This window comes from Phyllobacterium sp. P30BS-XVII (assembly GCF_014138335.1).
GTDB classification, from domain to species: Bacteria; Pseudomonadota; Alphaproteobacteria; order Rhizobiales; family Rhizobiaceae; genus Phyllobacterium; species Phyllobacterium meliloti.
On record NZ_JACGXO010000001.1, the window covers coordinates 398,056 to 454,611 of the forward strand.

The 56,556-nt window shown below is 55.7% G+C and carries 58 protein-coding genes, 1 tRNA gene and 1 riboswitch (1 of these 60 only partly in view); of the genes, 25 read left to right on the top strand and 34 right to left on the bottom strand.

Annotation, left to right across the window (positions count from 1 at the left end; translation table 11 throughout):
* The 3 genes from coaBC to ubiE form a co-directional block, all read right to left on the bottom strand.
* Positions 1-199 carry the 5' end (the start) of a bifunctional phosphopantothenoylcysteine decarboxylase/phosphopantothenate--cysteine ligase CoaBC gene (gene coaBC / locus FHW17_RS01945; protein WP_246706717.1) on the bottom strand. Its footprint begins 1,220 nt before the window's first position, so only the first 199 of its 1,419 coding nucleotides appear in the window; it begins with the start codon at positions 197-199; its stop codon lies off the left edge, out of view.
* A 68-nt stretch (positions 200-267) separates the two neighbouring features.
* Positions 268-1,845, bottom strand: coding sequence for a 2-polyprenylphenol 6-hydroxylase (gene ubiB / locus FHW17_RS01950; RefSeq protein ID WP_182509106.1), 1,578 nt, complete (start codon positions 1,843-1,845; stop codon positions 268-270).
* 8 nt (positions 1,846-1,853) lie between these two features.
* Complete coding sequence (gene ubiE / locus FHW17_RS01955; protein WP_182509107.1) at positions 1,854-2,630, bottom strand: bifunctional demethylmenaquinone methyltransferase/2-methoxy-6-polyprenyl-1,4-benzoquinol methylase UbiE; 777 nt, start codon at positions 2,628-2,630, stop codon at positions 1,854-1,856.
* A gap of 116 nt (positions 2,631-2,746) precedes the next feature.
* On the opposite strand from ubiE, the gene FHW17_RS01960 reads away from it, so the two are divergent.
* Positions 2,747-3,730, top strand: coding sequence for an adenosine deaminase (locus FHW17_RS01960; protein ID WP_182509108.1), 984 nt, complete (start codon positions 2,747-2,749; stop codon positions 3,728-3,730).
* Between the two features lie 67 nt (positions 3,731-3,797).
* Positions 3,798-4,424 carry a uracil phosphoribosyltransferase gene (gene upp, locus FHW17_RS01965; RefSeq protein WP_091879003.1) on the top strand — a complete coding sequence of 209 codons (627 nt, stop codon included), beginning with the start codon at positions 3,798-3,800 and terminating at the stop codon, positions 4,422-4,424.
* 346 nt (positions 4,425-4,770) lie between these two features.
* Here the strand turns inward: upp and deoA are convergent, their stop codons facing one another.
* Genes deoA through FHW17_RS02000 form a run of 7 tightly spaced genes read right to left on the bottom strand, consistent with a single transcriptional unit; the run spans position 4,771 to position 11,493 of the window.
* Positions 4,771-6,084: a thymidine phosphorylase gene (gene deoA / locus FHW17_RS01970; RefSeq protein WP_112523066.1), complete on the bottom strand. Its 1,314-nt coding sequence runs from the start codon at positions 6,082-6,084 to the stop codon at positions 4,771-4,773.
* Positions 6,085-6,090: 6 nt separating this feature from the next.
* On the bottom strand, positions 6,091-6,891 hold the full coding sequence (locus FHW17_RS01975; protein ID WP_112522574.1) for a purine-nucleoside phosphorylase: 801 nt from the start codon (positions 6,889-6,891) through the stop codon (positions 6,091-6,093).
* Positions 6,888-7,295, bottom strand: coding sequence for a cytidine deaminase (locus FHW17_RS01980; RefSeq protein ID WP_091879006.1), 408 nt, complete (start codon positions 7,293-7,295; stop codon positions 6,888-6,890). Before FHW17_RS01980 ends, FHW17_RS01975 begins: the two co-directional genes overlap by 4 nt.
* A gap of 1 nt (position 7,296) precedes the next feature.
* The gene (locus FHW17_RS01985; RefSeq protein ID WP_112523067.1) at positions 7,297-8,268 is read right to left on the bottom strand and encodes an ABC transporter permease; all 972 of its coding nucleotides are present in this window, start codon (positions 8,266-8,268) and stop codon (positions 7,297-7,299) included.
* Positions 8,268-9,413, bottom strand: a complete 1,146-nt coding sequence (locus FHW17_RS01990; protein ID WP_182509109.1) for an ABC transporter permease — start codon at positions 9,411-9,413, stop codon at positions 8,268-8,270. Before FHW17_RS01990 ends, FHW17_RS01985 begins: the two co-directional genes overlap by 1 nt.
* A complete protein-coding gene (locus tag FHW17_RS01995) occupies positions 9,410-9,964 on the bottom strand; it encodes a cysteine hydrolase family protein (protein ID WP_182509110.1) in 555 nt (184 codons plus the stop codon). Before FHW17_RS01995 ends, FHW17_RS01990 begins: the two co-directional genes overlap by 4 nt.
* Entirely contained in the window at positions 9,961-11,493 is a 1,533-nt protein-coding gene (locus FHW17_RS02000) for an ABC transporter ATP-binding protein (protein ID WP_182509111.1), read from the bottom strand. Before FHW17_RS02000 ends, FHW17_RS01995 begins: the two co-directional genes overlap by 4 nt.
* Positions 11,494-11,652: 159 nt before the next feature.
* Here FHW17_RS02000 and FHW17_RS02005 point away from each other — a divergent pair, with 159 nt between their 5' ends.
* The 3 genes from FHW17_RS02005 to FHW17_RS02015 are packed head-to-tail and all read left to right on the top strand — an operon-like array spanning position 11,653 to position 13,514.
* Positions 11,653-12,825 carry an iron-containing alcohol dehydrogenase gene (locus tag FHW17_RS02005; RefSeq protein ID WP_182509399.1) on the top strand — a complete coding sequence of 391 codons (1,173 nt, stop codon included), beginning with the start codon at positions 11,653-11,655 and terminating at the stop codon, positions 12,823-12,825.
* Positions 12,826-12,836: 11 nt separating this feature from the next.
* Complete coding sequence (locus tag FHW17_RS02010; RefSeq protein WP_112522579.1) at positions 12,837-13,046, top strand: SlyX family protein; 210 nt, start codon at positions 12,837-12,839, stop codon at positions 13,044-13,046.
* Between the two features lie 12 nt (positions 13,047-13,058).
* Entirely contained in the window at positions 13,059-13,514 is a 456-nt protein-coding gene (locus FHW17_RS02015; RefSeq protein ID WP_182509112.1) for a GNAT family N-acetyltransferase, read from the top strand.
* Here the strand turns inward: FHW17_RS02015 and FHW17_RS02020 are convergent, their stop codons facing one another.
* The 3 genes from FHW17_RS02020 to FHW17_RS02030 form a co-directional block, all read right to left on the bottom strand.
* Entirely contained in the window at positions 13,515-14,150 is a 636-nt protein-coding gene (locus FHW17_RS02020) for a LysE family translocator (RefSeq protein WP_182509113.1), read from the bottom strand.
* Between the two features lie 22 nt (positions 14,151-14,172).
* Positions 14,173-14,254, bottom strand: a riboswitch (ZMP/ZTP riboswitch).
* A 96-nt stretch (positions 14,255-14,350) separates the two neighbouring features.
* Positions 14,351-15,349, bottom strand: a complete 999-nt coding sequence (locus tag FHW17_RS02025) for a BMP family ABC transporter substrate-binding protein (RefSeq protein ID WP_112523069.1) — start codon at positions 15,347-15,349, stop codon at positions 14,351-14,353.
* Positions 15,350-15,575: 226 nt separating this feature from the next.
* Positions 15,576-15,899 carry a hypothetical protein gene (locus tag FHW17_RS02030; RefSeq protein WP_091879017.1) on the bottom strand — a complete coding sequence of 108 codons (324 nt, stop codon included), beginning with the start codon at positions 15,897-15,899 and terminating at the stop codon, positions 15,576-15,578.
* Positions 15,900-16,271: 372 nt separating this feature from the next.
* On the opposite strand from FHW17_RS02030, the gene FHW17_RS02035 reads away from it, so the two are divergent.
* Positions 16,272-16,362: transfer RNA gene (locus tag FHW17_RS02035), tRNA-Ser, on the top strand.
* 112 nt (positions 16,363-16,474) lie between these two features.
* Positions 16,475-16,849: a VOC family protein gene (locus FHW17_RS02040; RefSeq protein WP_112522582.1), complete on the top strand. Its 375-nt coding sequence runs from the start codon at positions 16,475-16,477 to the stop codon at positions 16,847-16,849.
* Positions 16,850-16,869: 20 nt separating this feature from the next.
* Here the strand turns inward: FHW17_RS02040 and FHW17_RS02045 are convergent, their stop codons facing one another.
* Positions 16,870-17,775 carry a LysR substrate-binding domain-containing protein gene (locus FHW17_RS02045; RefSeq protein WP_112522583.1) on the bottom strand — a complete coding sequence of 302 codons (906 nt, stop codon included), beginning with the start codon at positions 17,773-17,775 and terminating at the stop codon, positions 16,870-16,872.
* A gap of 100 nt (positions 17,776-17,875) precedes the next feature.
* On the opposite strand from FHW17_RS02045, the gene FHW17_RS02050 reads away from it, so the two are divergent.
* The 8 genes from FHW17_RS02050 (at position 17,876) to FHW17_RS02085 (ending at position 27,054) form a co-directional block, all read left to right on the top strand.
* On the top strand, positions 17,876-18,928 hold the full coding sequence (locus FHW17_RS02050) for a nitronate monooxygenase (RefSeq protein ID WP_182509114.1): 1,053 nt from the start codon (positions 17,876-17,878) through the stop codon (positions 18,926-18,928).
* Between the two features lie 159 nt (positions 18,929-19,087).
* Positions 19,088-20,488 carry a glycerophosphodiester phosphodiesterase family protein gene (locus FHW17_RS02055; protein WP_182509115.1) on the top strand — a complete coding sequence of 467 codons (1,401 nt, stop codon included), beginning with the start codon at positions 19,088-19,090 and terminating at the stop codon, positions 20,486-20,488.
* Positions 20,489-20,597: 109 nt separating this feature from the next.
* Positions 20,598-21,965, top strand: coding sequence for a phosphatase PAP2 family protein (locus FHW17_RS02060; protein WP_210275780.1), 1,368 nt, complete (start codon positions 20,598-20,600; stop codon positions 21,963-21,965).
* A gap of 241 nt (positions 21,966-22,206) precedes the next feature.
* A complete protein-coding gene (locus FHW17_RS02065; RefSeq protein WP_182509116.1) occupies positions 22,207-23,196 on the top strand; it encodes an AraC family transcriptional regulator in 990 nt (329 codons plus the stop codon).
* A gap of 59 nt (positions 23,197-23,255) precedes the next feature.
* Positions 23,256-24,464 carry an MFS transporter gene (locus tag FHW17_RS02070; protein WP_113095195.1) on the top strand — a complete coding sequence of 403 codons (1,209 nt, stop codon included), beginning with the start codon at positions 23,256-23,258 and terminating at the stop codon, positions 24,462-24,464.
* A 362-nt stretch (positions 24,465-24,826) separates the two neighbouring features.
* Complete coding sequence (locus FHW17_RS02075; RefSeq protein WP_182509400.1) at positions 24,827-25,174, top strand: YciI family protein; 348 nt, start codon at positions 24,827-24,829, stop codon at positions 25,172-25,174.
* Positions 25,175-25,225: 51 nt separating this feature from the next.
* Entirely contained in the window at positions 25,226-26,458 is a 1,233-nt protein-coding gene (locus FHW17_RS02080; protein WP_182509117.1) for an RNA polymerase sigma factor, read from the top strand.
* Between the two features lie 119 nt (positions 26,459-26,577).
* Complete coding sequence (locus FHW17_RS02085; RefSeq protein WP_182509118.1) at positions 26,578-27,054, top strand: GFA family protein; 477 nt, start codon at positions 26,578-26,580, stop codon at positions 27,052-27,054.
* Between the two features lie 55 nt (positions 27,055-27,109).
* Here the strand turns inward: FHW17_RS02085 and FHW17_RS02090 are convergent, their stop codons facing one another.
* Entirely contained in the window at positions 27,110-27,877 is a 768-nt protein-coding gene (locus FHW17_RS02090) for a sulfotransferase (RefSeq protein WP_162700265.1), read from the bottom strand.
* A gap of 301 nt (positions 27,878-28,178) precedes the next feature.
* Between FHW17_RS02090 and FHW17_RS02095 the strand changes: the two genes are divergently transcribed.
* From FHW17_RS02095 to FHW17_RS02115, 5 genes are all read left to right on the top strand, one after another.
* Complete coding sequence (locus FHW17_RS02095; protein ID WP_112522592.1) at positions 28,179-28,958, top strand: SDR family oxidoreductase; 780 nt, start codon at positions 28,179-28,181, stop codon at positions 28,956-28,958.
* A gap of 125 nt (positions 28,959-29,083) precedes the next feature.
* A complete protein-coding gene (locus FHW17_RS02100; protein WP_182509119.1) occupies positions 29,084-29,524 on the top strand; it encodes a hypothetical protein in 441 nt (146 codons plus the stop codon).
* Positions 29,502-30,434 (top strand): sterol desaturase family protein, encoded by a 933-nt coding sequence (locus FHW17_RS02105; protein WP_182509120.1) that lies wholly within the window; start codon positions 29,502-29,504, stop codon positions 30,432-30,434. The genes FHW17_RS02100 and FHW17_RS02105 overlap by 23 nt, the downstream gene beginning before the upstream one ends.
* A 28-nt stretch (positions 30,435-30,462) precedes the next feature.
* The gene (locus FHW17_RS02110; protein ID WP_182509121.1) at positions 30,463-31,137 is read left to right on the top strand and encodes a lysoplasmalogenase; all 675 of its coding nucleotides are present in this window, start codon (positions 30,463-30,465) and stop codon (positions 31,135-31,137) included.
* Between the two features lie 103 nt (positions 31,138-31,240).
* Complete coding sequence (locus FHW17_RS02115) at positions 31,241-31,648, top strand: AprI/Inh family metalloprotease inhibitor (RefSeq protein WP_162700266.1); 408 nt, start codon at positions 31,241-31,243, stop codon at positions 31,646-31,648.
* A 12-nt stretch (positions 31,649-31,660) separates the two neighbouring features.
* Here FHW17_RS02115 and FHW17_RS02120 read toward each other — a convergent pair whose 3' ends face one another.
* On the bottom strand, positions 31,661-32,080 hold the full coding sequence (locus FHW17_RS02120) for a DUF4864 domain-containing protein (protein WP_182509122.1): 420 nt from the start codon (positions 32,078-32,080) through the stop codon (positions 31,661-31,663).
* 302 nt (positions 32,081-32,382) lie between these two features.
* Here FHW17_RS02120 and FHW17_RS02125 point away from each other — a divergent pair, with 302 nt between their 5' ends.
* Entirely contained in the window at positions 32,383-33,609 is a 1,227-nt protein-coding gene (locus tag FHW17_RS02125) for a multidrug efflux MFS transporter (protein ID WP_227988214.1), read from the top strand.
* Between the two features lie 9 nt (positions 33,610-33,618).
* Here FHW17_RS02125 and FHW17_RS02130 read toward each other — a convergent pair whose 3' ends face one another.
* The 5 genes from FHW17_RS02130 to argH all read right to left on the bottom strand — a co-directional run bounded on the left by FHW17_RS02130 (position 33,619) and on the right by argH (position 38,176).
* Complete coding sequence (locus tag FHW17_RS02130; RefSeq protein ID WP_112522599.1) at positions 33,619-34,113, bottom strand: GNAT family N-acetyltransferase; 495 nt, start codon at positions 34,111-34,113, stop codon at positions 33,619-33,621.
* Positions 34,114-34,172: 59 nt separating this feature from the next.
* A complete protein-coding gene (locus tag FHW17_RS02135) occupies positions 34,173-35,003 on the bottom strand; it encodes an ABC transporter substrate-binding protein (RefSeq protein WP_112522600.1) in 831 nt (276 codons plus the stop codon).
* 64 nt (positions 35,004-35,067) lie between these two features.
* Entirely contained in the window at positions 35,068-35,832 is a 765-nt protein-coding gene (locus tag FHW17_RS02140; protein WP_112522601.1) for an amino acid ABC transporter ATP-binding protein, read from the bottom strand.
* Positions 35,833-35,834: 2 nt separating this feature from the next.
* Positions 35,835-36,731 carry an amino acid ABC transporter permease gene (locus FHW17_RS02145; RefSeq protein WP_182509123.1) on the bottom strand — a complete coding sequence of 299 codons (897 nt, stop codon included), beginning with the start codon at positions 36,729-36,731 and terminating at the stop codon, positions 35,835-35,837.
* Positions 36,732-36,736: 5 nt separating this feature from the next.
* On the bottom strand, positions 36,737-38,176 hold the full coding sequence (gene argH, locus FHW17_RS02150; RefSeq protein ID WP_182509124.1) for an argininosuccinate lyase: 1,440 nt from the start codon (positions 38,174-38,176) through the stop codon (positions 36,737-36,739).
* Positions 38,177-38,306: 130 nt separating this feature from the next.
* On the opposite strand from argH, the gene FHW17_RS02155 reads away from it, so the two are divergent.
* Complete coding sequence (locus FHW17_RS02155) at positions 38,307-39,215, top strand: LysR substrate-binding domain-containing protein (protein ID WP_113095204.1); 909 nt, start codon at positions 38,307-38,309, stop codon at positions 39,213-39,215.
* 157 nt (positions 39,216-39,372) lie between these two features.
* Entirely contained in the window at positions 39,373-39,630 is a 258-nt protein-coding gene (locus tag FHW17_RS02160; protein WP_091879048.1) for a DUF982 domain-containing protein, read from the top strand.
* A gap of 55 nt (positions 39,631-39,685) precedes the next feature.
* Here FHW17_RS02160 and FHW17_RS02165 read toward each other — a convergent pair whose 3' ends face one another.
* From FHW17_RS02165 to FHW17_RS02220, 12 genes are all read right to left on the bottom strand, one after another.
* On the bottom strand, positions 39,686-41,341 hold the full coding sequence (locus FHW17_RS02165) for a GMC family oxidoreductase N-terminal domain-containing protein (RefSeq protein ID WP_182509125.1): 1,656 nt from the start codon (positions 41,339-41,341) through the stop codon (positions 39,686-39,688).
* An 18-nt stretch (positions 41,342-41,359) separates the two neighbouring features.
* Positions 41,360-42,139 (bottom strand): 3-ketoacyl-ACP reductase, encoded by a 780-nt coding sequence (locus tag FHW17_RS02170; RefSeq protein WP_112522605.1) that lies wholly within the window; start codon positions 42,137-42,139, stop codon positions 41,360-41,362.
* Positions 42,139-43,662 carry a GMC family oxidoreductase gene (locus tag FHW17_RS02175; protein ID WP_182509126.1) on the bottom strand — a complete coding sequence of 508 codons (1,524 nt, stop codon included), beginning with the start codon at positions 43,660-43,662 and terminating at the stop codon, positions 42,139-42,141. The genes FHW17_RS02170 and FHW17_RS02175 overlap by 1 nt, the downstream gene beginning before the upstream one ends.
* A gap of 13 nt (positions 43,663-43,675) precedes the next feature.
* Positions 43,676-44,794, bottom strand: a complete 1,119-nt coding sequence (locus FHW17_RS02180; RefSeq protein ID WP_182509127.1) for an ABC transporter ATP-binding protein — start codon at positions 44,792-44,794, stop codon at positions 43,676-43,678.
* Positions 44,795-44,798: 4 nt separating this feature from the next.
* Positions 44,799-45,680 carry a carbohydrate ABC transporter permease gene (locus tag FHW17_RS02185; protein ID WP_112522608.1) on the bottom strand — a complete coding sequence of 294 codons (882 nt, stop codon included), beginning with the start codon at positions 45,678-45,680 and terminating at the stop codon, positions 44,799-44,801.
* The gene (locus tag FHW17_RS02190) at positions 45,677-46,555 is read right to left on the bottom strand and encodes a sugar ABC transporter permease (RefSeq protein WP_112522609.1); all 879 of its coding nucleotides are present in this window, start codon (positions 46,553-46,555) and stop codon (positions 45,677-45,679) included. The genes FHW17_RS02185 and FHW17_RS02190 overlap by 4 nt, the downstream gene beginning before the upstream one ends.
* Positions 46,556-46,651: 96 nt before the next feature.
* The gene (locus FHW17_RS02195) at positions 46,652-47,899 is read right to left on the bottom strand and encodes an ABC transporter substrate-binding protein (protein WP_182509128.1); all 1,248 of its coding nucleotides are present in this window, start codon (positions 47,897-47,899) and stop codon (positions 46,652-46,654) included.
* Positions 47,900-48,006: 107 nt separating this feature from the next.
* On the bottom strand, positions 48,007-49,515 hold the full coding sequence (locus tag FHW17_RS02200) for an aldehyde dehydrogenase family protein (RefSeq protein ID WP_113095209.1): 1,509 nt from the start codon (positions 49,513-49,515) through the stop codon (positions 48,007-48,009).
* Positions 49,515-50,294 (bottom strand): enoyl-CoA hydratase/isomerase family protein, encoded by a 780-nt coding sequence (locus tag FHW17_RS02205; RefSeq protein ID WP_112522612.1) that lies wholly within the window; start codon positions 50,292-50,294, stop codon positions 49,515-49,517. The genes FHW17_RS02200 and FHW17_RS02205 overlap by 1 nt, the downstream gene beginning before the upstream one ends.
* Positions 50,287-51,888 (bottom strand): acyl CoA:acetate/3-ketoacid CoA transferase, encoded by a 1,602-nt coding sequence (locus FHW17_RS02210; protein WP_113095210.1) that lies wholly within the window; start codon positions 51,886-51,888, stop codon positions 50,287-50,289. The genes FHW17_RS02205 and FHW17_RS02210 overlap by 8 nt, the downstream gene beginning before the upstream one ends.
* 17 nt (positions 51,889-51,905) lie before the next feature.
* Positions 51,906-52,907, bottom strand: coding sequence for a Gfo/Idh/MocA family oxidoreductase (locus FHW17_RS02215; protein ID WP_112522614.1), 1,002 nt, complete (start codon positions 52,905-52,907; stop codon positions 51,906-51,908).
* Positions 52,904-53,947 carry a LacI family DNA-binding transcriptional regulator gene (locus tag FHW17_RS02220; RefSeq protein WP_112522615.1) on the bottom strand — a complete coding sequence of 348 codons (1,044 nt, stop codon included), beginning with the start codon at positions 53,945-53,947 and terminating at the stop codon, positions 52,904-52,906. The genes FHW17_RS02215 and FHW17_RS02220 overlap by 4 nt, the downstream gene beginning before the upstream one ends.
* Positions 53,948-54,203: 256 nt before the next feature.
* Here FHW17_RS02220 and FHW17_RS02225 point away from each other — a divergent pair, with 256 nt between their 5' ends.
* Positions 54,204-55,367: a dihydrodipicolinate synthase family protein gene (locus tag FHW17_RS02225; RefSeq protein ID WP_112522616.1), complete on the top strand. Its 1,164-nt coding sequence runs from the start codon at positions 54,204-54,206 to the stop codon at positions 55,365-55,367.
* A 75-nt stretch (positions 55,368-55,442) separates the two neighbouring features.
* The gene (locus FHW17_RS02230; RefSeq protein ID WP_112522617.1) at positions 55,443-56,060 is read left to right on the top strand and encodes a glutathione S-transferase family protein; all 618 of its coding nucleotides are present in this window, start codon (positions 55,443-55,445) and stop codon (positions 56,058-56,060) included.
* 11 nt (positions 56,061-56,071) lie between these two features.
* Here the strand turns inward: FHW17_RS02230 and FHW17_RS02235 are convergent, their stop codons facing one another.
* On the bottom strand, positions 56,072-56,542 hold the full coding sequence (locus FHW17_RS02235; protein WP_182509129.1) for an SRPBCC domain-containing protein: 471 nt from the start codon (positions 56,540-56,542) through the stop codon (positions 56,072-56,074).
* Positions 56,543-56,556: the final 14 nt, after the last annotated feature.

Consider the following 56,556-nt stretch of genomic DNA (forward strand, 5'->3'; position numbering starts at 1 on the left):
CCGGGTTTTTCTTAGCCTCCCCCTTAAGGAGGGGGTCAGACCGCAGAAGCGAGACGGGAGAGGATAAGGCAACATCGTGCGTCATTTCACCAAGAAGAAGGCGCACTTCCTCTTCCATGGAACGACCATGGGCAGCGGCGCGCAGCCGCAATTTTTCTTTGGTGGCATCGTCAAGATTGCGAATGGTAATGCTGGCCATATGATTGCACTCCAGAGAAAAAGACCGCATATAATGCAATCATTGCAATCATATTAGCGCAAATTTCCTCAAAAAAGAAGCGCGTAAGTGATGATGACAAGGCAGATTGCAATCACCCAAAGCGCAACGCGACCAGAGCGGGTGTGCCGGGCTTCGGCTTTGCCAATGGCTTTTGCAGTCTCATCATCGAAGCGAACCCCCTGTTCCGCCATCCGGTCCATTTCCTTGGACAGGCGATCCGCGCGTGCAACGAGTTCCGGTGCCTGCCGGGCCAGATGCAGCATTGCCCCAACACCTTCGCGCGCATCGGCAAGAATACCTTGCGGGCCAAGATTGCGGCGAATCCATTCACCGACAACAGGCTCCGAGGCCTTCCACATATTGAAATGCGGATCGAGCGTGCGGGAGACGCCTTCCACCACAACCATGGTTTTTTGCAGCATGACGAGTTCGGGCCGCGTCTCCATGTCGAAAAGCTCGGTGACTTCAAACAGCAAAGTCAGCAGTTTGGCCATGGAAATGGTTTCGGCCGGCTGGCCGTGGATAGGTTCGCCAATGGCGCGGATTGCCTGAGCAAAGCTTGCCACATCGTGATGATGCGGCACATAACCCGCCTCAAAATGCACTTCAGCCACACGAACATAGTCGCGGGTGATAAAGCCATAAAGGATTTCCGCAAGGAACCGCCGCTCCTTCTTGCCAAGCCGCCCGGTAATGCCAAAATCCACCGCAACAATATGGCCCTTGTCGTCAACGAACATATTTCCCGGATGCATGTCCGCATGGAAGAAACCGTCCCGCAGCGTATGGCGCAGGAAGGACTGGATCAGTGTCTCGGCAAGACCAATCAGATTGTGTCCGGCGGCGCGCAAGCCGTCAATATCTGACATCTTGATGCCGTCAATCCACTCAAGCGTCAGCACATCGCGTCCGGTGCGCTCCCAATCCACAGTTGGCACGCGAAAGCCCGGATCATTCTTGGTGTTTTCGCCGATCTCCGAAAGGGCCGCTGCTTCCAGCCGTAAATCCATTTCAATGCGGGTTGTCTGTGCCAGCGTGCGCGTCACTTCAATGGGACGCAGGCGGCGTGTGGCGGGAACATAGCGTTCCTGCCATTGCGCCACCATGAAGAAGCTTTCCAGATCATTGTTGAAACGCTGACGCACGCCAGGGCGCACAACCTTCACCGCGACCTTACGGTCTTCGCCATTCACCTTGACGTAGGCAGGGTGAACCTGCGCAATCGACGCGGCAGCAATTGGTTCACCGAGGCTGACGTATAGATCGGCAACAGAGCGCCCCAGCGAGCCTTCAATGGCCTTTACCGATGCCTCCATCGGGAAAAAATCAAGCTGATCCTGCAGAAGCGCCAGATCATCGGCCACTTCCGTGCCGACAACATCGGGCCGCGTCGCCAGAAACTGGCCGAGTTTGACATAGGACGGTCCAAGCTTGTTGATCGCCCGCGACATGCGCTCCGACCGCCGGGCCGTGCGGGCACGCCGCCGCGCCAGAAGACCCGCCACACGATGGCCGAATGCCGGAAGGCCGCTCAGCCCTTCAGCTGGCAAAGCGGAGATAACGCCTTCGCGCGTCATGATCCACCCGGCCCGGATCAGGCGAAATACTGCTGCAAACTTACTCATTCAGAACGTCACAACTTCCAGCCGGAATGCAGGGCAGCAATACCGCCGGTAAAATTGCGCCAGCTGACCCGCTCGAAACCTGCTGTGCGGATCATCTCGGCGAAATCCGCCTGCCGGGGAAATTTGCGAATGGACTCAACCAGATACTGATAGGAATCCGCATCGCCCGTGACAGCCTTGCCGATCTTCGGAATGGCATTGAACGACCAAGCATCGTAAATCTTGTCGAGAACCGGCAGTTCCACTTCCGAAAATTCAAGGCAGAGAAACCGCCCGCCGGGCTTCAGCACGCGGTAGGCTTCGGCCAGAGCATGATCAATACGCGGCACGTTGCGGATACCGAAAGCGATCGTATAGGCATCGAAGCTCGCATCTTCAAAGGGAAGGTCCTCGGCATTCGCTTCAACAAACTCGGTATTGTCGGCAAGGCCCTGTTTTTCAGCGCGGTCGCGGCCAACACCCAGCATGGAGCCGTTAATATCGAGCACGGTTGCGTGGGCATTGCGGTTTGAAGCCTCAACGATACGGAAGGCGATATCGCCGGTGCCACCGGCCACATCAAGCACTTTCCAGTTTGATGTTTTGGATGGCGCGAGCCATGCAATCATCGAATCTTTCCAGACGCGGTGCAGACCGCCGGACATCAGATCATTCATCACATCGTAGCGTTTGGCGACGCGATGAAACACGTCATTGACGCGTGTCTGCTTTTCTCCGTCGCCGACATCCTGAAAACCGAAGGATGTTTCCATGCCGCCATGGGCACCGGTGCGTTGCTGGCTCATTGTGCTACCTGCTGATCTCTTTTGCGGCGGGAGCATAGAAGATTGAAACGCAGAAGGCTATTGTCTGTTGCGCGATGAAGCGACGCGCGGCGAAATTTGTTGAATGGAGACCGTTCATGGTGTTGAAGGCCGAACTGCATTGTCATGTCGAAGGCGCCGCCTCGCCTGCCCTTGTCGAGAAAAAAGCCGCCAAATACGGCGCTGATGTTTCCGCCTTTATTATCGATGGCAAGTTCGTCTGGCACGATTTTACGTCCTTTCTGCGCGCTTATGATCAGGCATCCGCGCTGTTTCGCACAGAGGAGGACTATGCGGACCTGACAGAAGACTACCTTTTATCCCTCGCCAAACAGGATGCGATCTATTCGGAAGTGTTCATCTCGACGGATCATGCCATCAGTGCCGGTCTGTCGCCTCGCGCCTATATCGAAGGGCTGGCTGAGGGCATGCGCCGCGCCAAAGCAGCCACCGGCATCGAATCACGCATGATCGCCACGGGTCTGCGGCACAAGGGGCCCGATGCTGTGATGCAGGCGGCAAAATATATCGCCGAAAACCCGCACCCGCTTGTGTCAGGCTTTGGCATGGCCGGAGACGAGCGCATGCATCACCCCGGGGATTTCGCCGGCGCATTTAATGTTGCGCGCGATGCAGGATTGGGAATCACCGTCCATGCGGGCGAACTCTCCGGATGGGAAAGTGTTGCCAATGCGCTTGATGCGCTGAAGCCGTCGCGCATCGGCCATGGTGTGCGGGCAATCGAAAATCCGGATCTGGTGCGGCGGCTGGCGGATGAACAAATTCTGCTGGAATGCTGCCCCGGATCGAACATTTCCCTGCAGGTTTACACGGATTTCCCGTCCCACCCCTTTCCGGTGCTGGCCAAGGCGGGAGTGCCCGTGACACTCAATTCTGACGATCCGCCCTATTTCCATACGGACCTGAACCGGGAATATGAAATCGCTGCTGAGTTTTTCGGGTGTGACGATGACGACCTGACTGAGATAACAAGAACGGCGCTGAAAGCTGCCTATATCGACGAAACCACGCGAAACAGCCTGCTTGAACGCTTAAATACCGACAAAACTGTTAGCGCCTGAGTCACAGACTTTGCGGGATCGGTTGCAAGCCGTTAAGGTCGGATAAAATTTGAGTAGGAGTTTCCCCATGGGCGTTACGATCGTTTCCCACCCGCTTGTTCAGCACAAGCTCACCATCATGCGCGACAAGGATACGTCCACGGCTGGCTTCCGGCGGTTGCTCAAGGAAATTTCGCTGCTGCTCTGCTATGAGGTGACGCGCGATCTGGAGTTGACCACAATCAAGATCCAGACGCCGATGATGGAAATGGAAGCGCCGGTGCTGGAGGGCAAGAAGCTGGTTTTCGCCTCCATCCTGCGGGCAGGTAACGGCCTGCTCGAAGGCATGCTTGATCTGGTGCCCGCAGCGCGCGTTGCGCATATCGGTCTTTACCGCGATCATGACACTTTGCAGCCGGTTGAATATTACTTCAAGGCGCCTGAGGATATCGTCAACCGGCTGATTATCGTGGTTGACCCGATGCTGGCAACTGCCAATTCGGCCATTGCGGCAATCCAGAAGCTGAAGGATCGCGGCGCAACGAATATCCGCTTTCTCTGCCTGCTCGCCGCGCCTGAAGGCATTGAGCGCTTCACCAAAGCCCACCCGGACGTGCCTGTATTCACGGCTGCCATCGACAGCCATCTGAATGAAAAGGGTTACATCATGCCGGGGCTTGGCGATGCCGGTGACCGGATGTACGGCACAAAGTAAGCCTGCACCATTATTGGATGTGGCGTGGTTCGTGGTTCGTGGTTCGTGGTTCGACAAGCTCACCATGAGGGAGAGTGAGGATGCAACGCTAATCGCAGGAATACAGAACTTTATTCTCCAGCCCCAACCTCCGTCATCGGAGGGGTCTAACCCCCGTCATCCTTTCCCCATCTCTGTCATCCTCGGGCTTGACCCGAGGACCACCGGCTAAGAAGTTCAAATGAACCCGGATGCTCGGTGCTTTTAAATTGTGGGTCCTCGGGTCAAGCCCGAGGATGACAGAGAGGGAGATGTCTCATGCGAGCGCCCTGATTCCAACAAAAAGCGAATTGCCTATTTACGCTTTTTACCCGCCAATGCGCCTTAGAACAGGTTTGATTGTCCTCGGCTTGCGGTCGGAAAAACCGTAAGCACCGAGGATTGCGCGGGCGGCAGTCTGCGCATCCGTTTCACCTCGAGCATGCACAAGTGCGATAGTATCGCCCTGTTCCATGCGCGCACCGATCGGTTGCAGGGCCGTAATACCAACCGCGTGATCAATCGGGTCCTGCGGGCGAATGCGCCCTCCGCCGAGCGTGACAACGGCAACGCCAATCGCGCGGGTTTCTACCGATGACACATATCCGGCCTGCGGGGCTTTCACTTCCAATGTCACCGGGGCAACCGGCAGATAATGCCGCGCGCGCGATACGAAGTCTGCCGGACCGCCAAGCCCTGTGACCATGCGGCCAAAGACTTCCGCTGCCTTGCCGGAGTTCAAGGCTTGTGTCGCCATATCCATGGCGGCCTTTGGGCTGGCAGCAAGCTTGGCCGAAACCAGCATTTCCGCAACAAGCGCAAGCGTGACCGCTTCAAGACGGGAATCGCGGAGATCACCAGTCAGGAAATCGACTGCGTTCTGCACTTCTACGGCGTTGCCCGCAGCCAATGCCAGCGGTTCGTTCATGTCGGTAAGCAGGGCAGTTGTCGTCAGCCCGGCACCGCTGGCAACCGCAACGATGCTCTCGGCCAGAGCAACCGCATCGCGGCTGCGCGCCATGAACGCGCCATTGCCGGATTTCACATCGAGCACCAGCGCATTGAGCCCTGCAGATAATTTCTTCGACAGGATGGAGGCGGTGATCAATGGAATGGATTCCACCGTCGCTGTAACATCGCGGATGGAATAGAACCGCTTATCGGCCGGGGCGAGATTGGCGGTCTGGCCGATAATAGCACAGCCAACCTCATGGACGACTTTGCGAAACAGCGCATTATCGGGCTGACTGCGATAGCCGGGAATCGAATCCATCTTGTCGAGCGTGCCGCCCGTATGGCCAAGGCCTCGTCCGGAGATCATCGGCACATAGGCACCGCATGCGGCGGCAATAGGGGCGAGCATCAGCGAGACATTATCACCGACGCCGCCGGTGGAATGTTTGTCGACAGCGGGGCCCGGCAAATCGGACCAATCGAGAATGTCGCCGGAATCACGCATGGCGAGGGTCAGGGCAACCGCCTCATCACGCTTCATGCCGTTAAAGAATACTGCCATGGCAAAGGCGGCAACCTGCCCTTCGGTGATAGCACCTGAACTCATGGCGTTGACAAAAGCCGTGATATCCGCAGCGTCGAGCGCATGACCGTCGCGCTTGCGACGAATGATTTCCTGAGGCAGCAACATGATCTAGCCGATCTCCCGAACCAGCGCCCGGATGATTTTCTGCAGGCGTGCGCCGCCCTTCGGCGCAACATCCTTGGTCTCTTCATGTGAGAGTTCTGCCCCGGTCATACCAGCCCCGTAATTGGTAATTACCGAACAGGCGGCAACGCGCAGACCAAAGAAGCGCGCCAGAATAACCTCCGGCACGGTGGACATGCCCACCGCATCGGCACCAAGCGTGCGTGCCATGCGGATTTCCGCAGGCGTTTCAAATGATGGCCCGGAGAACCACATATAGACGCCCATCGGCAGCTTTTCACCGACTTCCCCCGCAGCGATGACAAAGGCATCCTTGAGCTTTTTATCATAGGCAGCCGTCATACCAACAAAGCGTTGGTCCGAAGCCTCGCCGATCAAGGGATTGAGCCCGGAATAATTGATGTGATCGTCAATCAGCATGACACTGCCCGGCGCCAGATCATGACGCACCGAGCCCGCGGCATTGGTCAAAATGAGCATTTCAATGCCAAGATCAGCCAGTGCCGCCATGACAGGGCGCATAACCGCGGCATCGCCCTTTTCATAATAATGGGCGCGGCCAGCCAGCATCAGCACGGGTTTGCCGGAAAGATATCCCGCGACCACTTCACCCGCATGGCCGGAAACGCCACTATGGGGGAAGCCAGGCAAATCCGCATAGGGAATGCGGATAGCATCATCGACCGCATCCACAAGCGATCCAAGTCCCGAGCCGAGGACCATTGCCACACGCGGGGCAAGGCCTTTCAATTTGTGGATAAGAGCCCCGGTGGCAGGCGCGATCATGCGGCGTTCCCCTTGCCGAGGACTTCTGCTTCGAAGCCATAGGGGAAAATATCCCGCATTGTCAGCGTTTCGACAATGCCATCATTGTCACAAAGATGCAGGCGCGTATCGGGTCCGGCAAATTCGGCAAGCCGCTGGCGGCAGCCGCCGCAAGGGGTGCATTTTGCCTTCTTTTCCGCAACCACAACGATGTCTGTGATTGTACCGCCGCCGCCCATGACAAAATGCGACAGGGTTGTCGTTTCGGCGCACCAACCTTCCGGGTAGGAAATAACTTCAATGTTGCAACCGGAATAAATGCGGCCATCGCTGGTGCGCACCGCTGCACCCACCGGGAACTGCGAATAGGGCGCATGCGCTTTCTGCATTGCTGCAAATGCCGCGTCGAACAGGTCTTTACTCATTCTATCGCTCTTTCACATAAGCCACGCCGCCCGCCTTGGGCGGGATTGCCTTGCCGATGAAACCGGCAAGCAGCACGATGGTGAGAATGTAAGGCAAGGCCTGCATCAGCTGTACCGGAACTTCACCGATCAATGGCAAAGGATGTCCCTGATTGCGGATGGCGAAAGCATCAAGGAAACCGAAGAGCAGGCAGGCAAACATGGCCTGTACGGGACGCCACTTGGCGAAGATCAGCGCAGCCAGTGCGATGTAACCTTTGCCTGCGGTCATGTCCCGGCCAAATCCTGCACCATCGGCCGTAGAGAGATAAGCACCGGCAATGCCACAAAGCAGGCCGCAGCAGATGACGGCCCGGTAGCGCAACCACGGCACGGAAATACCGGCAGTATCAACCGCCGCAGGATTTTCGCCAACAGCACGCAGACGCAGGCCAAAGCGCGTACGATACAAAACCCACCAGGTAAACGGGACAAGCAGGAAGGCCACATAAACAAGCAGGGGACGGCCCGAAATGAACCCGGAATAGAACGGGCCAATCACCGGAATATCACGCAATGCCTCTGCAAACGGAAGATCGATTGCATTGAATCTGGCCGCATCCGCAATGGGCGGTGTTCGCCCACCCTGCTTGAACCACGCCTGCCCAAGCATCACCGTTGTTCCGGCGGCAATAAAATTGATGGCCATGCCGGACACAATCTGATTGCCGCGATGGGTGATCGAGGCAAAGCCATGCACCAGACCAAGCGCTACGGACACGAGCACGGCGGCAAGCAGCCCCATATAGGCTGAGCCGGTATAGGCAGCGGTTGCGGCAGCAGCAAAGGCGCCTGCCAGCATCTTCCCTTCAAGGCCAATATCAAAAATACCGGCGCGTTCCGAATAAAGTCCGGCCAGACAGGCAAGCAGAAGCGGAACCGAAAGGCGGACTGTCGCATCCAATACCTGAGCCGTTGCTATCAAGAAGTCCATCATTGCCCCCCTCCTGTCGCTACAGCGGGTGTCGCCTGTTGTTTGGTCCGGGCAAATCGCTGGAAAAGACGCAACAGAGATGGCCGGAACATATGCTCCAACGCTCCGGCAAACAGGATGACCAACCCCTGAATGATTACGATCATATCGCGGGAAATATTGGGCATGTCGAACGCGATTTCCGCGCCACCCTGATAGAGTACGCCAAAAAGGATGGCGGCCAGGACAATGCCCACCGGGTGCGAACGCCCCATAAGCGCGACAGCGATGCCAACGAAACCAGCTCCCGCAACAAAATCCAGCTGCATACGATGCTGAGCACCCATGATCGGATTGATGGCCGCCATACCGGCAAGAGCACCCGAAATCAGCATTGTCACGATCGTGATCCGCACTTCACTGATACCAGCATAGCGCGCCGCCTTGGGGCTGTGGCCCATGGTGCGGATTTCGTAGCCAAGCTTGGTTCGCCAGATCAGCAGCCAGACGACAAAGGCTGCGACCAATGCCAATAGAAAGCTGATATTGAGCGGCGCGGAGCGCATGTTGAGGCCAAACATATTGAGCAGCCAACCAAGATCCGGCAATTGACCGCCCGCACCAAAAACACGGGTTTCCGGCGCCTGACTCCCTGGCGCTTTCAAATAATCGACAAGCAGTTTGACCATGAGGCTAGCGCCAATAAAATTGAACATGATCGTGGTGATGACCACATGCGAGCCACGCTTGGCCTGCAACCAGGCCGGAATGAAAGCCCAGAGCGCGCCGACAATAGCCGAGGCAATAATAGCCAGCGGAAAAGTCAGCCACCATGGCAGTATACTGCCAAGACCTAGCCCGACCAGAGCAACACCCAGCCCACCGACATAGGCCTGCCCTTCGCCGCCAATATTGAACAGGCCGCAATGGAAGGCCACGGCCACGCAAAGGCCGGTGAACATGAAGTTGGTGGCGTAGTAAAGCGTGTAGCCAATACCATCACCGGAGCCAAGCGCGCCCTTGACCATCAGGACAGCGGCGTCGATCGGGCTTTCCCCAACCAGAAGAACAACCAGACCTGCAACGAAAAACGCCACGATCACATTGATCAGCGGCAGCAGGCCGTAGTCAGCCCATGCGGGCAATTTGGCAAAAGGCTGGCTCATGGCAGGGCCTCAATGATGGCATCAGAAGTGGAAATTTTGGCATATTCGCCATCAAGAATGGAAAGCGTCAGGGCGTGGACATCTTCGGCAGACCAGTTTTTGCCGTGATGATCCTTGCGATCAATGCTCGCCACCGCATCCTCGGGAACAATCACCTCAAATCCGAGATTGGCGGCCATGCGCACCGTTGCATCGACAGAATTCTCCAGCAAGACACCCGTGACCACCAAGCTACGCACCTGCAATTCGTCGAGTACATCCATCAGATCAGTACCGATAAAGGCATTATTGGTGCGCTTGTCGACAACCGGTTCTCCGACCTGTGGAGCCACTTCGGATTTGAACTCATTGCCCTCCGTTCCGGGACGATAGGGTGATCTCGGATCAGTGGAATCATGTTTGATGTGGACAATGGGTAGACGGCGTTCGCGCCAGGCACCCAGCAGGTGGGCAATGTGCTGTTCCGCTTCGGGCTGGCCACGGCGACCCCATTTGGGATCATCGATTGCATATTGGACGTCAATCACAAGAAGCGCCTGGGTAACGCTCATTCTGCGGCCTCCTGCTGTTCGACACCTGCCATCAGAAGACCGAGTTCGCCTTCGCTTGCATCCGAATCGCGCTCACCGACGATGCGACCGGCAAACATCACAAGAATGCGATCCGACAATGAACGGATTTCATCCAGTTCTACGGAAACAAGCAGAACCGCCTTGCCAGCATCGCGCATTTCGATGATGCGCTTGTGGATGAATTCAATAGCACCCACGTCAACACCGCGCGTCGGCTGGCCGATGATCAGCACGCCCGGATCGCGCTCGATTTCACGCGCCAAGACGATCTTCTGCTGGTTGCCGCCGGAAAAATTGGCAGTTTTCAAACGCGGATCGCTGGGGCGGATATCGTATTTCTCAATTTTCTTGCGGGCATCGGCCTGTATGGCCTCAATGTCGAGAAAAGGTCCATTCAGATAAAGCGGATCATCATGGTATCCGAGAATGGAATTCTCATATTCTTCAAAGGCAAGCACCAGCCCCATATGGTGCCGATCTTCCGGCACATGGGCGAGACCGCGATCGCGCAATTCACCCGGATCAGCCGCGCCAGTTATATCGATGACCTGACCATCCAGAAGCACACGACCGGAGACCGCCGTGCGAATGCCCGCAACTGTTTCAATGAGCTGCGACTGGCCATTGCCTGCCACGCCGGCAATACCGACGATTTCACCGGCACGGACGGTGAAAGATGCGTTGTCGACCATGATAACGCCGCGACTGTCGCGCACGGTGAGATTTTCCACCGAGAGCTTTACCTCTCCCGGCTTGGCTTCGCCCTTCTGCACACGCAGAAGCACCCGGCGGCCAACCATCAACTCCGCCAGTTCCTCGACCGTTGTTTCGGTTGTCTTGCGCGTTGCCACCATCGAGCCCTGCCGCATCACAGAAACATTGTCGGTTACGGCCATGATCTCGCGCAATTTATGCGTGATGAGGACGATGGTTTTGCCCTGCGCCTTCAATTGCTCCAAAATCCGGAACAGGTGATCGGCTTCAGCGGGTGTCAAAACGCCTGTTGGTTCATCCAGCACGAGAATTTCAGCGCCGCGATACAGCGCTTTCAGGATTTCCACACGCTGCTGCAAACCAACCGGCAGTTCTTCAATCAGCGCATCGGGATCGACATCAAGCTGATATTCCTGTTCCAGCCGTTTCAGTTCGGCACGGGCTTTGGCGATGCCGCGCTTCAGGAGTGGCGCACCCTCGACACCAAGCATGACATTTTCAAGCACAGTGAAATTTTCCACCAGCATGAAGTGCTGATGCACCATGCCAATGCCAAGCGCGATGGCGGTATTGGGATCGCTGATCCGGGCAGGCGCGCCATTAATATGGATTTCGCCATTATCGGCTTGATAGAAGCCGTAGAGAATGGACATCAGCGTGGACTTGCCAGCGCCATTCTCCCCGATGATGCCGTGAATAGTGCCTTTTTCAACGCGCAAATGGATATCGCGGTTGGCATGAACGGCACCAAAACGCTTATCAATCCCCACAAGTTCAATTGCCGATTCTGCCATGTCCCCATCCGCTGTTGATCAGCTTTTTACGTCTTTTCGAACTTTCGACCCTAACACGGGATTATTTTCTTTCCAGTCAAGAATTACACGATTCACATTCCATCGCGGCTCTCGACAAGCTTACCCCTGCTCTGGCAATCTCCTGATATGACCGACCAGATCGCTCCCTTTGCCTTCCATACCACGCCGCGCATCGTCTTTGCGGCTGGCGCCAGCGGTGACGTCGCCACCCATCTGCGCATACAGCCCAAAGACCGGCTGCTTATCGTCACAGACGCAACCATCCTTGCCTTGGGACTGGCGCAACCGGCCATCGCCAGTCTGCAAGCCGCCGGAGCGGATATCACGGTGTTCGGCGAGGTGGAAGCGGACCCATCGTTAAAAACACTGTTAAGTGCCGTCGAAATGGCCCGAGAGAACAGTGTGAACCATGTGCTCGGATTTGGCGGCGGTTCGTCGCTTGACGTGGCCAAACTGGCAGCGCTGCTGGCAGGCTCCAATGAGAATCTCGATGACGCCTGGGGCGTTGGAAACGCCAAAGGCCCGCGCCTGAAACTGACGTTGATCCCAACCACGGCGGGCACGGGTTCCGAGGTCACACCCGTCTCCATTATTACCGTGGGCGGCAGTGAAAAACGCGGTGTGTCGTCACCGCTGATCCTGCCTGATGTTGCCTTGCTTGATCCAGACCTTACCTTGGGTCTTCCACCGCATGTCACCGCAGCGACCGGTATTGATGCCATGGTGCATGCCATCGAGGCTTACGCCTCAAAGAACGTCAATAATAATCCTGTCTCGCGAGCGCTTGCTGTGGAAGCACTGCGCCTGCTTGGGGCGAACATTGAAAAGGCGGTCTTTACAGGCAAGGATAAGGCCGCGCGTTCCGCCATGCTGCTCGGTTCAATGCTGGCAGGACAAGCCTTTGCCAATTCGCCGGTCGCAGCCGTCCATGCCCTCGCCTATCCCATCGGTGGTACGTTCCATGTGCCGCATGGTTTGTCCAATGCCTTGGTTTTGCCCCATGTGCTGCGTTACAACGCCGCCGAATCCACAAACGGGGCGGCGGTGCTTTATGCAGCACTGGCACCTCATGCATTTGCAGATATCAATATGAGCGGGGGAATACAGCTCATTTGCAACAGGTTTATTGATCGCTTGGCCGAACTCTCGGCAAAACTCGGGCTCCAGACCCGGTTGCGGGATGTTGGCATTGGCGAGGGCGATCTGGCCTTCATGGCTGCTGATGCCATGAAACAGGGGCGGCTTCTGGTCAACAATCCACGCGACGTGACTGAGGCCGATGCCTTGGCGATCTATAGAACGGCCTGGTAACGGAGACAGGGATGACTGCTGATACGGACCGCGTCACCAAGCTTGAAGTTCTTGTGACGGAACAGGAAAAGACCATTGAGGAGCTTTCCACCCAAATTGCCGAGCAATGGAGGGTGATCGAGGGTATGCGCCGCAAGCTTGATGCCTTGACGGACCGCTTCCTCGTTCTGGAAGAGCAAACTGCGCCGGACGTTCCGGTGACCAAACCACCCCACTGGTAGGCACAAATCCCAATGATCACTGTTGAACCTCTGGAAAATCGCCCCGAACTTGTTCCCGTGTGCGCACGCTGGAATTTCCATGAATGGGGGCAGGCCTATGGCAGAACCATGGAGCAGACGGTCGACGCCCTGATGCCCATGCTCGATCCGGATAGCCGGCAAAAGGCGTTTGTCGCGCTGGTATCGGGAATACCGTCAGGCCTTGTGCTTTTGATCGATAATGATCTGGACAGCCACGAACATCTCACGCCGTGGCTTGCCAGCCTTTACGTTGCCCCCGCCTTCCGCAACAAAGGCGTCGGAAAGCAATTGATAGCAGCCGCGGAAGCAGCTGCCAGAAGTCAGGGCCACGAAGAGCTATACCTCTATACGGACAAACCCGATTATTACCGGTCCGTTGGCTGGCAACCGCAGGAAGAGCTTGCCGGTGAAAATCAGGGGATGACGATTCTCAACCGCAATCTTTGATCAGACCCGGTGCACCTTGAATGCTTCCACAATCAGCTTCAAGCCGAGCGCACCCATGACCGCTCCAGCACCACGATCAATCCACGCCTTGAAACCGGCATAGGTAGCGCGGGCTCTGGCCGTCGAAAACATGGTGGCAACGAACATGTACCAGCCCGTTTCAATGAGGAATACCATGGGCGGCAGAGCGAGCAAAAGCCAAAGTGGCGCATTGGCTGGTAAGAGCGCTGCAAAGAGGCTGGCGTAAACAATTGCAGTTTTTGGATTGCTCAGCTGGGTCATTAACGCAAACGAGAAAGACCGGGCCACGGACATGCGCGCGCCGGTTCCCGGCAGAGCCAAGGGCTCGGAAGCGCTGTTCCAGATACGGATGGCGACGTAAACCAGATAGGCCCCGCCAGCCACTTTCAAGATCAGATAAAGCCATTCAACCTGCATCAGCAAAGCAGTCAGTCCCAGAACGGCAAGACAGCTGAAGATCGTACCGCCAATGCCCATGCCGAGCGCTGCGGCAATTCCATGCAGGCGCGGCGAGGTGATGGCGATACGCGAAACAAGAACAAAGCTCGGGCCGGGGCTCATAGCTCCCAGCAGCAGAACTCCAAGAATACTGAAGAAAACGGCTATCGCAGACATAGGGCATCCTTTTTGGGTTGGAACAGGCTGCCCAGGCGCGCGGCATCTTAAATCTGCGCTTCCCGATGGTGCCCCATCTCAATGCGCCAGTTGCGCAGGTGGGCATAATCTCACAATCCGACGGGAACACAAGCAGACGTTGGTGGCAAAAAATAAAGCCGCCGGTCTTGCAACCGGCGGCTCGTCAAATGCGTGGAGAATCAGCCCTTATATGGGCAGGCATTGTCCGTGTTGTAGTTGTGAACCTTGACCTTGCCAGAGATAATGTCGGCCTTGGCGGCCTCAACAGCTTTCTTGACATCATCGGTCAGAAGTTTGGCGTTGTTTTCATCGGCGGCATAGTCAACACCGCCTTCCTTGACGCCGAGAACATTGACGCCCGCTGTGAACTTGCCATCCGCGCCATCCTTGAAAGCATTATAGGTGGCAACATCAACACGCTTCAGCATGGAGGTCAGAACCTTGCCCGGATGCAGGCCGTTCTGGTTGGAGTCAACGCCAATACCAAGCTTGTTCAGATCAGCTGCCTTCTGCAACACACCGATACCGGTACCGCCAGCCGCAGCGAAGATCACGTCCGAACCCTGATCGATCTGAGACTTGGTAATTTCACCGCCCTTGGCAGGATCATTCCACGCAGCAGGCGTATCGCCAGTCATGTTCTGGATAACCTTGGCATCCGGATTGGTTGCCTTGACACCGCCGACATAGCCGCAGGCGAAGTTGCGGATCAATGGAACGTCCATACCGCCAACGAAGCTGACAGTGCCTGTTTTCGACGACTTGGCAGCGATGACGCCGACGAGATAAGAACCTTCATTGTCGTTGAAAACAACCGAGCGCACATTCGGCTTGTCAACGACGGCATCGATGATGACGAACTTGGTGTCGGGAAATTCTGTCGATACTTTTTCAATCGCCGCAGCGGCGGAGAAACCGGCAATGACGATGGGTGAATTGCCATCGGAAGCGAATTTGCGCAGAGCCTGCTCGCGCTGGGCTTCATTCTGGATTTCGAATTCGCGGAATTTTACACCGGATTCCTTGGTGTATTTTTCCGCGCCGTGAAATGCAGCCTCATTGAAGGATTTATCGAATTTGCCACCGAGATCGAAGATCAAGGCAGGTTTATTGTCCGCAGCATAGGCTGAAACGGACATGGCTGTGGCAGCCAGCAGACCAAGAACAATACGCTTCATTTGATACCAACCCTCTGGATTTTGTTGACGAGGACCAACATTCTGCTGGTTCCGGAATTCGTTGCGACCCATCCCATTATGGCCGCCCCGAGAGCAATCTTGCACGGCTCCGGGCAAAATTCACGCGGAATTTTGCCTCCCGGTCAAATATCAAAGAATAACTCAATCTTAACAGTAACTTAAATGGATTTTACCTGTGGAATAGGACAGGAATATCCTAACCTTCTCAACGGGCCGCAAAGCGCCCTACCCGGTTCTCTCGGCGATATCCCAGCGCATATAGAAGAAAAGCCAGAATGGCGAAAACAACGAATGTTGGAGTTTCGAGGACCCAGAGCATCAGGGGATTCCATAAAATGGGATAAAGATGAGCGTTGAAGTAAGTCTCAACGAGGGTAAGCGATGAAGCGGACAGGGATTGCCAGCTTTCGCGCAAGGATGTGGTGACCAGATGGGATGCGCCGACGGACCGGGCGGCATCGAGAACCGCCGCGATGATCGCCATGGCAAGAGCTATATAGGCGAAAAGCCTTAAAACGGGTCGGATCACATCACTCTCCAAAATCATCATTCAGCGCCGCTCCGGCAACGCAAAAATCGCATTCTAGCGCGGAACATTGCCCGATTGAATGCGGATTTGGCGATATTCTGATCCCGGAATGTGAAATTTCCCTGAAAATTCCCAACAATTTCAGAGGCAAACCCATGAAAATGCATCAAAGCGCAATTATGTTGAAATAGGTGTTGAACAAGTGCTTGTTCTGACTATAGTGCGCGCCGCACGGGGTCGTTGTTGGCTAACCATCTTCAAGTGACTCGCGCAAATTCCAAAGACTGAGTGACCGATGGTTGACGGTGCTCCTGAGCCGGTTTTTCCGGCTGAGAATGACCAACCCGACCGGCCCCATGCCGGACGATCTGCGGAGAGGTGGCCGAGTGGTTGAAGGCGCACGCCTGGAAAGTGTGTTTACGTCAAAAGCGTAACGCGGGTTCGAATCCCGCTCTCTCCGCCAGTCCTTTCAAAGTCCATTGTTTTCATTGTAAATCAAAGCGCCAGGTGCATGGCCTATACCAAATTTGGCATCATGCGGACTTCGCACACGCGCAACGGCACGGGAAAAACTCATGTTTGATCACGTTAAATTCGGAGTGAGAGACTTTGCGGCAAGCAAGGCGTTCTACCTTGAAGCACTCAAGCCGCTCGGTGTCGCTGTTATCGCTGAGGGGCCACCAGCCTATGGCGTCGAACTTAGCCCAGAGGGTAAGGCTTCATTATGCCTGTATCAATCCGAGGAGAAACCGGCGCATCTGCATCTGGCGTTTACAGCCGAGAATCGCCAGCAAGTCGATGCATTTTACCGCGCCGCTCTGGAGGCGGGTGGCAAAGACAATGGTGGCCCCGGTCTGCGCCCGCACTACCACGCCAACTATTATGCAGCCTTTGTGATTGATCCTGATGGCCATAACATCGAAGTGGTTTGCCACATGCCCGCGGCTTGATGGACCTTATTGGAAACGGTTCAACTAACGCGTACCACATCATCTTTGTCTTCGAGATTGGAACATTCCAACAGCAGCTGACGGAATTCTTTGAAAGCGGGCGTGCCGAAGCCCGGTCGGCTGGCAACCCATGTGTCGACCCGCATCAACGGTTTGATTGTGAATCGTGCAGCATCGGGCACGAGATCGAGCACGCTACGCGGCAAGATGGAGAAACACGACCCCGCCGCGGTACACGCTACCATGGCATGATAGGACCCCACTTCCTGAATCCGCAGCGCCGTCCTTTTTGAACCAAAGTCCATGGCCCACTCCTCCGCCAGCATGCGATAGGTGCAACCGGGCGCGAAAGCGGCAAGGGCACGCGGCTTGATTTCTTCCGAATGCTGGATCTCGGGATGCCCCGGCGGCAGCAACAAGACCAGTTCCTCACGAAATACCGGCACCTTATCCAAGACGTCCGGCGCGAGCCACCACTCGCCTTCAGGCACGGCGATCAGCGCGCAGTCGATTCGGTGAGCAAGGAGCGCCTCGATGAGCTGACGGGTTGGCGCTGTCGAAAGATCAATGGTGACCTGCGGCCACCGCATGTTGAACTCGGCAAGCGGCATCGGCAAACGTGTGGCGGCGGTTGACTCCATTGAACCGAGACGCAGGATACCGAGCGGTTCTCGAGGATTGACGGTTTGCTGCGCCTCCTCAGCCAGATTCAGGATGCGCTCTGCATAATCCAGATAGGCCGCGCCCTCTGTGGTAAGTTCCATGCGCTTCTTGTCTCTCTGGAATAACGGCACACCGACCTCCGCTTCCAGTTGCTGGATTCGGGTCGTGACATTTGAAGGCACGCGACCCAGCAATTCAGCTGCTCGGGTGACGCTCTGCTCCCGGGAGACTGCGCGGAAAACAGCGAGCGATGCAAGATCCATAAAATTCTCCATTGCAGAATAACTTTTACTATGTATTCTTTATATGAGAATTAAAGTCAATCATTCTCCAGATGAAGTATGTCAGACGAGGTATAAGCGCATGCTCAAAGCACTTGGCGTCCAGCTTCCTATTGTCCAGGCGCCCATGGCCGGAGTTTCCACTCCTGCTCTTGCCGCGGCAGTCTCCAATTCAGGCGGATTGGGATCACTCGGGATCGGAGCCAGCACGGTGGCGCAGGCCCGTCAGGCGATTGAAGAAACACGCGCACTGACTTCCCGGCCCTTCAATGTGAATGTTTTTTGCCACGAGCCGGCCCGCCGGGATACGGAGATTGAAAGCAATTGGCTGAACTATCTCGCACCCTTTTTCTTGGAATTCGGCATTGAGACACCGGCTACGCTTGATGAAATCTACAAGACCTTCCTCGCGGACGAAGACGCGTTTCGCATGCTGCTCCATGAACGGCCGGCAGTCGTAAGCTTTCATTTTGGCCTCCCTAGCCCCGACAAGATTTCTGCTTTTCGCAAAGCCGGTATCACGATGCTGGCGACTGCGACCAGCCTGTCCGAAGCCAAGGCGATTGAGGCAGCCGGGATCGATGGAATAGTGGCGCAGGGAATTGAAGCTGGCGGCCACCGCGGCGTTTTCGACCCGCAAGGGGTCGACGAGAGGCTGAGCACGTCGGTTCTCGTCCGAATGCTTGTCACAAGGACCAGCTTGCCGGTTATTGCGGCAGGTGGCATCATGGATGGCGCAGGCATCAGAGCATCGCTCGATCTTGGAGCGACTGCTGCACAGCTCGGAACAGCATTTATCCTATGCCCGGAATCCACAGCAAATGCCGGTTATCGGCAAAATCTCAAGAGTGACCGGGCCACGATCACACGATTGACGTCGGTTCTCTCAGGACGCCCGGCGCGCGGCATTGTCAATCGCTTCATCGAATATTGCGAGGCTGCCGGAAGCCCGATACCCGCGCCCTATCCGGTAGCATATGACCTTGCAAAGCGGCTTCATGCTGGCGCGGCGAAACATGGCAATAACGAGTTTGCCGCCCAGTGGGCTGGTCAGGGAGCGCCAATGGCGCGTGAACTGCCCGCCGCGCAGCTGATAAAGGTGCTTGCCGGTGAGTTGCAAGCTGCGGGTCATTGATTGCTTTGCCTCGATGGTCAAGTCGTCCTGTAGCCTGCATCTCCCGCATGGTCATCCACTTGTCAGATAGTTGCGATAAAAAGGCGGAAAGGCGTTGGTGCGGCTCACGGATTTCGAGATGCGCAAAGCCATGGCATCGGCAGGATTGGAGACGCGATCATGAAGTATATTCTCGCGGGGTCGAAAGTGCTGACTGGTTTCGTACTATTGTGCTCGGTGGCCTTTGCACTGAATATCCAGCCAGCGGCTCAGGCGCAAAACGCTTCCACTGCCGTGAACCAAAAAACTTTCCTAACTCTGGATGGTAAGCCACCGTTGATTGTCGGACATCGGGGCCTGCCGGGGTTGGTGCCGGAAGAGACCGAAGCGTCCTATGATCTTGCTGCGGCTCTGGGAACAGACGCCCTCGAAGAGGACTTGCATCTGACCAGGGATTGCGTGTTGGTAGCACGCCATAATCCATGGTTGAGCGACAATACCAACATTGCCGACGTGGCAAAGAGCAATGCTGATGTTGCGGCCCGCAAGCGCACGGTGCCGGGTGTCCCGGTTAAGGTGAAGTGGGCGCAGACTCCGGTCAGCGGGCCCGCAGAATATCTCACCGACCTTACCAATCCGGCGGATGCCAAATCGGTGCTGAAATCCCTGATCGTTGATGGCGAAGACCACACCAATGATTGGTCGATTACCGATTTCACCATGGCGGAACTGAAGAATTGGATTGCCGGTACGACGTTTGATGCAGCCAATGAACGGCCAAAGGTTTTCAATGGCAAATTCCCGGTCCTCAGCTTTCAGGAGATCATCGATATCGCCAAGGCAAAGGCCAAAGAAACCGGGCGCGTGATCGCTGTCTATCCGGAGACCAAGAATCCGACGTGGAACAATGCGCAGGCCATCGCCAATGGCTGCGGAGCGCCGGGCAGCCGCCCGCTTGAGGACGCTTTGATGAAAATCATCAAAGATAACGGCCTCGATTCAAGGGACGCGCCGATTCTGGTACAGAGTTTTGAGCCAAGCAGTCTGAAATATATGCATGATCACGGACTGCAGACCAGACTGGTCCAGCTTATTGATGGCGACGGCGTTGATTTCAAAACCGGCAAAGTTCTTTATGACGACATCACCAATTCCCGCCCTTTCGACTGGACAGTCTCCGGCGACCCGCGCTGGTTTGATGCCATGCTGACTCCCGAAGGCCTCGCTGAGATCAAGACCTATGCCGACGGCATCGGCCCATGGAAACCTCAGATCGTGCCTCTCAAGATCTCGCCATGGAAAGAGACCAACGCAGATGGCACACCTTTCAAGGGATCAACGCCCGAAGCCTCGACTCAAGATCCCACGAGCCTGATCGCCGATGCACATAAGGCTGGTCTGTTCGTGCATGTCTTCACCTTTCGGAACGAAAAGAAATATCTGGCCGCCGATTACCACGGCGATCCCAGCCTCGAATATCTCAAGTTCTTTCATTTGGGCGTAGATGGCGTCTTCACCGACTTCACACCCACCGGGGTGAGTGCGCGCGTCACTTACCTGCAGGAACCGGGATTGGAATGAGCCGCTTGACCAAAAATAGCATCCATTTACAAATCATGAATTTCAACCTCCGAGCCGCGTCAGCCATCGTCAAGGGTTTGACAAAGCTACATCCAATAGGAGTTCAGCCTTGCGTATATTTAATTTATTCGTCATCAGCCTCGGTCTTGGTCTGGTATCTGCGACCCACGCAGAGGCCCAGACAGTCTCCAATATTGCTGTCCTGAAAGGACTTTCGCCGCTGACCGTGCTGAGCAAATCGGCAAATGGCAAAGCAGCATTATCTTCGAACTACGCTGTAACCGGCGGAATACAGACAGGCGACATTCGTCAGGCGACTTTGCTGCCCTTTACCGAACAACAACAGCAAGCACTCAGAGATGCCTTCATCACCGATGGCAATCTGGCCCAACTGGCAGATGGGCTTGGCACCACCTTGGGCGGAGCCTATGTGGCGCGTGCGCATTATCAGGATCGTGAGCATTTCACGAATGTATCGCAGGCCGTGGCAGATCTGATCGCCTATACCAATGCGACGACAGCGCCCGACTCTAATTCGGGAAAGTATTTCTTCGCGAACACCACGACGGATGGCAAGAATCCAGTCTCGGCGGAAGCTTTGGAAATCCTGCAGAAGATTGGCGGCAGCGTTGATGTTTTCGGCACCAATTACGGCCGCCCAGCCGGTAGTCCCGGCGCGGATGCCTTTGGTGATTCCCGCCCGTTCCAGACGCAGCCACAGACTCTCACGATCATCGGTCGGGACTATCTTGGCGTACCGGCGAACAATACCGTCTATAATCGCGGACCGGTCATGAACCTGACCGACAGCCCTTCTTTCCCCAGCGGGCATACGACTTACGGCTATATGGGGTCCATTCTGCTGGCGGTGCTGGTGCCGCAGAGATATCCGCAAATGATAACGCGCGCTTCGGAATACGGTAATGACCGCATCCTCATGGGTGCGCATTATGCCATGGATGTTCTCGCAGGACGCACCCTCGCAACCTACGATTTGGCGCATCTGCTTGCCAATGACAGCGCCTATATTGGGCAAACTCTAAAGAATGCTCCCGTCATCAAGGACTATCAGGCGGCGGTCAAAACAGCACAGGCGGAGTTGACCGAGGCACTCAAGGCGGGCTGCGGTGCTGAAATCCGCTCCTGTGCGCATGACGATACGAGCCGGTTCAGTGACCCCGCCATAAACCAGTCGGCCTATGATGCCACGCAGACCTATGGCCTGCCTGTTGTCTATCCGGAGAATTTTGGTGTGAAGGAGGATGTCAACAAACTGGCGCCTGAAGCCGGCTATCTGCTGACCACGGCATTCCCCTCCCTGACGCTCGAAGAAGCCAACCAGATCCTGACGGCCACGGAAGGCCCCGGCGGTGGTTTCCTGGATAATGGCTCATCATTCGGTGTCTATTCGCGGCTCAATCTGTATGCGGCATCTTTGGCTGCAATGGAACTGTCTGAGCGCAAGAAGGTACAGTAACGGTAGAAGTTATCTTGCAGGTGTCTGCCCCTTGATGAACGCATCGCGTGATCATGGGGCAGATACATGCCAGCAGCGTGTTAGATTGTGTGGGGGACGTCTGCGGCCTGCACTATAACCGATCTGGTAGAAGTGACGATCAGGCACGCATTCATGCGGCCTTATCAGGGGCTCAAAAGGCTACTGTGTAGAAGAATAGCGCCCACTTGCCTGCCGGACGTTCTGCATATATATTGACAAGATGCTTGACCATCCGTCCCGACCGTCTTCACCACCGCACATCCCGATGGATGCGCTCAGCGAAGTCCTGCAAGACTTTCGCATGAACGGCGTCAATTATGGCCGCTGCGAGCTACGACATCCATGGAGCTTCGCCTTTCCGCAACAGCAGCTGCTGCGTTTTTACTTTGTCAGCAAGGGTCCGTGCTGGATTCATACAGAAGTGCAAGGCTGGCAGGAGCTGCACGATGGCGATCTGGTGTTGCTGCCGCAAGGCATTGCCCATCAGCTGGCCAGCGCGCCTGATGTTGTGGGCGACTCACTGGAGAGTTGCCAGGTTACCAAATTGGGAAGCAATGTCAGTGAAGTGGTGCGGGAAGGGACGGGGGCGGCAAGCACCCTTTTCTGCGGTTCCATGGCTTTGGGTGCCTGCGCACTCAATCCCTTGATCACTTTGATGCCGCCAATCATCAAAGGCTGCGACGTGGCTGGCAATGATCCGATTGTTGGCCCCTTGCTCGCGGCTATGACAGTTGAGGCTGCACACCCTCAGATGGGTAGCGCCACTATCCTATCACGCATGGCGGACCTGCTCACAGCGCGGCTCATCCGCTGCTGGGTCAATTGCACCGGAGCCTCGACCACCGGTTGGCTCGCCGCCATCCGTGACCCCCATATTGGCCGTGTTCTGGCAGCAATGCACCGGGACCCCGGCCATAACTGGACACTTGAAAACCTCGCTGGCCTTGCGGGCCAATCGCGCACGATTTTCGCCGAGCGCTTCAGCGCTGTTTTAGGCGAAGGCGCAGCACGTTATCTTGCCCGTCTGCGTATGCAGCTTGCCCGCGAGTTATTGGGCCAAAGCGGTATGTCGGTTGCCGAGGTCGCTACGCGCTTGGGCTATGAATCCGAGGCATCTTTCGCACGCGCGTTCAAGCGTATCACCAGCGTCTCGCCGGGTGTTGTGCGCCGCACAATTTCCGGACGAATGGACATGGATTTCGGATTTTAAGATACATATCATCCGAGGCGATTCGTCTATAAAGTTCTCCAAACCTTGGAGATACTTCAATGACAGACACGACATTACAGCTTGAAGACGCGGCGATAGAGCTTGACGATGCTGCGCCAGCTGCGTGGAGCGCGGCCACCTGGTTCGCGGTCCTTTCGATGGCAGCCGCCAGCTTTGCGCTGGTGTCAGCCGAATTTCTACCGGCAGGCCTGTTGACGCCAATGGCGCGCGATCTCGGCATCAGCGAGGGAACCGCCGGACAGGTCGTCACTGCTACCGCCTCGGTCGGCGCGGTGACGGCTATGCTGAGCAATGTTCTTATCGGCAAATTGAACCGCAAGACGGTACTTGTTGGTCTGAGCGCCCTGGCGATTGGTTCCAATATTCTTGCGGCGGTAGCGACCGATTTCTGGTTGTTATTGTTAGGCCGGGCCGGGCTGGGCATCGCCCTCAGCGCGTTCTGGGCTCTTTCGGTTGCCGTGGTAGCACGGCTGGTTGGCGCCAATGCCACTGGTCGGGGCATGGCTATCGTCACCCTCGGCGTTTCGCTCGCCACCATTGCCGCACCGTCAATGGGTGCATTGATCAGCGACTGGGTGGGTTGGCGCAGCGCCATGGCTATGACCGCCGGACTGGCAGCACTTGCCATGCTGCTGCAGTTTCTCAGCCTGCCAACCTTGCCCGCAACCACAAGCAACAGTCTTGCCGATGTCTTTCGGCTGACAAGGCGGCGGGGCATTCAACTCGGCATGCTTGCCATCCTTCTGCTCATGACAGGACATTTTGCTGGCTCGGTTTATGTGCGCCCCTTCCTTGAACACGTTACGCTCCTTGGAACCGGGCCGATTGCCTTGGCACTCCTCGGATTTGGTATCGCAGCTGTAATCGGCAATATCGCTGGCGGTCGTATGGCCGATGCCAATATCCATATGGCGCTCGCAGTCACTGCCGCCTTAATGGCCATTGCTGCACTCGCTTTGGTACTTTGGGGTGTTCACATTGGCGTTGCCTTCGGTTTCGTTACGCTGTGGGGCCTCGCCTTCGGCATGGCGCCTGTCGTGCTACCAACCAATTTGTCCCGCGCTGCACCTGATGCGCTGGAAGCGGCGGGCAGTCTGATGGTCACCTCTTTTCAGGTCGCCATTACCATTGGCGCGGTTGTCGGCGGCTATGTGGTGGATAATTATGGTGCGACGGCGCCCTTAACCCTTACCGCTATCCTTGCCGCATCGACAGCTGTGCTGGCACTGCTACAGCCCCGTAACTGATCTTTGCGGCAGCGCGATAGGTCCGGAATAAAGATGCGGCGAGAATTCGCCGCATCTTCAAGGTGACAGATGAGACCGTACCCAAGGCGTGAGCAGCGCTTCCTCCATCTGACAGGCATCATCGCCTACACGATGCAAGGCCCACCGACCGCTGGCGCTCATTGCGCCAATCGCCACGCGAACAAGCGCTGGCAAGTTTGGTCTTCAGGAAAACTCCAAATTTCATATATTTAACTGCTATCATAGGCGATATTTCACGTCTCGAAATTGCGCGGGATTGGAAATTTAGCTGGCATTGTCGAATTCCGCCCAGTTCGTTCGACTATGGATACAAACAGTTTTGCTATGAAAGGGTGGAAGCAATGGAATATCTGTGCCTGGTCTATTTTGACGAAAAGATGCTTGCTGATCGATCAGACCAAGAGAAGGCAAGCTTGGGGCGCGAGTCGAAGGCATATGACGAGGAACTTGCCGCAAGCGGACACCTCATTCTGGCCCATGCACTCGAGAGGCCGAGCAACGCCGTAACGGTTCGCGTGCGTAATTCAAAAATGTCGACGACTGACGGGCCTTTTGCAGAAACCAAGGAAATACTGGGCGGATTCATTCTTATTACCGCCGCTGATCTCAACGAAGCAATCCGAATAGGAGCAGGCATTCCTTTAGCGAAACTTGGCAGTGTCGAAGTTCGACCAATTATGAAGTGGTAACGCGTGTGATCCGGATGGCTGCACCAGACGGGGTCAAACTCGAGTGAATAAATGCAAGCGGTAATCAGCAGCATTTATCGTACGGAATCTCGCCGGGTTCTTGCGACGCTGATCCGGTTTGTCGGTAGCTTTGATTTGGCAGAAGAGGCTTTGCACGATGCTTTTGTTGCAGCAGCAGAACAATGGCCACGTGATGGCGTGCCCTCCAATCCACGCGCTTGGCTTGTTTCAACCGGGCGCTTCAAGGCGATCGATAAACTACGACGATGCGCAAGGTTTGATGCCTCTTTGTCAGAACTTGCCCTGCGGATTGAATTGGATGAGAGCGAATGGCCTGATGATCATCAGGAAATAGAAGATGACAGGCTACGCCTGATCTTCATCAGCTGCCATCCTGCCTTGACGCCGGACATGCAGCTGGCGCTGACGCTGCGTGAGGTGTGCGGTCTTACAACGGAAGAAATTGCGCGGGCATTTCTGACTTCAGCACCAACGGTGGCGCAGCGTATTGTGCGGGCCAAAACCAGAATACGAGAGGCAGGTATTCCTTATGAAATACCGGCAGTCGCTGATCTGCAGGACCGGACGGAGGTTGTGCTTCATGTTATCTATCTTATCTTCAACGAAGGCTATTCTTTCACTCCGGATTCCGTGTCCGAACGGCAGAATCTATGTGAAGAGGCCATTCGATTGGGGCGCTTGCTGAATTCACTGCTACCTGATCCGGAGGCGGCAGGGCTTTTGGCATTGATGCTTTTGCAAAATTCCAGACGGGATGCATATAGATCAACGGACAATGAAATCATTCTTCTCGATGAGCAGGATCGATCACTCTGGCGAGCGCAGGATATTGATGAGGGAACCGAACTGGTCAACAGAGTGATGGCCTCTGGTGTCATCGGGTTTTACACATTACAGGCGGCTATCGCAGCCGTTCACGCGAATGCACCAAGCACGACGAAAACGAACTGGAGCAGAATTATTGCTCTCTACGATCTCTTGCTGCAGGCCGATCCCTCACCTGTGATTGAACTCAACCGGGCGGCAGCCGTCGCCATGCGAGATGGGCCCGATGCCGGCTTGTCTCTGATCGAAGCTATTCTGGATCGCGGGGACCTTCGCAACTATCATCTGGCCTATGCGGCCCGGGCTGACCTGTTGCGGCGATTAGGCAAATTTGCTGAAGCCCGGACAGCCTATGAGCGGGCATTCCAGTTAACAGTAGCAAGCCCGGACCGGCGCTTCATCGAGCGAAAATTGGCGGAACTGAAAACGCAGCTTTAATTTCACCGTCCAGAACATCTCCACCTTTTCAAAATGAACCCCGCATGTCGAAAAGCGGCGCCTCCAATCGACTAGCATTATTAGTCAAAGCGCGAGGGCGCATATATGTGGAGAGTTCAATGAGCAACCCAGTTTCCGAACGCATGCAAGGCGGATGTGCATGTGGTCACATACGATATCGGTTGGAGAGAAATCCGATCGTTGTGCATTGTTGCCATTGCCATAGCTGCCAGAGAATGAGTGGCTCGGCATTCAGTATCAACGCGATGATCGAAACTGATCAAGTCACATTGATCGGTGACGGTGTACCGACAACCTCCACTGATGATCCATTGATGTATCGATGCCCGAAATGCCAGCTACCTTTATGGGGCAATCACCCCATGTTTGGGAAAGATATGGCCTTTGTGCGCGTAGGAAACCTTGATAAGGCCGATCAACTGGCACCGGAGGTGCATTATTTTACCGCCAGTAAGCATCCCTGGGTCGCCATACCGCCGCATGTGCCAGCCTTCGAACAAGGTAATGAGGGAGATTCCGTATTGGGCAAAGAAGCCCAATCACGCTTGAATACTGTTCTGGAACACAAGCAATGATCGCCGATCGTCTTATGTGTGAAATCAGTTTCCTGCGCTGCGGCCACTCCAGAACTCAGGCGTATCCCAGCGAGGTCAACAGGCTTCTCGCATGGGGTGGCACATCTTCATCGGAAAACAGTGAGCCATATGAGCGCGTATGGGCGAATGGATCTTCGGATACATAGTCGTCATTCGACACTTCATCTGCACCGAGCAGCACATAGCGGGCATGCTCGGCACTTGTCAGCCGAATGCCGCAATATCGCGCAATATAGGCTGAAACCTCGGCAGGATATCGCAACAGGTCTTCCTGTTTGACCGCGAGGTGATCAACATCCTTTTCCCATGACTTCCACGCCTCTATGGCGTTAACCCACTGCTCAAAGCCGTGATTCAGATTATCCGCCATCCCCTTTCGCAACATGCTCGCCACGACGTCGCGTCCATCCCTGTAAATGTAGATGATTTTGGCATTGGGAAAGTGCTCCTTGATTTCCTTCACATGGAACACGTAGTCGGGCCATTTATCGCCCCACTTCCAGCGTGGCTTATTGCCATAGATAGAGTGAAGTGCAGCAGGGAAACCGTGCTCGGCTTCGTTTCCCTTCAAGTTCATTTTATAATTCCAATGCTGCAGCCAGTCGTTGGTTTCAACTTCCACATGCTTGTTGTGAAGCCAATCAGACAAGGAATACTCGTGTTGCCACGCACTCCATGCAAACAAAGCCCATTCGTTTGAAATAGTGATACCGTTTTCGTTCAGTATTCGAACGAGTGCCGTTGTGCCGCTCCTTTTACAACCACAGATTATAATTGGACTGAATTTTGAATCGTCTCCCATATCACCCTGCTTCATCAACCCCGAATGAAAATATATTCTTTTATTTTATTATTTACTGTCAAGACAGATCGCGAAGCGCAAAGTAGAAAATACAAAATTCTGCGCTTACTTTGTCAGACAGAAAATATTATTTTGGAAAAAATAGGGAATGCCGACGGATTTCCGATCATTTTCATATGGAAGAACCGGCACTGGAGGGGTAGGCTCCGCCCGAGATTACCATTCATTCCGCCGTTCAGGCCCATCAAAGACATCCACTCATCATTCAATCATTTGACGTTTCGCTGTCATGGAGAACCATATGTCCACACCATCCGTTACGATTTCCGACCTTGCCGGCAAAGCCGTGCTGATCACCGGCGCGTCAACGGGCATTGGCGCGGCACTTGCCCGGGCCTTTGCTGCACAGGGCGCATCTGTTGGCCTGCACTACAACTCCAGTGTCGATGCAGCCGAACGATTGGCCGGAGATATCAGCGATTCTGGCGGCAAGGTCGTGCTCGTGAAGGGCGATGCCTCACGCTCCGGCGAGATGGCCCGCGTGGTGGAAGAAACCGCTGCCGCCTTTGGCCAACTGAATGGCCTCATCAATAATGCGGGTGGCATGGTTGCCCGGCTTGCCTATCAGGAAATGACCGATAATCACTATGACGCAGTAATGGACCTCAACGCGCGCTCGGTACTTTCGGCCTCCACAGCGGCCATACCACATCTGAAAGCGCAGGGTGGTTTCATCATCAACACCACATCCATCGCCGCGCGAAATGGGGCAGGCAATGGTGCCGGGCTCTACGGCTCCTCCAAGGCATTCGTCTCCAATGTGACCCGCGGCATGGCCAAGGAACTGATCCCGTTCGGCATTCGTGTCAATGCAGTCGCACCGGGAGTGATCGATACGCCGTTCCACGAACGTTACTCAACGCAAGCGCAACTCGATGCCATGCTGGCAACAATTCCCCAGGGCCGTTTGGGTACGGCCGAGGATTGCGTCGGCGCTTATCTTTTTCTCGCCTCAGCTGCCCTCTCCGGCTATCTGATCGGGCAGACCATCGAAGTGAATGGCGGGCAGCTTATGCCGTAAGCAGGTCGCCGCTGGTGTGATTGAGAATTGCACCACTCTGTGGAAAGGTGCCGTCCGGGAGAACCAGAGAACCAGCCGATTCGGCGTATTCGCCGACCGGCAGGTCAAGGTGAGGGAGGCGCGCATTGCTTGGTTTGCCAGCATTGATCGGCATGATCGTTGTCGGGATTTCCGTGGGCGTTTTTGCCGTGCATCTGGCTGGCGGCAGCAAACGCCCGGCACTTGCGGATGAGCAGCAAGCCCAATCCATCTTTCTTCTCGATTATCCTGAAAGCCAGATCGAAACGATTATTTACACTCAAAGCCGCCGCACGGCTTTTCTTGAGCTTCCCGCCCATCGCACCGGCATTGTTCACGGCATGGGCAACAAGTTTCTGACGCGGAATATTTCTCTCGATGATGTGCATTCCGCTGAACCCGCAGGGGTTCTTGACCTGAAACTGCGGCTTCATGACATGACATGGCCCCGCCAGACATTTTCCTTTGCCAACGAAACGGATAGAAATACTGTTCGGCGCTGGCTTTCCGCGGGAGGAATTACCAATGAACCCACCCATGTTCTTTGACGTCACAAAGCTGGCGGTTCCGTTCTACATCATCGCCATTCTGATTGAGCTGATGGCTATCCGCTACTGGCAGCGCAAAGGTGATTTTGAAACCCGTGATACATTGACCAGTCTTTTGATGGGAACGGGAAATGTTGCCGCCGGTCTGCTGCTAGGCTTTGTGTCGCTAACGGCGCTGATGTGGGTCTGGCAGTTCCGCTTCTTCGATCTGGGATTGCATTGGTGGGTTTTTATTGTTGCCTTTGTCTTCGATGATTTGCGTTATTACTGCTACCACCGCATCGCGCACCGGGTGCGCTGGGTCTGGGCTGAACACGTCAACCACCACTCCAGTCAGCACTATAATTTGTCCACTGCCCTGCGCCAATCATGGACGGGCCAGATTACCGGCATGTTCATTCTTCAGGTGCCGATGGTCCTGCTCGGCTTCCATCCGGCTGTTATCGCTTTTGTCTATGGTTTCAACCTTGTCTACCAGTTCTGGATTCACACGGAAGCGATTGGCAAGATGTGGCGGCCATTCGAATTCATCTTCAACACGCCGTCGCATCACCGGGTGCATCACGCAACCAATCCCCGTTATCTTGATGCCAATTATGCCGGCACGCTGATCATCTGGGACCGCATGTTCGGGACATTCGTGGCAGAGTTGGATGAGGATGTCCCGCGTTATGGCATCGTCAAGAATATTGGTACGTTCAATCCCATACGTGTGGCTTTTCATGAATGGGTGGGCATGTTGAAAGATACATTCTCGCCGGGCCTGACACTGCGCCAGCGCCTGCTTTATCTGGTGGCGCCGCCGGGTTGGAGCCATGACGGCAGCCGGAAAACTTCGGCAGACCTCAAAGCCGATTATGTCAGGCTTCATCCGGATGAAGCGGGCAAAGCCGGATTGCCCAAGGCGTAATAGTGTCCTGAAATTTAGTGGGGTCATCATGACAGACGGAGCAGGGTCCAATATCCGCTCGGCATACAATGTGCTCTTTGCCATAGCCGCGATCGCGGCCATAGCCAGCGCATTGCTGGGTGAGAATGCGCGTTGGCTGCATTACATCAGCAAACCCCTTGCAACGGCATTGCTTCTGTTCATCGTTGTGCAAACCGTCACACCGGTTTCAAAGCGCTATCAATGGGCGGTCGCAGTTGGTCTCGTCTTTTCGCTGTGCGGTGACATTTTTCTGATGCTGCCGCAGGATATGTTCGTCGCCGGGCTGATCTGTTTCCTGATCACCCATTGCGCCTATATTATTGCGCTTACCAGCAATGTCCGCCTCGCTGCGGTACCAGCCACCTTTGTAGCCTGCACCCTGTTGGCCCTCGCAATTGTCTGGGACCTATGGTCAAGCCTGCCTGCAGAACTCACGCTGCCCGTAACCGTCTATGCTCTGGTTCTGGCGCTGATGGGCGCGCAGGCCATCAGCCGGGCACAGCACCTCGCAACACATTCTGCAAAACTGGCCGCAATTGGCGGCGTGCTTTTTCTTGCCAGTGATACGCTGCTTGCCTATGGGAAATTCCGCTTCACCATACCGTTTGGCCCATTCTGGGTGCTCGGAACCTATTATGCCGCCCAATGGTTTATTGCCCGATCCGTGGCAAAGTCTGAATAGCAAGCCGCGACCATTTCACCCTCTGGCGCATTAGGCGTTTGCGGGGTGGAGAATTGCGGATAGATTTCCTGACTCACCGGGAGCTGTGACAGGTCTGATCAATATGCGGAATACGATAGCCTCATTCTTTCTTATCGCCGTCTTGCCGGTCACTGCCGCATTTGCCGATGAGCTTAAGCCGATGGATCTGAATTCCGTCGATCCTGATCTGCTTGAAAGCTTTTTTGGCCCATGGCAAATCCGTGATGAGGGTGGGGACAGGGTGTGCAAGGTGACACTGAAGCGGGAAGAGACGATCGGTGGCTCACAGATTGATATCGATCCCGAATGCGTCAAGGCCTTTCCCGTCATGGGGGACATTACCGCCTGGCGCTTGAAAGAAAACTGGACCATTGAGCTTGTGGATGGGCTTCGCCATACGCGCGTGACCTTCGAAACGCCTGACGACAACTACGTCGCAGAACCACAAACCGATGGCATATACACCATCGAACAACTTGCGGGCGATTGACGGGTACCGGCTTCAGATTTCGGGACCGGGTGCCGCCTGCATCATCCGCACAGCGTTGATCTTCCAGCTACCATCGGGCTGTTTTGTCAGTTGATACAGGGCAGTCCAGTCCTTTCCATCAGGACCACTGATCACCACTTCCTGCATGATCTCGCTGTCCGATACTTTATTGCGGCCAAAGGCAAAATTGCCCGGTCGGTAAACTGGCTGATAGGCTCGCTTCACCATATCGAAGAACACATCCTTATTGATAAATTTGCCCTGAATACCAGGGGACGCAAAGGAATAGGCGGTCGTTGCATCATCGCTCAGAAATGCGGTGATCTGCTTTTTGATGATCGATTGTCCTGTGTCGAGCGGTTCATCGGCCGCCGCTGGAGTGGCAACCAGCACCAGACTGACAATCACAGCAATTGGAAATGCCCTCACCATGCCGTCTCCTTTACCCAGTGGGACAACCGGCCAACAGGATAAACCTCTTGCCGGTGAAGTCCATCACCGGATTTTCTCCTGCAGATACGGGCGTGCGGTCTCATTGGATCACTTTACTGCGAGGCCGCCCGGGAATTGCGACTCGTTGCCACTTCGGAGCGGTTGAGCGATTGCTATTGAACGGGTCTGATGAAACAGTGAGGACAGTTCGATACTTGCAGGTGACACGGCAATTTCCCCTGCCGCGGAAATATGTTCCCATGAATACAGCTGATAAACATGATGGCACGGACGGTACATCCATGACCGATGCTCCCGTCATCGCAGCGGTAGCGGAGATTGAATCCCGCTATTGGCGTCAGAACCTTGTTGTCTGCCTTCTCGGTTCCTTCACCACGATTGTGGCCATGACGCTGCTTCTGCCCTTCCTGCCGCTTTATGTCGAACAGCTGGGCGTGAAGGACCATGCGGCAATCGTGCAATGGTCGGGTGTTGCCTATGGCGCGACCTTTTTCACTGCCGCACTGGTCGCGCCGCTCTGGGGCCGCCTTGCCGATCTCTATGGCCGCAAGCTGATGCTCATCCGTGCCAGTCTCGGGATGGCTGTCGCCATGTCATTGATCGGCATGGCAACCGATGTCTGGCAGCTGGTGGCCTTGCGCCTTGTTGCGGGGCTGCTCGGCGGCTATGCCTCCGGTTCCACCGTACTGGTGGCAACCCAAACGCCAAAAGCCCGCACCGGCTGGGCACTCGGCACACTTTCATCGGGAATCATGGCGGGCAATCTCGTCGGTCCGCTGATCGGCGGCGGCTTGCCACCCCTCATCGGTATCCGCCAGACGTTCTGGCTGGCTGGGGGCGTGATCTTTCTCACCTTTATTGCCACAAGCCTGTTCATCAAGGAAGAAAAGCGACCGCCGAAAAACAAAACTGCGAAGGCGAGCGGCGGATGGTCAGCCATTCCAGACAAGCGCCCGATCATTGCCATGCTGGCGACGGGCATGCTGCTGATGCTCGCCAATATGTCGATTGAACCTATTATCACAGTCTATGTGGCACAGTTGGTCAACGACGTGAGCAAAGTTACCATTGTCTCCGGCATTGTCATGTCGGCAGCGGCGCTAGGCAGTATCCTTTCCGCATCAAGGCTCGGCAAACTCGCTGATCGCATTGGCCATTGGAACGTAATTATCGCCGCTTTGGCCATATCATCGCTGCTGCTGATACCGCAGGCATTTGTCACACAGGGCTGGCAGTTGATCGGGTTGCGATTCCTGATGGGGCTGGCACTTGGCGGGCTCTTGCCCTGCATAACCAGCGTCATCCGGCACAATGTTCCCGATCGTATCGCGGGCGGCATTCTTGGCTATTCGACATCATCGCAATATGCCGGACAGGTGGTGGGGCCATTGGCGGGCGGGTTCATTGGCGGTCATTTCGGCATGCGCGCCGTGTTTCTGGCAACCTGCGTGCTTATGGCCTGCGGCGCAGCCTATTGCTGGCTGGTGCGGCCACAGCGGTCTCAATGACCCCAGATTTTAAGAGTTGCCAGCTTTCGCAGCCGCCGCAGCTAGCGCTTCGCCGTCCATACGATAGAAAAGCTTGTCGGGTATGGGCGAAGCATTAAAGCCGTCATAAAAGGCCAGAACTTTCGGATTGTTGCGATCGGCTGTCCAGTCGACGCGCTTGTATCCACGCTCAAGTGCCAGCTTGGCGAGTGCCTGCATCAGGCTGGTTCCCGCTCCGCTGCTGCGATAAGCCTTTGAAACAAAAAGCTCCTTGAGAAACAGGCCAGACTGCAGGCCGGGTCCGGGATAGACGGAGGAAAACGCTGCAAACCCAATCAGTTCATCGGTGCCTGCGACGAGAATTTCCGTCCCGTCAGGCATGTCACGCAATCCCCGCAATATCTCCTCGCGAGGTGGGCAAGGTACCTCGTAATGCGCCTGCATCTCTTCAAAGAGAGCCGCAAGTTGCAGATAATCCGACGGATTGGACAAACTGACCTTGATCAATCCCACATTCCTTTCCATGCAAAGGCGGCTCTGATGCGCACCAGAACCGCCTCCCTTCGTCTCTCCAGCCTTACGCTTTATTCGCCTGCATTGATGGTCACTGGCGTCAGCTTATTGGCCTTCAGACCGTATTTTTCCAAAAGCGCATCATAGGTACCATTCGCCTGCAGTTTTTCAAGCGCCACTTTGACCGCATCACGCAGTTGAGTCTCGCTTTTCAGGACAGGAATACCAGCCAGAGACTGGCTGAATGCCTCGCCCAGCGTAACGTAAGTGTCAGGTTCAAGTTTCTGGTTGTAGGGCAAGGTTTCATTGCCTTGCGCCGCTGCCTGCAGACGTTGGCTTTTGATCTGCGTGCGGGCATCAGCCGATCCCTCTGTACCCATGACGGTGATCGCCGGTTTGCCCTTGGCGACGCAGTTGGTCTCGCTCCAGGCGGTGATCTGCGCTGGCCAGTCCGTTGATCGGCTGGCGCCTACTGACTTGCCGCAGAGATCTTCGACGGACTTGATTTCACCGGCCATGGATTTGGACGTGTAAAACTGCGCGCCGGATTTCATGTAATCGACAAAATCAGCGGTTTCCTGACGGGCCTTCTTGTCGCTCATACCGGCCATGGCAAGATCAACACGACCTGTTTGCAGGGACGGAAGCATCTGGGCAAAGGCAATTTCCTGCCACTCAACCTTCACGCCGAGTTCCTTGCCGATGGCTTCGCCAAGCTCAATGTCAAAACCCTGCAATTCATTGGTGGCTGGGTCCTTATAGGTAATCGGCGGATAGTTTGGCATGGTCGCAATAACCAGTTTACCAGCGTCCTTGATGCGGGCTGGAAGTTCCTGCGCGGTGGCGGAAAAGCTGAAAGCAAGCGCGCCGCCGAGAATTGCAAGCCGGGTTATGGTTTTCATTGTCTGGTTCCTCATATCTGTTCCCCTTTGGCCGTTTCTCCCGGCCTGTTCATCTGATCTTTGATCAGGACAAGACCGCTGCGATAAAGTCCTGAGTACGTTTTTCTTTCGGACTCGTCAGCACTTCGTGCGGTGTTCCCGTTTCGACAATCTTGCCGCGATCCATGAACACGACCCGGTGTGCGACCTCACGGGCAAAACCAAGCTCGTGGGTAACAACGATCATGGTCATGCCGCTGGTGGCAAGATCGCGCATGACGCTCAGCACTTCGCTGACCAGTTCCGGATCAAGCGCCGATGTCGGTTCGTCGAACAGCATCAGTTTGGGCTTCATGGCGAGCGCGCGTGCAATGGCAATCCGCTGCTGCTGACCGCCGGAAAGTTCACTCGGATAGGCGTCTTTCTTATCGGCAAGGCCAACGCGCTCAAGCAATATCATTGCTTCCGGGATGACGCTGCTTTTTGCCCGTTTCTGGACGATAACCGGCCCTTCGATGATATTCTCCAGCACGGTCATATGAGCGAAGAGGTTGAACCTCTGGAACACCATGCCGCTTGCCAGCCTTTGCCGCGAAATCTCAGCATCGGTTAATTCATAGAGCTTGTTGCCGTCCTGACGAAAACCGATGAGTTCATCATCGATCCAGATAGCGCCGGAATCAATCCGCTCCAGCTGGTTGATGCAACGCAGGAGCGTGCTTTTGCCGGAACCGGAAGGTCCGATGATACACAGGACTTCCCCGTGACTGATTTCCAGCGAAACCTTCTGCAACGCATGGAATGGCCCAAAATACTTGTTGACGTCTACCGCTGCGACCATGACTGACATGTTCAGGCTCCTTCTGCGGCGGGTTCGGTACGTCTGCCGGTCCGGCGCCCGAGGCTCTTTGAATAATGTTTCTCAAGCAGGTGCTGGCCAATGGAAAGAACAGTCACAACGACGAGATACCAGATGGCCGAAACGATCAGCAATTCCATGACGCGATTGTTGGCGTAATAAACAGCCTGTGCATTTCGCAGGATTTCCGCATATTGGATGACGCTGGCAACCGAAGTCAGTTTGACCATGCTGATAACTTCATTGCCCACAGGCGGGATGATCACACGCATGGCTTGCGGCAGCACGATACGACGCAGCATGGTAAGCCGCGTCATACCGATGACCTTCGCCGCTTCAATCTGACCATTATCGACGGACAGGATACCGCCTCGCACGACCTCTGCCGTATAAGCACCCTGATTGATGCCGAGGCCCAAAAGCGTGGCCATGAACGGCGTCATGAAATCGACAGTGCGCATTTCGAAGAGGCCGGGGATGCCGAGCGTGGGGAAGATCAGAGCAAGATTGAACCAGAGCAGCAATTGCAAGAGCAGTGGCGTGCCGCGGAAAAACCAGATGTAGAAAACAGCCACATATTTCAGCACCGGATTGGGCGACATGATCATGATGGCAAAGATAACGCCCAGCGCCAACCCGAGGGCCATCGCGCAGATTGTCATCAGAATGGTGTTCCAGAGCCCTGCAAGGATAGCTGGCGCGGTGAAGAACTGGCCGACAACAGGCCAGGCAATCTGGCCTTGCGCAAAGGCTTTGACGATCAGCGCCAATGCCAGAATGATCAGGGCGGCAGCCAGCCAGCGGCCATAGTGGCGGCGCGGCTGATGTTTCAGATGCGCGATGGAATATTTGGCTGGCGGGATGGAAATCGTATTTTCGATGTTTGCCATTGTTCTCACCCTTTCAAGGCCGCTACAGGACCCGAATAGGAGGATAGCCACTCCTCTTGCGATTCCAACACAGTTTTGAGCCGGGCAATCTGTTCACGCACGCGGTCAGGCGCCGTTCCGCCATAGCCCTTGCGGGCTTCCACCGCCGCTTGCGGCGACAGGCTTGATTTGATCGATGGCAGCAGTCTGGCATCGACTGCGGCAAGATCATCGTCACCTAAATCCTCAAGACCGATATTCTTGTCCTCACAGTAGCGCACCAAAGCGCCGGTGATTTCATGCGCCTCGGAAAACGGTACACCTGTTTTAGCCAGCCAATCGGCAACTTCCGTTGCCAAGGTGAAACCATCCACCGATTGCCTGCGCATGACATCCACATTGACATACATGGTGCGGACCAGCCCGGCCATGGCGGGCACAACCAGCGTCAGGGCATCAATTGTATCGAAGGCGGCATGCTTGTCCTCGGCAAGGTCACGATTATAGGCAAAGGGTAATCCTTTGAGCGCCACAAGCATGGTTGTCAGGCTACCGATCAGCCGCGAAGCACGTCCGCGTGTCAGCTCGGCAATATCGCAATTCTTCTTCTGCGGCATGATCGAGGAACCGGTGGCATAGCTGTCATCCATCTCAATCCAACGGAACTGCCGTGACGACCAGAGGAACAACTCCTCGGCAAGCCGCGACAGATGCACGCCGAACATGGCGGTGACAAAAAGAAACTCGGCGACATGATCGCGGCTACCCACCGCATCAATGGAGTTTTCGCAGGGCGCTTCATAGCCAAGCTCATGCGCGGAAAGCTCTGGATGCAACGCGATGCCCGAACCTGCCATGGCAGCAGCTCCAAGCGGCGAGCGCGCTGCGCGCTTGTCCCAGTCACGCAGCCGGTCAAGATCGCGGGCAAAGGTCTGCGCGTGGGCAAGCAGTTGATGAGCAAAGCTGATCGGCTGCGCGGGCTGTAAATGGGTGAAACCTGATGTGAGCGTTGCCACATGAGCCTCCGCCTGACCGACAAGTGCCTGCTGCAGGAGGAGAATATCTGAACCGATACCCCGCGCCATATCGCGCAGATAGAGCTTCAGATCATTGGCCGCCTGATCATTGCGCGAACGCCCTGCCCGCAACTTTCCGCCCAGGACCCCGATACGTTCACCGAGAACCCGTTCGAGAAATGTATGAATGTCTTCATCATCTGGCGTTGGCTCGATCTTGCCCGCGGCATAGTCAGCGCCAATCCCCTTGATGGCAGCGAAAACTGTTTCGGCTTCAGCTTCGGTTAAAATCCCGGCACGCACCAATTCGCGTGCATGGGACAGCGAAGACGTCAGATCATACGGGACAAGGCGGAAATAGCTGCTTTCCGAACGGGAAAGCGCTGTCAGCTCGGGCGATGGACTCGTTCTGAAACGAGCCCCCCACAGACGGACGGACTGCTCGGTCATTTCTTTCATTCCCCTTTTTCTTGTTATCTGAAGCTTATGGTTGCGTTTTGGAGAGGACAAACGAAATGAATTCCCATATCTATTCCAAAATGGAATACCCTCCGTTGTAAAAACCAGTGAGGCAAAAACGATGGTATCCGGTCGGATATATCCATCTACGCGTGGATTGCAGGTCATAGCGGCAATTGCCGAACATGGCAGCACCACGGCGTGCGCCAAGGCGCTTAACATGACGCAGAGCGCCGTGAGTAAGCAATTGCTTGCATTGGAGGCACTGGCTGGCGTTCCACTTTTTGTCCGCACGCCGTACGGGCTTTCAACCACAGAGGCAGGCAGGATTTATGTGGCCGAAGCGCGGATTGCGCTGGGTGCCATGGAAAATGCGGCGCTACGGGTTGCTGCGCTTGGATCAGCGCCCAATGCGATCAAACTGCATATTCTGCCCATTATGGGCGACCGCTGGCTGATCCCGCGCTTTGCCAGCTTTGCCGAAGCGCACCCCGACATTGATGTGGAACTGTCGACCTTCGCCAACAATGATCTGATCAATCAGGCGGATGCCGCTTTCCGGTTTGGAGAGGGCGATTGGCCTGATCAAGACAACCACTATCTGTTCGGCCGGGAAGTTGCGCTGGTGGGTGCCCCGCAGTTTGTCGCACGGCTTGGCGGTGTGACAAGACCAGCTGATATCAGCAAATTTCCGCTGCTCGACCACAAGTTCACACCACTGCGCTGGGAAGAGTTTGCCGAGGCACATCACATTGCGGATTTCGCTCCGGAACGCATCACGCATTTCGGCTTTTATGCGCTGGTAATCCGTGCGGCGATTGCCGGACAGGGCCTTGCTTTGGTGCCACGCGGCCTGATCGCCGATGAACTTGCCAGCGGCAAACTCGTCAATCCGCAGGGCTTTGGTTTTGTCAGTCGCCATGCCTATTGGCTAACCTGCCCGCAGGACCGTCCGCAACGTCCTGCCATGCGCATATTCCTTGACTGGCTGCTCGAAGAAGTCAGCTCGATGCCCTCGAATATGCGTTGATCCAACCGATCAAACCTTCGTGTTTTCGGGGCCTTTTTCGTTCAAAAATATTTATTCAATTTGTCATGGAACCATACGGACTCCCGACGCATTTTTGCCGTTAGTCTGGCAATGCCCAACAGCATGCCATGCTCATCAGATACCCATGGAGGAAGTGATGAACGACAAGCGTTTTCCCATACCGGTTATGGTCAAACTGGGAGCTGCAGGTCAGTTGGCCATCAGCAGTGTCTGGGAAGCGATGGAATGCCTGCAGCGCTATTGGCCATCGAAAACGGGCCGGAGTTACCGCCGCGCGTTGCAAGCCTGTCTTGATGTTCTGGATGGTTGGAAACCTGCCCACAAGGCACGCCATGCCTTTGTCAGCGCTGCGCGTGATGCGGGGATCTTTCTTGACACAAGACTGCATCAGTAATCAGAAGCGAGCGGCGCTGAGATAATTATGATCTTGCGCCGCCCGCACTTTATCATCAGCGAATATCCGCCCGCGCCCGCGGGCGTTTTTCATTCATTTCATGGCTAAAGACGGTAGGTGGCAAAGGCGCGAGTTTACGGATGATATCAGCGCCCTTTTCCCCAATCATGATTGTCGGCGCATTGGTGTTGCACGAGGGAACGCGCGGCATCACCGAACTGTCGCAGACGCGCAAGCCCTCCAGCCCATGCACCTTCAAATCCAGACCGACAACCGCCATAGAGTCGGTTCCCATCTTGCAGGTACCGACGGGATGGTGATCGGTCTTGGCATTGGCACAGCCATACTCGAACAATTCCTCATCGGAGTTATATTTCGGCCCCGGCAATCGTTCCGCCATGACGAATGGTTTCAGCGCCGCCTGACTCATGATCTCGCGTGCGAGCTTTAATCCTTCGATCGACATTTTCCGGTCGTGCGGATCGCTCCAGTAATTGGGATCGATCAGCGGCGCAGCCATGGGATCAGAGGATTGCAGGCGCACAGTCCCCCGTGAACGCGGGTGCAGATAAGCCGAGTTCAAGGTGACGCCAGCATTTTTCAGCCGCTCGACACCCGCTTCAATGCCTGAACCCAGACCAAGATGGAACTGAATATCCGGTGAGCGTGCATTGGCATCCGCATACCAGAAACCACCGGTTTCAAACAGGCTCGACGCCACAGGCCCAGACCGGAACATCACATATTGCAGACCAGCCCATAGGGTGCGGTGCAGCTTGGCAACCCCATCATAGGTGTGATCGCCGGTGCATTCGGAAATTACGAACAGATCGAGATGATCCTGCATGTTTTCGCCAACACCGGGCAGATTGTGGACGATAGGAACGCCCGTTTTGCGAAGATGATCCGATGGGCCAATCCCCGACTGCAGCAGCAGTTTCGGCGAGCCAATCGCACCGGAACTGACAAGCACTTCTCTCTCGGCACGAATGATCTCGCGGGCGTTGCCCTTGATCACCTCGACACCAACGGCCCGGCCGTTCTCGACCACAACCCGGGTAACCTGCGCGCCCATGCGAACGGTAAGGTTCCTGCGGTTCTTCACGGGAGCGAGATAGGCCATGGATGCTGATGAACGGCGGCGATCGCGCTGGGTCAGCTGATAGAAGCCGACCCCCGCCTGCTGCCTGCCGTTGAAATCGTGATTGTAAGGAATGCCAAGCTCCTGCCCCGCCCGGATATAGGCATCGCAGATTGGCAAGGTCGCGGCCGGTATGGACACACCCAGCGGACCACCATAGGAATGATAATCGTCAGCAAAGCGCTGATTGTCTTCCGCGCGTTTGAAATAGGGCAGCACGTCGCGATAGCTCCAACCAGAACAGCCATCTTCTGACGCCCACAAGTCGTAGTCGGTTGCATTGCCACGCGTATAAAGCTGCGCATTGATGCTGGAACCGCCGCCGATGACCTTCGCCTGCGTGTAACGCAGGACACGGTTGTTCATGTGTTTCTGCGGAACGGTCGACCAGCCCCAGCTGGCAACGCCCTTGGTCATCTTGGCGAAGCCCGCAGGCATGTGGAACAACGGGTTCCAGTCACTGCCACCGGCCTCAAGCAGCAGAACTTTTACTTCGGCGTCCTCGCTCAGGCGATTGGCAAGGACACAGCCCGCAGGGCCAGCACCGGTGATGATATAGTCGTAGGTCATGTCAGTGTCCGTCTGTGACTAGAGCCGGTTGATGGAAAGAGCACCGTCAGCATTGATGATCGAGCCCGTGGCAAAACTGAAATCGCCGCTGGCAAGTGCAGCAACGATGCGACCAAGATCATCCGGCTCGCCCCAGCGCTTCATCGGCACAAGACCTTCAGCAATACGCTTGTCATATTTGGCGGCAGCACCCGCCGTCATATCCGACCGGATGATGCCGGGACGTACGTCAAAAACGCTGATCCCCTCATCGGCCAGCCGCACCGCCAGACCTTGCGTGAACGAGGCAAGCGCCGCTTTGGTCATGCAGTAATCAAGACGTTCGGGCGATATCATCTCAGCGGAAACCGAGGTAATGTTGACAATGGTGCGCGGCGTTCCGGTATCAGCCTGTTTGAGCAGGGCTTTCAATACGGCCTGCGTGAAGAACACTGTTCCCCGCACATTGATGTCAAAAATCGCATTATAATTTGCCGGATCAAGATCGAGGAAATCACCCCGTACTTTCGAACCGATCCCGGCATTGTTGACGAGGCAATCGATTCGCCCAAACGTCGTCATGATTGCGCTGACTGTTTGTTCGTGAGTGGAAAGCTCGGCCAGATCCGCCTCGATAAACCCTACCTTGGCACCAAGCGCCTCCAGTGCAGAAATAGCAGCCTCGTCCCGCACAAGGTCTGTGATTGCGAGATCAAAACCCTTGGCGGCTAGTGCCTTGGCAATGCCGAGGCCAATGCCACGACGCGCACCGGTGATGATAGCAAGGGGTTTTGCTGAAAATGCTGGTTGTTGGGACATCACGCAAGATCCTTCGCAAGGATATGATCAGCGACACGCAAGGCCTGTGCGGCGATCGTCAGCGCGGGATTGACCGCAGCAGATGTCGGCAGGAATGCTGCATCAACGACGAACAGATTGGGATGATCAAAAGCGCGGCAATAGACATCAAGAGGTGCCTGCGCCGGGTCGGTTCCCATGCGAACAGTGCCACATTGATGCGAGGGGGTCTTGCGGTCAAAAGCCTTGGAGAGAACCAGCGGAAATCCGGCGGCGCGCAAGACGGATTTGATCTGAGCGACCAGCTTCTGATGCGCGGGCCAGTTGCTGCGCACCCATTCCAGAACGATCCTCTCGCCATCAACGCGAACGCGGCTTTCGGGCTTCGGCACATCCTCGCTCATGGCGAGGAAATCCACCGTATGATTGCAGAACTGATTGAGCAGCCATTCGGGAACAAGTTTGAGGTCCGACTTGAGCACGGGCCCGCTGATACGCCCGAGCAATTGGACATTGCCAAGCGGCGCACCGCCCTGCCCGTCGGACAGGTAAAAATCGTTGAAGCCAAAGGTCTTCTGATAGATGGAATCGTTGCGGAAGCGCGGATCAAACCCGATTACCGCCGACAGATTGTGGTTCATGAAATTCCGACCAACCTGATCAGACCGGTTGGCAAGGCCAGCGGGGTTCCTGCCATCAGCAGAGCGCAGCAAAAGCACGGCAGACTGTACAGCCCCTGCAGAGAGGATTACCAGTTTCGGTTTGACAACAGCGGTTTTGCCGTCCCTCACATAATGTACGGCGGCAATCGACTTGCCATCGGCTGCAGTCTCCAGACGCGTCACGCGCGAATTGGTTTGCAGGTGGATGTTGCCATGCTGCAAAGCTTCGGCAAGGGCAGTGGTTTCCGCATCCATCTTGCCGTTGAAACTGTTCGGGTGCGCATCCCAAGGTGTCTTGCCATGCGACATCCATGTATCAATATCAACACCGAGCGGCAGCGAAAAAGGACGGACGCCTGCGCCGTGTAACCGCCGGCGCAAAGTCGCGATCGGTTCCTCATCGGGCACTGGCGGGAAGTTATAGGGCGTGGAGTGTTGAGGTTCTGTCGGGTCTTCGCCTAATGTTCCGCGCACCCGATAGAGCGCTTCCGCCTTGCCGTACCAGGGCTCCAGTTCCTCATAGGCAAATGGCCAGGCATGGGAGACACCTTCCAGATGTTGCATCTCGGCAAAATCCTCGGCGCGGTAGCGCGTCAGAACTGCCCCATAAAACTTCGAATTGCCACCAACATTGTAGTAATTGCCGGGGTTGAACGCCTTACCATCAGCATCATACCAGCTTTCATCGGGGCGAAAGAAACCACGCTGAAAGATCGCCCGCGGATCGCGATTTTCAGGGCGATCGGGCAGATGATCCCCGGCTTCCAGGATCAGGATTTGCGCTCCTGAACTGGCCAGACCGGCGGCAATAGTCGACCCGCCAATCCCCGAACCGATGATAACGATGTCGGGTGATTGGCTTTGTGGTGATGCAACGTTCATGGCATGGTGATCGTCAGGCGCCGATGCGCAGTTGCGATTGCGGATCGAAGAACACGGCCTTGTCGAGATTGAATGCCAGCTGCGTCTTTTGCCCTGGCAATATGTGAGCGTCTGCACGCAACCGGGCGACCACTTCCTTGCTGCCAAGCTTGGTCACAGCAAACGTATCGGAACCGGCTGGTTCAACCACGTCAATCAGGCATTCGCCTTCCACCAGCGAGACAGCATTGCGATCGGCACCATCCGGATCGGTCAGGGCTTCCGGACGAATGCCAAAAATGACGTCCTTACCGGAATGGCCGACCAGCGCACTGCTGGTTTTCTTGATCGGCAATCGCAGCGGCGAGGAATCGGGGCGGTCGAGCACGACGCTAAGGTCGGACGCATTGCCTTCGATCTTGGCCTTGAGCAGGTTCATCGCGGGTGATCCCATGAAATCGGCAACAAACAGATTGGTCGGATTGTTGTAGATTTCTGCCGGGGTGCCGAACTGTTGCAGGATACCGTCCTTGAGCACGGCGATCTTGGTTGCGAGCGTCATGGCCTCGATCTGGTCGTGCGTCACATAGACAATCGTTGTCTTCATGCGCTGATGCAGGCGCTTGATTTCCGTGCGCATATCAACACGCAGCTTGGCGTCGAGGTTGGAGAGTGGCTCGTCAAACAGGAACACCTGCGGGTTACGCACAAGGGCGCGGCCCATAGCGACACGCTGGCGCTGACCGCCGGAAAGCTGGCTTGGCTTGCGGTCAAGCAGATGGCCGATCTGCAGCATGTCGGCGACCTGCTTGATGGCTTTTTCCCGCTCGTCTTTCGGCACGCCGCGAATTTCCATGCCGAAGGCGATGTTTCCGCCAACGGTCATGTTGGGATAAAGCGCGTAGGACTGGAACACCATGGCGATATCACGCTTGGATGGATGCAATCCGCTGATCGATTTGCCTTTGATGGAAATATCGCCGGAGCTGATCGACTCAAGCCCGGCAATGGTGTTGAGCAAAGTGGACTTGCCGCAACCGGAAGGTCCGACGAGGACGAGGAAACCGCCTTCATCGATCTCGATATTGATGTCCTTCAAAATCGGGACATTGCCATAGGATTTATGCAGGTTCTTGATCTGTAGAAATGACATTTGATTATCCCTTCACGGCGCCGGACATAAGTCCACGGACGAAGTAGCGCCCGGAAACGATGTAGACGATAAGAGTTGGCAATGCGGCGAGGATCGCGCCGGCGAAATGCACGTTGTATTCCTTCACGCCTGTCGATGAGTTCACAAGATTGTTGAGCGCAACCGTCATCGGCGTGCTGCTGAACCCTGAGAAAGAGGCACCGAACAGAAAGTCGTTCCAGATATTGGTGAACTGCCAGATGACTGACACCACAATAATCGGCCCCGATGAGGGGAGAAGAATACGCCAGAAAATCTGGAAGAAGCTCGCACCGTCAATCTGTGCAGCGCGGACAAGTTCGGTCGGAAACGCTTCATAGTAGTTGCGGAAATAAAGCGTGGTGAAGCCAAGGCCGTAGATCACATGGACAAATATCAGGCCTTGAATAGTGCCCGCCATACCCAGCATGCCGAGAACCCGCGCCATCGGAATGAGAACGATCTGGAACGGAATGAAGCAGCCAAGCAACAACATGCCGAACATGACGTTCGATCCCCGGAATTTCCATTTGGTCAGGACATAACCATTCAGCGCACCCATGACAGTTGAAATGGCAACGGCCGGGATGACCATGATAATCGAATTGATAAAGTAAGGTTTCAGGCCCGTCGGTTGCACACCGATCTGGGCTGTCGACCATGCAGCCAACCATGGCTCGATCGTCCATTCATGTGGAGGTGACAGCATTCCACCCTGACGTATCTCATCGAGGGTTTTCAGCGAGTTCACCACCATAACGTAGAGTGGCAGCAGGTAGTAAAAGGCAAAGACAAGCAGCGCGATATAGATCAGGACGCGGGTCAGCTTGCCGCTGGAGATGGCATTATCGGGGCTCTGGGCGCTCATTTGGTGCCTCCCCTTACTTCCGAATAGAGATAGGGAATGATGATCGCAAAAATCGTGATCAACATGATGATCGCCGAAGAAGCACCGATGCCCATGGAATTGCGTGTAAACGTATAGGAATACATGAATGTCGCGGGCAATTCGGTTGCCTGTCCGGGGCCGCCGCCTGTCAGTGCGATAACAAGGTCATAGGCCTTGATGGCAAGGTGGGCGAGAACCACGAAGGCAGACAGAAAGACCGGGCGCATCAGCGGAATGATGATACGGCGATAGATCATCGTGGTGGATGCACCATCGATCTGGGCCGCCTTGATGATCTCGTTATCGACGCCGCGCAGACCCGCAAGGAACATCGCCATGACGAAACCTGAGGATTGCCAGACTGCGGCGATCACCACCGTATAGATCGCCATCTTGGAATCCTTGATCCAGTTGAAGGCAAAACTGGTCCAGCCCCATTGGTGCATGGTATTTTCGAGGCCGATACCCGGATCAAGAAACCATTTCCATGCAACGCCGGTCACGATGAACGAAAGCGCCATTGGGTAGAGGTAGATCGGGCGCAGGAAGCCTTCAATGCGGATTTTCTGATCCAGCAGAATGGCAAGGCCTAGACCGATAACCGTACAGATAATGATATAGAGCGAGGCAAAAATGCCGAGGTTGCTAATGGCACGCCACCAATGTGGCAGAGCCCACAGCTTGCGGTAGTTCTCCAGTCCGACAAAACCAAAGGACGGCAGCATCTTGCTGTCGGTGAACGACAGGACGCCCGTATAAATGATAAAGCCGTAAACGAAGATCAGGACAATCAGAAAGCTCGGCCCCAATACCAGCTTGGGTATCAAGTCCTGTATGCGGCTGCGGGTATCCATAGCCTCACCCCTTCAACTTTTTAAATTCTTGTCATTGCCGTGCATAGTCACGGGAACCTGTCCGGGGCGGTTATGCCCCGGACAGTATGAAAGCGCTTACTTGGCAGCGTCCACGGCGGAAACGAGTTCCTTGACAGCCGCATCGGATGTCAATTCACCGTTGAATTCGCGGGTAACAACGTCATAGATCGCGTTCTTGATGGCTGCAGGAACAGCATAACCATGGGCCATGGAACCATAGAGTGTTCCGGCCTTGTTGGCTTCAGCAAGATCCTTGATTGCCTTCTTGCCGCAAGCATCGAATGCTGCGTCGGAAACATCCGTACGAGCCGGAGCTGAACCCTTCACAACATTGAAAGCTGACTGGAATGTCGGGCTTTCAATGGATGATGCCATAATCAGCTGCGACTTGTGTTCTGCTTCGCTCTTCTTGAAGAACAGGAACTGGTCGGAGTTGAACGTTACAGAACCCTGAGTGCCCGGGAAGCGCATGCACACGAAGTCCTTGCCTGGCTCCTTCTTGGCCTTGACGAATTCGCCCTTGGCCCAGTCACCCATGAACTGCACACCGGCCTTGCCTTCGATAACCATGGTGGAAGCAAGGTTCCAGTCGCGGCCAGAGAAGTTGTCGTCCACATAGGAACGCAGCTTGGTCATGCGATCGAAAGCTTCTTTCATCTTCTCGCCGCCCAAAGCCTTGGGATCGAGATCGACGAAAGCTGCCTTATAGAAATCATTGCCGAGCGAGAGCACAACCGCATCGAAAATGGTTGCGTCCTGCCATGGCTGACCGCCGTGGGCGATAGGGGTGATGCCCTGCTTCTTGAAATTATCGAGAAGAGCAATCAATTCGTCCCAGTTCTTGGGCTCCTTGCCACCAGCCTTATCGAGAGCAGCCTTGTTGATCCACATCCAGTTGGTGGAGTGAACGTTGACGGGTGCGGCAATCCAGTGACCGTCATATTTGGAGAAGTTCTGCAATGCGCCAGGAATGACATCAGCCCACTTTTCCTTGGCGGCGACTTCATCAAGATTGGCGAGAACGCCCTGCTTTGCCCAGTCGGTGATGTCGAAGCCGAGTGCCTGTACGGCTGTCGGCGGATTGCCGCCTGTTACACGAGCACGCAGAACGGTCATGGCTTCCGTACCGCCACCGCCAGCCACAGGCATATCCGACCAGGTGATGCCCTTCTTTTCCAGATCCTTTTTCAGCACTTCCAGCGCCGTTGCTTCACCGCCGGATGTCCACCAATGCAGGACTTCGACGTTTTCCGCAGCGCGGGCCATTGTCGCCGTGCCGAGCAGCATTGCTGTCGCGGCAACCGTATTCATCAACTTGTTCATTTCATTCCTCCCAAGGAAAAAAGATAAAACTTCCCACTACCCTAGACTGCAGATATCCCTCAGCCTGATGCATTCATACAATAAGCGGAACGACGAATACAATCGATTTAATTCGACGCCCAAAGTAATGTCCTGCGCCCCATATGCATGTTCAGAGTCTTGGTCTCCGTATAATCCTCAACCGCATGGCGTCCCAGTTCGCGACCCAATCCCGACTGACGATAACCGCCGAACGGCAGTTCCGAAGCGCCATCCATAAACGTATTCATCCAGATGGTTCCGGCACGCACCCGGCGGCCAACGGTCAAACATGTATCGAAGTCACGGCTCCACACACCTGCCGACAGGCCATAATCGATGGAGTTGGCAATCCGGACCGCATCTTCCATGGTTTCGAATGTTAGCACGGAAAGCACAGGACCAAATACTTCTTCACGGGCAACAGCCATGTCAGGTTGCACGGCGGACAAAATGGTCGGGCTCATATATTGACCCAGCCCCAGATCAAGCGGCGTGCCGCCATGGGAAATGGCAGCACCAGCAGAGGCAGCGTTGCGCACATACGTATCGATCTTGGTCAGATGTTCCGGTGTGATGATTGCGCCGACCTTGGTTAGCGGATCAAGCGGATCACCAACCCTAACCTTCGCCGAGAGGGCCGCAACACGTTGCGTAACTTCATCGGCAATATCGCGGTGAACGATCAGGCGCGAACCGGCATTGCAGCATTCACCAGCGTTGAAATAGGCACCAAAAACGGCGGCATCGATAAAATCATCAAGATTGGCATCCGGGAAAACGATCTGCGGGTTCTTGCCGCCGAGTTCCAGCGAGACTTTCTTCAACGTCTGGGCAGCATTGGCCATCGTCAGCTTGCCCACGAGCGTCGAACCGGTGAAGGAAACCATGTCGACATCCGAATGGGTGGTCATCGGCGCGCCAATTTCCGCACCTGTACCAGCCAGAATGTTGACGACACCTGATGGAACACCCGCCTCCATCAGAATTTCGCCGAGAACGAGCGTAGAGCCCGATGTCAACTCGGATGGTTTGACAACAGCGGTACAGCCAGCAGCCAAGGCAAAAGGCAGTTTCTGGCTGACGATCAGGAATGGGAAATTCCAGGGGGTGATAATGGATATGACGCCGATTGCCTCGCGCAAGACGACACCCAGCGTGCCATCACCAAGCGTGTTGTAGCTTTCGCCATGCAGATCGCGGCCAAGCGCAGCGGCATAGCGCCAGATATCGACGGCACCGCCAAGTTCGCCTTTAGCCTGCGAAATTGGTTTGCCGGATTCAATGCAATCAAGATAGGCCAGTTCGTCAGAACGCGCTGCGATCAGGTCTGCCGCCTTCAACAGGATGTTCGAGCGTTCGGCACCGGTCATGCGCGACCATGGGCCATTGTCGAAGGCATTGCGTGCAGCGCGGATTGCCCGTTCCGCGTCGGCCATTGTGCCTGCCTGATAGCGCGAGACGACAACGCCATGACCGGGGCTCTTGCGTTCAATCACGCCGCCTTCCGCGCCATTGGTCCATTTGCCATCAATCAGCATCTGGAATTCGCGGACTTTGAAATTGCCGAGCGCTTGTGGCCGCATCAGAACCGTCATTACCATTCTCCCTTGAACACGGGCTCACGCTTTTCGGCAAAGGCCGAAACACCTTCTTTCAGGTCCGCTGTTTTTGCGACGAGGATCGAGCCAAGAGCTTCAACCGCTGTGCCATTGTCTTCGCCGTTTGCCGACGCAATCATCAACTTTGCCACTTCCACAGCGGCAGGTCCGCGCTTGGCGATCCGTTCCGCATAGGCCTGCGCCGCAGTGACGGCAGCTCCGGTTTCCACCACATGATCGACGATCCCGAGGGATGCGGCTTCGGTGGCGCTGAAAATCTCACCCCCCAGCGCCATGCGCCTGATCACCTGCGCACCGAACCGGCGCACAAGCCGCTGTGTTCCTGACCAGCCCGGCACCATGCCCAAGCCGGTTTCCGGCAGACCAATGCGAATATGGGTTTCGGCAATACGGATATCGGCAGCGGCAGCAAGCTCCAGCCCGCCGCCCAATGCATGACCATTGAGGGCAGCAATCAGCGGCACGCGCAATGTCGCCAAACGTTCAAACACACGATGACCGAAACGCACCCACGCATGGCCGAATTCATTCGGCGTCATGGCCGCCCAGGCCTTGATGTCGCCACCCGCCGAAAAGGCTTTGCCTGCACCTGTGAGAATGGCTGCGCGAATATCGGTATTGGCCTCCAACTCATCACAGACAGCCGAAAGCTCTTTCAGCATGCCGATGTCAAATGCATTGAGTTTATCCGGACGCGACACGGTGATCGTTGCGACAGGCCCATTGAAACTGACGGTAATACGAGGCTCAGCCATGGAGCGTCCTTTCCGGTTTCTGCGGCAGCTTCAAACCGAAAGGGCCTTCGGCAAAAAGTTCTGCTGCCATCAACTTCAGGTCACGGGCAACGATGAGCGGGAATTCCGATTGGTCGAGGATTTGGGTCTGAAGGTCGACGCCCGGCGCAATCTCGGTCAGGACGATACCTTCAGGGCGCAGAACCATGACACAACGCTCGGTTACATAGGTGATATCCTGCCCCTGCTGAACGGCGCGGCGGCCGGAGAATGTCACATGCTCCACTTCATTGACCAGTTTTTTGAGCTTGCCCTCCTTCTCGATGACAAGCTTGCCATCGGCCACATGAACCTTGGCACCCGCATTGAACATGCCGGAGAAGACGATCTTGCGGGCGCGGGCGGTGATATCGACAAACCCACCTGCCCCTGCGGTCACATGCGGGCGGAAACTGAGTTTTGAAACGTTCACCGAACCTGTTTTGTCGATCTCAAGGAAGGACAGCAGCGACGCATCAAAACCTGCGCCCTGAAAATAAGTGAACTGGTGCGGCGACGGCACAAAGGCTTCCGCGTTGGAGGCACAGCCAAAGGCAAAATCCAGCAGCGGAATACCGCCGACCGGTCCCTGCTCAATCACCCATGTTACCGCGCCATGCAATCTCTCTTCGAGCAGAATACGCGGGACATTAGCCGAGATGCCAAAGCCGAGATTGACAGCACTGCCTGCTTCAAGTTCCGTGGCCACACGGCGGGCGATAACTTTCTGGATGTTGAAATCCGGCAGAGCAAAATCCTCAAGCGGATGAAAGATTTCGCCTGAGATAGCCGGGTCATAAACCGTCTGTGTCGTCTGCTTCTGATCAGGATCAACAACCACATAATCAACAAGGATACCGGGAACGCGGACATCATGCGGCTTCAGCGAGCCGCTCTTGGTGATGCGCTTGACCTGCGCAATGACGATGCCGCCATTGTTGCGCACCGCCAGAGCCTGATCGAAGCCGCCAAGATAGGCACCTTCGTGTTCATAGGTCAGGTTGCCGCGTTCATCCGCCGTGGTGGCGCGGATGATGGCAACCTGCGGAATAACAGGCTTGAAGAACAACCATTCCTCGCCTTCGAACTCGATCTTGCGAACAACAGGTTCCTTGGCGGCTGACGCGTTCATCGCGCAGCCCTGACGATCCGGATCAACAAATGTATCGAGCCCGACTTTGGTCAATACTCCGGGCCGTTTGGCCGCCGCCTCGCGGTGCATGTCGAAGAGAATGCCCGATGGAATATTATAGGCGGCAACGTCGTCATTGCCGATCATCTGCCAGATCAGTGGCGGCTCCGCCGTTGACGGGCCGGAAGGATAGGAACCACCGAGAATACGCTTGAGCAAACCTTTTTTGGCGATGTAATCGATACCCTTGATCCCACTCATATCACCAGCCGCGATAGGGTGCAGCGTGGTCAGATCGCGCGGATGGCCAGTCGCATCAAAGCGTGCGCCGATGGCCTTCAGCATCAGATCGGGACAGCCAAGGCCGCTGGACGACGAGACCGAAACAACAGCCGCGTCAGGGATGAGGTTTGCGGCCTCTTCAGGGGTTATGTGCTTGCTCATTCTGGAATGTCGTTCTCTTAAAGACCTGGGTTGATTTTCTGGGCGGCGCCCGTATCGGCAGCCTCCGTTACCGCAAGACCGGCAGCCAGCGACCAGACACCATCTTCGCCTGTTGCGGGTGGTTGCCCCTTGCCAAGGATGGCCGCATGGAATTTGGCGATGCCGGTTTCGTAGAGATTCTTGTGATTGAGCTTCAGCTCTGTCTCACCATCGGCGTTGCGCAGGACAACCGTTCCAACGGGTTTCTGGCTCATGACATTGCGACCAACGAGCGAACCTTCAGAACCATGCACTTCAAAGCCTGTTTCCGCGTATTTGGTGGTAAAGCCATCATGGAACTGCGCAATGAGACCCGATTTGAAACGCATGACGCCCATGACACCATCAGCAAGACCAGCCTTGCCAAGACCGCCCTGCTGGGAGGCAGCGACAACTTCCACGGGATCATCGCCGAGCACATAACGCAGCGTATCCGTATCATGTACGGTGATATCAAGGATTACACCGCCGCCGGCTTCCGGCTTGTCGAGCCGCCAACCCTGCAAATGCGGCGGCAGATAGACGGCGTGAAAGACCCGGGCAGCCAGCGGTTTGCCGATCTTACCCGCAGCGATTGCATCGCGCATGGCCGTATGGCTGGCAGCATTGCGCAGATGATGGTTTGTGCCCAGCACAACGCCCGCCGCGCGGCAGGCATCGACCATAGCCTTGGCATCGCCAAGGCTCATCGCCAGCGGCTTTTCGCATAGCACATGCTTTCCGGCAGCCGCAGCGGCAAGCACCTGATCCCTATGCAGTTCATTCGTTGTCGAGATATAGACGGCATCGACATCCTGATCATTGACCAGCGCCTCAACAGAGGTAACAGATTTGGCAATGCCATGGTCGGCAGCGTATTTTTGGCCGCGCTCAGAACTGGTGCTCATCACGGAGACGATTTCGCCGCCCTCGGCGCGGATCGCATCGATAACCCACTCATGCGCAATCGTGCTTGCTCCGATCAAACCCCAACGTGTCATGCCATTTTCTCCAGATGATTGTTCTTCACCGGCGCACCGCAACTCTGTCGCACCACAAGCCGCACCGATGTCACCAGTGATTCCTGTTCGCTTCCACCCGCATTGATCTGCTTGAGCAAAAGCTGTGCCGCGCGCTGCCCCATGCCCTGCGGGTCGACCGAAACCGTTGTCAGAGCCGGGACCGCGGTTTTGGCTTCGATCACATCGTCAAAGCCGATGACGCCGAACCCCTTGCCGGGCTCAATGCCCACAGCCCGCAGACCGTCGCAGACACCGAAGGCCACTGCATCATTCAGGCACAGCGCAGCGGTTGCCCTGCTGGCAAGCAGCATCATGCGTTCGACGGCGGCAACACCACCCGCACGCGAGGGAGCAGAGTGAATAATCAGAGCCTCGTCAACAGCAAGACCTGCCTCCTGCAAGGCATCGCGATAGCCGCGAAGCCGCTCAGCAAAAACCGCTGTATCAAGAAATCCGCCCATGAAGCCGATACGGCTATGCCCGAGCGAAACCAGATGGCGCACCGCAGCTTTGGCGCCCGTATAATTGTCGGAAAGCAGGGTCGAGACTTTGGCACCGGGCAGATTGCGGACGACAACGACAACGGGAATACCGCTATCGATCAACGGCTTGAGGTCGGCCACCTCGGTGCCACGCGCCGGCGACAGGATCAGACCGGCAATACCATTCTCACGCATGGAGGCGATGACTTCGCGCTGACGGTCGACGCTCTCACCGCTATGGGCGAGAAATTGCACATAGCCAGCGGATTGAACAACCATATCCATGCCAACTGCAAGCTCGGCAAAGAAACTGTTGGTGAGGTCATTGACCACGATGCCGACGATTTTCGAACGTGACTGCCGCAGATTGGCGGCACCACGATTATAGACATAGCCGAGATCGGCAATAACGCTGTTGACCTTCTCGCGGGTCTTTTCATTGACCAGGGGACTGCCCTGCAAAACCAGCGACACGGTTGATTTCGACACGCCAGCAGCATGCGCAATATCCACAACGGTTGTCCGGCTTCGGTTCACAGGCTTCCTCCACAGTGAGGATTTGGATATAATTGGAACGTTCCAAATTTGTCAAGCGCGAAAATCGGAGATAATTACGACTTCTAACTATATGCGCATGCCGTAACTCCCTATATTTCTGCAATTTTTGGGCAATTGTTGTCTGGTGGATCACGTTTTTCACTCCAATAGCAGTATCGGGCCTACGCGTTTTTCCCTCTTGTTTTTTGGAACGTTCCAAATTACAAAGCTCGTCGTGTTGAATGGGAGCGATGTGATGACCCTTGTTCTGGACCTGCCAACAGCAGATGGTAAGCTTTCAGCCTATCGCCTTTCCGGTGAGCCAACTGCTCGGCCAACTTCCCCACCAGTCTTCAATCGCATCGCCTACGCAGCCGCCCATGTGGTGTCCGATCCGCTAAAGGACAGGGCACCATGGAACTCACCCGCTATTGACTGGGATGCGACCATGGCGTTTCGCCACCATCTCTGGTCCCTCGGATTCAAGATTGCCGAAGCCATGGATACAGCCCAGCGCGGCATGGGGCTCGACTGGGCTGGCGCGCAGGAACTGATACGCCGTTCGCTTGCCGAAGCACGCCGTGTTCCGGGTGCCGATCTTGCCTGTGGTGCTGGAACCGACCAGCTGCTACCGGAAAATACCAGCACCCTCGGAGAGGTTATTTCTGCTTATGAAACGCAGATCGGCTTTGTCGAAGCCGAAGGTGGCAGGGCTGTCATGATGGCAAGCAGGGCTCTCGCCAAAGTGGCAAAATCCGGAGATGACTATCGGAGCGTTTATAACGAAATCCTGCGCCAGACCCAGAACAAAGTCGTCCTCCATTGGCTCGGCGATATGTTTGACCCGCAGCTTTCGGGCTATTGGGGTTCCCCGGTCTTTGAAGAAGCACTGGAAACCGTACTGGCTATTATCACCGACAACAAAGACAAGATTGAAGGCATCAAGATTTCCCTGCTCGACAACACGAGGGAAATCGCGCTGCGCAAGCGTCTGCCCGAAGGCGTATTGTGCTTTACCGGCGACGATTTCAACTATGCTGAACTGATCGAAGGGAACGGCGAGAAATACAGCCATGCCCTGCTTGGCATTTTCGATGCGGTCGCGCCGCAAGCATCCAAAGCATTGGCTCATTTGGGCAATGGACAAACTCAAGCGTTCCGCGATGTGATCGCGCCTACCGTACCGCTATCGCGCAAAATCTTTGAAGCACCCACCCAATATTACAAGGCGGGTGTGGTTTTCCTTGCTTGGCTCAATGGTCATCAAAACCATTTCACTATGCCCGCAGGCATGCAGTCGGCACGGGGCATCGTGCATTACGCCGATATTTTCCGGCTGGCCGATCAGGCGAATGTTCTGGACAGACCAGAACTTGCGACAGGCCGGATGAAGAGCTTACTGCAAGTCCACGGACTTTAAGTTTTCCCGGCACTTGATCCAAGGAGCCTGCCGGGCGATTGTCTGCGCCGACTCATCCGATCAGGCAGGATTCCCATGAAGCTTCTTTATCAGACGCACTCGCCCTATGCCCGCAAAGTGCTCGTCGCCATCCATGAGATCGGCCTTGCGGATAGTGTCGAGGTCATTCACCACGAAACCAGCCCGACCCGTCGCAATGAAGACGTCTATGCGCTCAACCCATTGGGCAAGGTTCCAGTTCTCATCAACGATGACGGTCTTGCCCTCTTTGATTCAGTCGTTATCGCCGATTATTTGAGCACCCTGCCCGGTGGCAATGTGCTTATCCCCGCAACAGGCAAAGCGCGCTGGGATACTTTGCGGCTGCAAGCGGCGGCGCAGGGTATTGCCGATTCCGGGATCGTGGTGCGGTGGGAGACGGAGCGGCGGCCGGAACCTGTTCGCTGGGCAACCATGCGCGATGCGCAGTTGCAGAAAATTATCGCTGCCTGTGATTTTGCTGAAAAGGAAGCGGCTCTCGAAGGCTTGCCACTCATCGGCGAGATCGCGCTGGCAACCACTTTGAACTGGGTCGAATTTCGGAACATTTATCCGTTCACAGAGGGTCGACCGCGCCTTGCCGCATGGTATGCGGAATTCTGCCTGCGCCCATCCATGCAGGCGACATCTTTCTCCGGCGAAACCCACGACTGATAGAAAAGCGGTTAGCCACCGAGAAAGGAAGCAAGCTTGTTCAAGGTGGAACGGCACCCGGTTTCGTTGTCTTCGGGCCGGATACCACGGGGAATGTCGTCACACGCTATGGTAATCTGCGAACCACTGCCCGCCGGTTCCATCGTCGTTGTCATCAGCATTTCGCCCGCATAGGCCGGATCATCCGATTCAAAACGAACCGCCCATACAATCTTGCTGGCGGGTACCAGAGCCACAAAGCGGACGTCAAACGTGTCAATATTGTCCAACGTCTTGCCGCGTGGCAGACCCTCATCCTCCGGGTAGACGAGTGACATACGCAGAGACCCGCCTTCGCGCCCATCAAAGTCGTGGACAATGCCATGCATGGAGCCGGGCGGAAGCCATACGGCAAGGGCGTCAGGGTCTGTGAAAGCACCGTAAACGGCCTCACAGGACGCCTTCATTGCCTTGGATACAACTGTGCTCGAAGTATCGCTCATGCCCCCATCATAGC

Coding starts and splice junctions, on each gene's coding strand:
- ubiB (WP_182509106.1), bottom strand. CDS start 1,845: ATGAGTAAGTTTGCAGCAGTATTTCGCCTGATCCGGGCCGGGTGGATC.
- ubiE (WP_182509107.1), bottom strand. CDS start 2,630: ATGAGCCAGCAACGCACCGGTGCCCATGGCGGCATGGAAACATCCTTC.
- FHW17_RS01960 (WP_182509108.1), top strand. CDS start 2,747: ATGGTGTTGAAGGCCGAACTGCATTGTCATGTCGAAGGCGCCGCCTCG.
- upp (WP_091879003.1), top strand. CDS start 3,798: ATGGGCGTTACGATCGTTTCCCACCCGCTTGTTCAGCACAAGCTCACC.
- FHW17_RS01975 (WP_112522574.1), bottom strand. CDS start 6,891: ATGATCGCGCCTGCCACCGGGGCTCTTATCCACAAATTGAAAGGCCTT.
- FHW17_RS01980 (WP_091879006.1), bottom strand. CDS start 7,295: ATGAGTAAAGACCTGTTCGACGCGGCATTTGCAGCAATGCAGAAAGCG.
- FHW17_RS01985 (WP_112523067.1), bottom strand. CDS start 8,268: ATGGACTTCTTGATAGCAACGGCTCAGGTATTGGATGCGACAGTCCGC.
- FHW17_RS01990 (WP_182509109.1), bottom strand. CDS start 9,413: ATGAGCCAGCCTTTTGCCAAATTGCCCGCATGGGCTGACTACGGCCTG.
- FHW17_RS01995 (WP_182509110.1), bottom strand. CDS start 9,964: ATGAGCGTTACCCAGGCGCTTCTTGTGATTGACGTCCAATATGCAATC.
- FHW17_RS02000 (WP_182509111.1), bottom strand. CDS start 11,493: ATGGCAGAATCGGCAATTGAACTTGTGGGGATTGATAAGCGTTTTGGT.
- FHW17_RS02010 (WP_112522579.1), top strand. CDS start 12,837: ATGACTGCTGATACGGACCGCGTCACCAAGCTTGAAGTTCTTGTGACG.
- FHW17_RS02015 (WP_182509112.1), top strand. CDS start 13,059: ATGATCACTGTTGAACCTCTGGAAAATCGCCCCGAACTTGTTCCCGTG.
- FHW17_RS02020 (WP_182509113.1), bottom strand. CDS start 14,150: ATGTCTGCGATAGCCGTTTTCTTCAGTATTCTTGGAGTTCTGCTGCTG.
- FHW17_RS02025 (WP_112523069.1), bottom strand. CDS start 15,349: ATGAAGCGTATTGTTCTTGGTCTGCTGGCTGCCACAGCCATGTCCGTT.
- FHW17_RS02040 (WP_112522582.1), top strand. CDS start 16,475: ATGTTTGATCACGTTAAATTCGGAGTGAGAGACTTTGCGGCAAGCAAG.
- FHW17_RS02045 (WP_112522583.1), bottom strand. CDS start 17,775: ATGGATCTTGCATCGCTCGCTGTTTTCCGCGCAGTCTCCCGGGAGCAG.
- FHW17_RS02050 (WP_182509114.1), top strand. CDS start 17,876: ATGCTCAAAGCACTTGGCGTCCAGCTTCCTATTGTCCAGGCGCCCATG.
- FHW17_RS02055 (WP_182509115.1), top strand. CDS start 19,088: ATGAAGTATATTCTCGCGGGGTCGAAAGTGCTGACTGGTTTCGTACTA.
- FHW17_RS02065 (WP_182509116.1), top strand. CDS start 22,207: ATGCTTGACCATCCGTCCCGACCGTCTTCACCACCGCACATCCCGATG.
- FHW17_RS02070 (WP_113095195.1), top strand. CDS start 23,256: ATGACAGACACGACATTACAGCTTGAAGACGCGGCGATAGAGCTTGAC.
- FHW17_RS02075 (WP_182509400.1), top strand. CDS start 24,827: ATGGAATATCTGTGCCTGGTCTATTTTGACGAAAAGATGCTTGCTGAT.
- FHW17_RS02080 (WP_182509117.1), top strand. CDS start 25,226: ATGCAAGCGGTAATCAGCAGCATTTATCGTACGGAATCTCGCCGGGTT.
- FHW17_RS02085 (WP_182509118.1), top strand. CDS start 26,578: ATGAGCAACCCAGTTTCCGAACGCATGCAAGGCGGATGTGCATGTGGT.
- FHW17_RS02090 (WP_162700265.1), bottom strand. CDS start 27,877: ATGGGAGACGATTCAAAATTCAGTCCAATTATAATCTGTGGTTGTAAA.
- FHW17_RS02095 (WP_112522592.1), top strand. CDS start 28,179: ATGTCCACACCATCCGTTACGATTTCCGACCTTGCCGGCAAAGCCGTG.
- FHW17_RS02105 (WP_182509120.1), top strand. CDS start 29,502: ATGAACCCACCCATGTTCTTTGACGTCACAAAGCTGGCGGTTCCGTTC.
- FHW17_RS02110 (WP_182509121.1), top strand. CDS start 30,463: ATGACAGACGGAGCAGGGTCCAATATCCGCTCGGCATACAATGTGCTC.
- FHW17_RS02115 (WP_162700266.1), top strand. CDS start 31,241: ATGCGGAATACGATAGCCTCATTCTTTCTTATCGCCGTCTTGCCGGTC.
- FHW17_RS02120 (WP_182509122.1), bottom strand. CDS start 32,080: ATGGTGAGGGCATTTCCAATTGCTGTGATTGTCAGTCTGGTGCTGGTT.
- FHW17_RS02125 (WP_227988214.1), top strand. CDS start 32,383: ATGACCGATGCTCCCGTCATCGCAGCGGTAGCGGAGATTGAATCCCGC.
- FHW17_RS02130 (WP_112522599.1), bottom strand. CDS start 34,113: ATGGAAAGGAATGTGGGATTGATCAAGGTCAGTTTGTCCAATCCGTCG.
- FHW17_RS02135 (WP_112522600.1), bottom strand. CDS start 35,003: ATGAAAACCATAACCCGGCTTGCAATTCTCGGCGGCGCGCTTGCTTTC.
- FHW17_RS02140 (WP_112522601.1), bottom strand. CDS start 35,832: ATGTCAGTCATGGTCGCAGCGGTAGACGTCAACAAGTATTTTGGGCCA.
- FHW17_RS02145 (WP_182509123.1), bottom strand. CDS start 36,731: ATGGCAAACATCGAAAATACGATTTCCATCCCGCCAGCCAAATATTCC.
- argH (WP_182509124.1), bottom strand. CDS start 38,176: ATGACCGAGCAGTCCGTCCGTCTGTGGGGGGCTCGTTTCAGAACGAGT.
- FHW17_RS02155 (WP_113095204.1), top strand. CDS start 38,307: ATGGTATCCGGTCGGATATATCCATCTACGCGTGGATTGCAGGTCATA.
- FHW17_RS02160 (WP_091879048.1), top strand. CDS start 39,373: ATGAACGACAAGCGTTTTCCCATACCGGTTATGGTCAAACTGGGAGCT.
- FHW17_RS02165 (WP_182509125.1), bottom strand. CDS start 41,341: ATGACCTACGACTATATCATCACCGGTGCTGGCCCTGCGGGCTGTGTC.
- FHW17_RS02170 (WP_112522605.1), bottom strand. CDS start 42,139: ATGTCCCAACAACCAGCATTTTCAGCAAAACCCCTTGCTATCATCACC.
- FHW17_RS02175 (WP_182509126.1), bottom strand. CDS start 43,662: ATGAACGTTGCATCACCACAAAGCCAATCACCCGACATCGTTATCATC.
- FHW17_RS02180 (WP_182509127.1), bottom strand. CDS start 44,794: ATGTCATTTCTACAGATCAAGAACCTGCATAAATCCTATGGCAATGTC.
- FHW17_RS02185 (WP_112522608.1), bottom strand. CDS start 45,680: ATGAGCGCCCAGAGCCCCGATAATGCCATCTCCAGCGGCAAGCTGACC.
- FHW17_RS02190 (WP_112522609.1), bottom strand. CDS start 46,555: ATGGATACCCGCAGCCGCATACAGGACTTGATACCCAAGCTGGTATTG.
- FHW17_RS02195 (WP_182509128.1), bottom strand. CDS start 47,899: ATGAACAAGTTGATGAATACGGTTGCCGCGACAGCAATGCTGCTCGGC.
- FHW17_RS02200 (WP_113095209.1), bottom strand. CDS start 49,515: ATGACGGTTCTGATGCGGCCACAAGCGCTCGGCAATTTCAAAGTCCGC.
- FHW17_RS02205 (WP_112522612.1), bottom strand. CDS start 50,294: ATGGCTGAGCCTCGTATTACCGTCAGTTTCAATGGGCCTGTCGCAACG.
- FHW17_RS02210 (WP_113095210.1), bottom strand. CDS start 51,888: ATGAGCAAGCACATAACCCCTGAAGAGGCCGCAAACCTCATCCCTGAC.
- FHW17_RS02215 (WP_112522614.1), bottom strand. CDS start 52,907: ATGACACGTTGGGGTTTGATCGGAGCAAGCACGATTGCGCATGAGTGG.
- FHW17_RS02225 (WP_112522616.1), top strand. CDS start 54,204: ATGACCCTTGTTCTGGACCTGCCAACAGCAGATGGTAAGCTTTCAGCC.
- FHW17_RS02230 (WP_112522617.1), top strand. CDS start 55,443: ATGAAGCTTCTTTATCAGACGCACTCGCCCTATGCCCGCAAAGTGCTC.
- FHW17_RS02235 (WP_182509129.1), bottom strand. CDS start 56,542: ATGAGCGATACTTCGAGCACAGTTGTATCCAAGGCAATGAAGGCGTCC.